The sequence below is a fragment of the Rhodococcus sp. P1Y genome, from assembly GCF_003641205.1.
Lineage (GTDB): Bacteria > Actinomycetota > Actinomycetes > Mycobacteriales > Mycobacteriaceae > Rhodococcoides.
The window spans coordinates 3,390,974-3,448,644 of sequence record NZ_CP032762.1 but is presented as its reverse complement, the minus strand read 5'-3'; the positions used below and the strand labels follow the sequence as shown (position 1 = coordinate 3,448,644).

General features: G+C 63.7%; 51 protein-coding genes (2 of these 51 running past the window's edge). 25 read left to right on the top strand and 26 right to left on the bottom strand.

What is annotated here, in order from left to right:
• On the top strand, positions 1-442 hold the 3' portion of the coding sequence (gene cei / locus D8W71_RS15965) for an envelope integrity protein Cei (protein WP_121119334.1). The gene continues 239 nt to the left of window position 1, outside the view; the window shows 442 of its 681 coding nt (coding positions 240-681); its start codon lies off the left edge, out of view; it ends in the stop codon at positions 440-442.
• A 30-nt stretch (positions 443-472) separates the two neighbouring features.
• Here the strand turns inward: cei and D8W71_RS15960 are convergent, their stop codons facing one another.
• Positions 473-1,396, bottom strand: coding sequence for an inositol monophosphatase family protein (locus D8W71_RS15960; protein ID WP_121114660.1), 924 nt, complete (start codon positions 1,394-1,396; stop codon positions 473-475).
• A 188-nt stretch (positions 1,397-1,584) separates the two neighbouring features.
• Between D8W71_RS15960 and ppgK the strand changes: the two genes are divergently transcribed.
• Positions 1,585-2,388: a polyphosphate--glucose phosphotransferase gene (ppgK, locus tag D8W71_RS15955; protein ID WP_121119332.1), complete on the top strand. Its 804-nt coding sequence runs from the start codon at positions 1,585-1,587 to the stop codon at positions 2,386-2,388.
• Between the two features lie 123 nt (positions 2,389-2,511).
• Positions 2,512-3,894: an RNA polymerase sigma factor gene (locus D8W71_RS15950; RefSeq protein WP_121114658.1), complete on the top strand. Its 1,383-nt coding sequence runs from the start codon at positions 2,512-2,514 to the stop codon at positions 3,892-3,894.
• Positions 3,895-3,955: 61 nt separating this feature from the next.
• On the opposite strand, the gene D8W71_RS15945 is transcribed toward D8W71_RS15950, so the two are convergent.
• On the bottom strand, positions 3,956-4,285 hold the full coding sequence (locus D8W71_RS15945) for a DUF952 domain-containing protein (protein WP_201265408.1): 330 nt from the start codon (positions 4,283-4,285) through the stop codon (positions 3,956-3,958).
• 79 nt (positions 4,286-4,364) lie between these two features.
• Positions 4,365-5,297: an EamA family transporter gene (locus tag D8W71_RS15940; protein WP_236077458.1), complete on the bottom strand. Its 933-nt coding sequence runs from the start codon at positions 5,295-5,297 to the stop codon at positions 4,365-4,367.
• Positions 5,298-5,538: 241 nt separating this feature from the next.
• Here D8W71_RS15940 and D8W71_RS15935 point away from each other — a divergent pair, with 241 nt between their 5' ends.
• Complete coding sequence (locus D8W71_RS15935) at positions 5,539-5,733, top strand: DUF7455 domain-containing protein (protein ID WP_121114656.1); 195 nt, start codon at positions 5,539-5,541, stop codon at positions 5,731-5,733.
• 117 nt (positions 5,734-5,850) lie between these two features.
• On the opposite strand, the gene D8W71_RS15930 is transcribed toward D8W71_RS15935, so the two are convergent.
• Positions 5,851-7,587, bottom strand: a complete 1,737-nt coding sequence (locus D8W71_RS15930; protein ID WP_121114654.1) for a DEAD/DEAH box helicase — start codon at positions 7,585-7,587, stop codon at positions 5,851-5,853.
• Positions 7,588-7,802: 215 nt separating this feature from the next.
• On the opposite strand from D8W71_RS15930, the gene D8W71_RS15925 reads away from it, so the two are divergent.
• Positions 7,803-9,032 carry a YihY/virulence factor BrkB family protein gene (locus tag D8W71_RS15925; protein ID WP_236077457.1) on the top strand — a complete coding sequence of 410 codons (1,230 nt, stop codon included), beginning with the start codon at positions 7,803-7,805 and terminating at the stop codon, positions 9,030-9,032.
• Here the strand turns inward: D8W71_RS15925 and D8W71_RS15920 are convergent.
• On the bottom strand, positions 9,005-9,241 hold the full coding sequence (locus D8W71_RS15920) for a DUF3039 domain-containing protein (RefSeq protein ID WP_121114652.1): 237 nt from the start codon (positions 9,239-9,241) through the stop codon (positions 9,005-9,007). The two genes, D8W71_RS15925 and D8W71_RS15920, sit on opposite strands and share 28 nt — an antisense overlap.
• A gap of 85 nt (positions 9,242-9,326) precedes the next feature.
• Between D8W71_RS15920 and D8W71_RS15915 the strand changes: the two genes are divergently transcribed.
• The 3 genes from D8W71_RS15915 to D8W71_RS15905 all read left to right on the top strand — a co-directional run bounded on the left by D8W71_RS15915 (position 9,327) and on the right by D8W71_RS15905 (position 12,339).
• The gene (locus tag D8W71_RS15915) at positions 9,327-9,695 is read left to right on the top strand and encodes a DUF3099 domain-containing protein (protein ID WP_121114650.1); all 369 of its coding nucleotides are present in this window, start codon (positions 9,327-9,329) and stop codon (positions 9,693-9,695) included.
• A gap of 31 nt (positions 9,696-9,726) precedes the next feature.
• Positions 9,727-11,262, top strand: a complete 1,536-nt coding sequence (locus tag D8W71_RS15910) for a DUF7782 domain-containing protein (protein ID WP_121114648.1) — start codon at positions 9,727-9,729, stop codon at positions 11,260-11,262.
• Positions 11,263-11,367: 105 nt separating this feature from the next.
• Positions 11,368-12,339: a sigma-70 family RNA polymerase sigma factor gene (locus D8W71_RS15905; RefSeq protein WP_121114645.1), complete on the top strand. Its 972-nt coding sequence runs from the start codon at positions 11,368-11,370 to the stop codon at positions 12,337-12,339.
• 199 nt (positions 12,340-12,538) lie between these two features.
• Here the strand turns inward: D8W71_RS15905 and D8W71_RS15900 are convergent, their stop codons facing one another.
• Both D8W71_RS15900 and D8W71_RS15895 read right to left on the bottom strand, forming a co-directional pair.
• Positions 12,539-15,184 (bottom strand): bifunctional acetate--CoA ligase family protein/GNAT family N-acetyltransferase, encoded by a 2,646-nt coding sequence (locus D8W71_RS15900; protein WP_121119326.1) that lies wholly within the window; start codon positions 15,182-15,184, stop codon positions 12,539-12,541.
• Between the two features lie 70 nt (positions 15,185-15,254).
• Positions 15,255-16,526 (bottom strand): acetoin utilization protein AcuC, encoded by a 1,272-nt coding sequence (locus D8W71_RS15895; RefSeq protein ID WP_121114643.1) that lies wholly within the window; start codon positions 16,524-16,526, stop codon positions 15,255-15,257.
• A gap of 170 nt (positions 16,527-16,696) precedes the next feature.
• On the opposite strand from D8W71_RS15895, the gene D8W71_RS15890 reads away from it, so the two are divergent.
• Positions 16,697-17,383, top strand: coding sequence for a metal-dependent transcriptional regulator (locus tag D8W71_RS15890; protein ID WP_121114641.1), 687 nt, complete (start codon positions 16,697-16,699; stop codon positions 17,381-17,383).
• A gap of 91 nt (positions 17,384-17,474) precedes the next feature.
• Positions 17,475-18,464 carry a UDP-glucose 4-epimerase GalE gene (gene galE / locus D8W71_RS15885; protein WP_121114639.1) on the top strand — a complete coding sequence of 330 codons (990 nt, stop codon included), beginning with the start codon at positions 17,475-17,477 and terminating at the stop codon, positions 18,462-18,464.
• Positions 18,465-18,475: 11 nt separating this feature from the next.
• Here the strand turns inward: galE and D8W71_RS15880 are convergent, their stop codons facing one another.
• The 4 genes from D8W71_RS15880 to D8W71_RS15865 form a co-directional block, all read right to left on the bottom strand.
• A complete protein-coding gene (locus tag D8W71_RS15880; protein WP_121119324.1) occupies positions 18,476-19,606 on the bottom strand; it encodes a DUF4192 domain-containing protein in 1,131 nt (376 codons plus the stop codon).
• A gap of 139 nt (positions 19,607-19,745) precedes the next feature.
• Complete coding sequence (locus D8W71_RS15875) at positions 19,746-20,393, bottom strand: DUF5642 family protein (RefSeq protein WP_121119322.1); 648 nt, start codon at positions 20,391-20,393, stop codon at positions 19,746-19,748.
• 157 nt (positions 20,394-20,550) lie between these two features.
• Positions 20,551-21,183, bottom strand: coding sequence for an MBL fold metallo-hydrolase (locus D8W71_RS15870; RefSeq protein ID WP_121114637.1), 633 nt, complete (start codon positions 21,181-21,183; stop codon positions 20,551-20,553).
• A complete protein-coding gene (locus tag D8W71_RS15865) occupies positions 21,180-22,265 on the bottom strand; it encodes an S-(hydroxymethyl)mycothiol dehydrogenase (protein WP_121114635.1) in 1,086 nt (361 codons plus the stop codon). Before D8W71_RS15865 ends, D8W71_RS15870 begins: the two co-directional genes overlap by 4 nt.
• A gap of 153 nt (positions 22,266-22,418) precedes the next feature.
• Between D8W71_RS15865 and sthA the strand changes: the two genes are divergently transcribed.
• The 5 genes from sthA (at position 22,419) to D8W71_RS15840 (ending at position 29,581) form a co-directional block, all read left to right on the top strand.
• Positions 22,419-23,834, top strand: a complete 1,416-nt coding sequence (gene sthA / locus D8W71_RS15860) for a Si-specific NAD(P)(+) transhydrogenase (RefSeq protein ID WP_121114633.1) — start codon at positions 22,419-22,421, stop codon at positions 23,832-23,834.
• 173 nt (positions 23,835-24,007) lie between these two features.
• Positions 24,008-24,985: a PAC2 family protein gene (locus tag D8W71_RS15855; RefSeq protein ID WP_121114631.1), complete on the top strand. Its 978-nt coding sequence runs from the start codon at positions 24,008-24,010 to the stop codon at positions 24,983-24,985.
• Positions 24,986-25,117: 132 nt separating this feature from the next.
• Positions 25,118-26,155, top strand: coding sequence for an alpha/beta fold hydrolase (locus D8W71_RS15850; RefSeq protein WP_121114629.1), 1,038 nt, complete (start codon positions 25,118-25,120; stop codon positions 26,153-26,155).
• A gap of 56 nt (positions 26,156-26,211) precedes the next feature.
• Complete coding sequence (locus tag D8W71_RS15845) at positions 26,212-28,722, top strand: DEAD/DEAH box helicase (RefSeq protein ID WP_121114626.1); 2,511 nt, start codon at positions 26,212-26,214, stop codon at positions 28,720-28,722.
• Between the two features lie 187 nt (positions 28,723-28,909).
• Positions 28,910-29,581 carry a PhzF family phenazine biosynthesis protein gene (locus D8W71_RS15840; RefSeq protein ID WP_121114624.1) on the top strand — a complete coding sequence of 224 codons (672 nt, stop codon included), beginning with the start codon at positions 28,910-28,912 and terminating at the stop codon, positions 29,579-29,581.
• On the opposite strand, the gene D8W71_RS15835 is transcribed toward D8W71_RS15840, so the two are convergent.
• Positions 29,578-30,225: a hypothetical protein gene (locus D8W71_RS15835; protein ID WP_121114622.1), complete on the bottom strand. Its 648-nt coding sequence runs from the start codon at positions 30,223-30,225 to the stop codon at positions 29,578-29,580. The genes D8W71_RS15840 and D8W71_RS15835 overlap by 4 nt on opposite strands.
• Positions 30,226-30,263: 38 nt before the next feature.
• Between D8W71_RS15835 and D8W71_RS15830 the strand changes: the two genes are divergently transcribed.
• Complete coding sequence (locus D8W71_RS15830) at positions 30,264-30,488, top strand: hypothetical protein (protein ID WP_121114620.1); 225 nt, start codon at positions 30,264-30,266, stop codon at positions 30,486-30,488.
• Here D8W71_RS15830 and D8W71_RS15825 read toward each other — a convergent pair.
• Together D8W71_RS15825 and D8W71_RS15820 are read right to left on the bottom strand one after the other, a co-directional pair.
• A complete protein-coding gene (locus D8W71_RS15825) occupies positions 30,472-31,731 on the bottom strand; it encodes an aminotransferase family protein (protein WP_121114618.1) in 1,260 nt (419 codons plus the stop codon). The two genes, D8W71_RS15830 and D8W71_RS15825, sit on opposite strands and share 17 nt — an antisense overlap.
• Positions 31,732-31,745: 14 nt before the next feature.
• Entirely contained in the window at positions 31,746-32,408 is a 663-nt protein-coding gene (locus D8W71_RS15820) for a Pr6Pr family membrane protein (RefSeq protein WP_121114616.1), read from the bottom strand.
• Positions 32,409-32,491: 83 nt separating this feature from the next.
• Between D8W71_RS15820 and hrpA the strand changes: the two genes are divergently transcribed.
• Positions 32,492-36,391 (top strand): ATP-dependent RNA helicase HrpA, encoded by a 3,900-nt coding sequence (hrpA, locus tag D8W71_RS15815; protein ID WP_121114614.1) that lies wholly within the window; start codon positions 32,492-32,494, stop codon positions 36,389-36,391.
• A 75-nt stretch (positions 36,392-36,466) separates the two neighbouring features.
• Here hrpA and nrdR read toward each other — a convergent pair whose 3' ends face one another.
• Together nrdR and D8W71_RS15805 are read right to left on the bottom strand one after the other, a co-directional pair.
• Positions 36,467-36,931, bottom strand: coding sequence for a transcriptional regulator NrdR (gene nrdR / locus D8W71_RS15810; RefSeq protein ID WP_121119320.1), 465 nt, complete (start codon positions 36,929-36,931; stop codon positions 36,467-36,469).
• Positions 36,932-37,042: 111 nt separating this feature from the next.
• Positions 37,043-37,417, bottom strand: coding sequence for a hypothetical protein (locus D8W71_RS15805; RefSeq protein WP_153275388.1), 375 nt, complete (start codon positions 37,415-37,417; stop codon positions 37,043-37,045).
• Between the two features lie 338 nt (positions 37,418-37,755).
• Between D8W71_RS15805 and lexA the strand changes: the two genes are divergently transcribed.
• A complete protein-coding gene (lexA, locus tag D8W71_RS15800; protein ID WP_236077456.1) occupies positions 37,756-38,544 on the top strand; it encodes a transcriptional repressor LexA in 789 nt (262 codons plus the stop codon).
• A gap of 100 nt (positions 38,545-38,644) precedes the next feature.
• Here lexA and D8W71_RS15795 read toward each other — a convergent pair whose 3' ends face one another.
• From D8W71_RS15795 to ptsP, 3 genes are all read right to left on the bottom strand, one after another.
• The gene (locus tag D8W71_RS15795) at positions 38,645-39,787 is read right to left on the bottom strand and encodes an acyl-CoA dehydrogenase family protein (RefSeq protein WP_121114610.1); all 1,143 of its coding nucleotides are present in this window, start codon (positions 39,785-39,787) and stop codon (positions 38,645-38,647) included.
• Between the two features lie 135 nt (positions 39,788-39,922).
• Complete coding sequence (locus D8W71_RS15790) at positions 39,923-41,188, bottom strand: uracil-xanthine permease family protein (RefSeq protein ID WP_121114608.1); 1,266 nt, start codon at positions 41,186-41,188, stop codon at positions 39,923-39,925.
• Between the two features lie 23 nt (positions 41,189-41,211).
• Positions 41,212-42,921: a phosphoenolpyruvate--protein phosphotransferase gene (gene ptsP, locus D8W71_RS15785; protein ID WP_121114606.1), complete on the bottom strand. Its 1,710-nt coding sequence runs from the start codon at positions 42,919-42,921 to the stop codon at positions 41,212-41,214.
• Between the two features lie 190 nt (positions 42,922-43,111).
• On the opposite strand from ptsP, the gene D8W71_RS15780 reads away from it, so the two are divergent.
• From D8W71_RS15780 to D8W71_RS15765, 4 genes are read left to right on the top strand one after another with little or no spacing between them, the layout of a single operon-like run.
• Positions 43,112-43,879 (top strand): DeoR/GlpR family DNA-binding transcription regulator, encoded by a 768-nt coding sequence (locus D8W71_RS15780; protein WP_121114604.1) that lies wholly within the window; start codon positions 43,112-43,114, stop codon positions 43,877-43,879.
• Positions 43,876-44,901, top strand: a complete 1,026-nt coding sequence (locus tag D8W71_RS15775; RefSeq protein WP_121114602.1) for a 1-phosphofructokinase family hexose kinase — start codon at positions 43,876-43,878, stop codon at positions 44,899-44,901. The genes D8W71_RS15780 and D8W71_RS15775 overlap by 4 nt, the downstream gene beginning before the upstream one ends.
• An 8-nt stretch (positions 44,902-44,909) precedes the next feature.
• Complete coding sequence (locus D8W71_RS15770) at positions 44,910-46,982, top strand: PTS fructose transporter subunit IIABC (protein WP_121114600.1); 2,073 nt, start codon at positions 44,910-44,912, stop codon at positions 46,980-46,982.
• Positions 46,983-47,015: 33 nt separating this feature from the next.
• On the top strand, positions 47,016-47,273 hold the full coding sequence (locus D8W71_RS15765) for an HPr family phosphocarrier protein (RefSeq protein WP_121114598.1): 258 nt from the start codon (positions 47,016-47,018) through the stop codon (positions 47,271-47,273).
• 2 nt (positions 47,274-47,275) lie between these two features.
• On the opposite strand, the gene D8W71_RS15760 is transcribed toward D8W71_RS15765, so the two are convergent.
• The 5 genes from D8W71_RS15760 to D8W71_RS15740 form a co-directional block, all read right to left on the bottom strand.
• Positions 47,276-48,295, bottom strand: a complete 1,020-nt coding sequence (locus D8W71_RS15760; RefSeq protein ID WP_121114596.1) for a hypothetical protein — start codon at positions 48,293-48,295, stop codon at positions 47,276-47,278.
• Positions 48,296-48,300: 5 nt separating this feature from the next.
• Positions 48,301-49,728 carry a GTPase HflX gene (hflX, locus tag D8W71_RS15755; RefSeq protein WP_236078011.1) on the bottom strand — a complete coding sequence of 476 codons (1,428 nt, stop codon included), beginning with the start codon at positions 49,726-49,728 and terminating at the stop codon, positions 48,301-48,303.
• Positions 49,729-49,925: 197 nt separating this feature from the next.
• Positions 49,926-50,795, bottom strand: coding sequence for a diaminopimelate epimerase (gene dapF / locus D8W71_RS15750; RefSeq protein ID WP_121114592.1), 870 nt, complete (start codon positions 50,793-50,795; stop codon positions 49,926-49,928).
• Between the two features lie 42 nt (positions 50,796-50,837).
• Entirely contained in the window at positions 50,838-51,764 is a 927-nt protein-coding gene (gene miaA, locus D8W71_RS15745; protein ID WP_442971977.1) for a tRNA (adenosine(37)-N6)-dimethylallyltransferase MiaA, read from the bottom strand.
• Entirely contained in the window at positions 51,765-52,475 is a 711-nt protein-coding gene (locus tag D8W71_RS15740; RefSeq protein ID WP_236077455.1) for a hypothetical protein, read from the bottom strand.
• 177 nt (positions 52,476-52,652) lie between these two features.
• Between D8W71_RS15740 and D8W71_RS15735 the strand changes: the two genes are divergently transcribed.
• Positions 52,653-54,077 carry a DUF349 domain-containing protein gene (locus D8W71_RS15735; RefSeq protein WP_121114590.1) on the top strand — a complete coding sequence of 475 codons (1,425 nt, stop codon included), beginning with the start codon at positions 52,653-52,655 and terminating at the stop codon, positions 54,075-54,077.
• Between the two features lie 31 nt (positions 54,078-54,108).
• Here the strand turns inward: D8W71_RS15735 and D8W71_RS15730 are convergent, their stop codons facing one another.
• Both D8W71_RS15730 and miaB read right to left on the bottom strand, forming a co-directional pair.
• Positions 54,109-54,747 (bottom strand): Rv2732c family membrane protein, encoded by a 639-nt coding sequence (locus tag D8W71_RS15730; RefSeq protein WP_121114588.1) that lies wholly within the window; start codon positions 54,745-54,747, stop codon positions 54,109-54,111.
• Positions 54,744-56,261: a tRNA (N6-isopentenyl adenosine(37)-C2)-methylthiotransferase MiaB gene (gene miaB, locus D8W71_RS15725; RefSeq protein ID WP_268959751.1), complete on the bottom strand. Its 1,518-nt coding sequence runs from the start codon at positions 56,259-56,261 to the stop codon at positions 54,744-54,746. The genes D8W71_RS15730 and miaB overlap by 4 nt, the downstream gene beginning before the upstream one ends.
• A 243-nt stretch (positions 56,262-56,504) precedes the next feature.
• Here miaB and gluA point away from each other — a divergent pair, with 243 nt between their 5' ends.
• Together gluA and D8W71_RS15715 are read left to right on the top strand one after the other, a co-directional pair.
• Positions 56,505-57,233 (top strand): amino acid ABC transporter ATP-binding protein, encoded by a 729-nt coding sequence (gene gluA, locus D8W71_RS15720; protein ID WP_201265407.1) that lies wholly within the window; start codon positions 56,505-56,507, stop codon positions 57,231-57,233.
• A 55-nt stretch (positions 57,234-57,288) separates the two neighbouring features.
• On the top strand, positions 57,289-57,671 hold the 5' portion of the coding sequence (locus D8W71_RS15715) for a glutamate ABC transporter substrate-binding protein (protein ID WP_121114584.1). Its footprint extends 445 nt past the window's final position; the window shows 383 of its 828 coding nt (coding positions 1-383); it begins with the start codon at positions 57,289-57,291; the stop codon falls past the right edge of the window.

Below are 57,671 nucleotides of genomic sequence, written 5' to 3'. Positions count from 1 at the left end.
GAACGCGCTCCTCGATGTCGAGCCTGCAGCGTTGTCGGCCACGAAGGTGCGTGTGTTCAACGCCAACGGTGAGCGGGGACAGGCTGCAACCGTTGCCGCAGATCTCAGCGAGTACGGTTTCGCGAGCGCACCGGACGTGCAGGTCGGAAACGATCCGGTCTACATCGACCAGAACATGCAGTGTCAAGGCCAGATCCGCTTCGGCGCGAACGGGCAGGCCGCGGCCAGTGCGGTGTGGCTGGCCGCACCCTGCGCCGAGCTGATCCAAGACGGCCGCGCCGACGACACCGTCGATCTGGCCCTCGGAACGTATTTCAAGAACCTGCAGCCGAATGCCGACGCCGAGTCTGTGTTGCAGTCCCTCGCAGGAATCACTCAGGGTTCGACGCCCGCGCCACTCGACATCGATCTGCTCGAAGCAGCCCGAACCGCCCGCTGCTGACGCTCACCGGGTTCGATCGGGTCCGGCTCTTCAGTCGACTGGAATCGGGTCCAGTGCGCCGATGGAGGCGAGACACTCGACGAACGCAGACCCGATGCCCGGGGCTGCCGCGATGGTCACTGCTCCCTCTTTGGTGGTCGAAGCAGCGCTGGGAAGCACGACTACCGCGCCCGCTTCCTCCGCGACGAGTGAGCCTGCCGCCCAGTCCCAGGGGCTGAGACCGTGCTCGAAGTGGGCGTCGACGGCGCCGGCCGCGACCATGCAGAGGTCGAGCGCAGCCGACCCCACGCGGCGGATGTCACGAATACGCGGCAGTAGTTCGGCGATGATTCGGCCCTGCGCCGTTCGCCGTTCCGCGCCGTAACCGAACCCCGTGGCCACCAATGCAAGTGAGACGTCGCCGACCGGGTTGCACACCAGATCGACCGGTTCCCCGCCAGACTGCGTCGCGGTGGCGCCAGCGCCCCTCGCCGCGCTGTAGACGATGTCACGGGCGACGTCGACCACGACACCGGCAACGCTGACGCCGTCCACCTGCGCGGCCACCGACACCGAATATGCAGGCAAGCCGTAGAGAAAGTTCACCGTTCCGTCGATCGGGTCCAGTACCCAGCGCGTCCCCGCAACCGAATCGGTACTGCCCCCGCCTTCCTCACCCAGAATTCGGTCGTCCGGTCGGCGTTCGGCGAGCAAGGAACGCAACAGCTGTTCGGTTTCGGTGTCCACCACGGTGACCGGGTCGGTCGGTGTGCTCTTCGTCGTCACCGCGGCTCCCGTGTCCGCGGTCCCCGAGTCCGCACCCGGCCCGAACACCTCAGGTCGCCTGGTGCGTACGTGCAACGCCGCTATGGACGCGACATCGCGGGCAATCTCCGCCAACTCACGATTCCGCGCCACGGTGGCGTCATCGAAGGATCCGGCGGTCTGGGTCGGTGATATCGGCACATGCACCATCGCATCACAGGACGACGCGATGGCACCACTCGGACGATTCGTCTTCGGCCATGGCACTACCGGTTCCGCTCGTCTTCGGCCATGGCACTACCGGTTCCGCCGCCGAGCACTATTCTCTGGAGGCACGGTTTTTTGTGGGTACAGCACTTTCTGCGCACGGATTCCCCGACACCAGGAGCACACGTCACATGACACAGGCAGTTTCGGAATCGACGCCGTCGGACGCACGCCAACGCCAGGGATTCGGCGTCGACGTCGGCGGCAGCGGTATCAAAGGTGGAATCGTGGACTTGCTCACCGGCGAACTCGTCGGCGACAGATTCAAGATCGACACTCCGCAACCGTCGACCCCGGACTCGGTGGCCGCGGTTGTCGCTCAGATCGCAGCTCACTTCGAGTGGACCGGACCGGTAGGCGTCACGCTGCCCGCTGTTGTGACGAACGGGGTCGCACGATCGGCGGCGAACATCGACAAGGCATGGATCGACACCGACGCCAAGGCTCTCTTCTCGGCAGCACTCGGGCACGACCAGGTCACCGTTCTCAACGATGCCGATGCCGCGGGCGTGGCAGAGGATCGGTACGGGGCCGGTAAGGACAAGAACGGGGTTGTGGTCCTACTCACGTTCGGCACCGGCATTGGTTCGGCCGTACTGCACAACGGCGTCCTGCTACCCAACACCGAATTCGGGCACCTGGAAGTCGACGGCAAGGAAGCCGAGCACCGCGCAGCCTCCTCGGTCAAGGAGAACCAAGATCTCTCGTACAAGGAGTGGGCCAAGGAGGTCTCCAAGGTTCTCGAGACCTTCGAAGCACTTCTGTGGCCCGATCTGTTCATCGCGGGAGGTGGAATCAGCCGAAAGAGCGAGAAGTGGATTCCGCACCTGACCAACCGAACTCCGGTGGTGGCGGCCACATTGTTGAACGCGGCAGGCATCGTCGGAGCCGCTCTCGCTGCCGACACAGCAGCCGGAACGGGCCAGGCTCGGTAACAAACTCCTGACAGGTCGTTACAATGGTTGATGCCGGTCTGCACGCCGGCACAATCGACAAGACCTCTCCGCCGGAAACAACTCTGGCGTGACGCCGCACGACACCGTCACGAAAGGGCGTACGTGGCAGCCACCGATATCCGTCAGACCGTAGATTCAGCAACAGAGTCTGCGTCCCCTGCACCTGCTGCGGAGGCACCGAACGGCACGATCCGAGAGGTTGACGCTCCGCCGGTTGCGAAGACCGCGGCGCCTGCGAAGAAGGCAGCCCCCAAGAAGGCGCCTGCCAAGCGGGCGGCAGCGAAGAAGGCTCCGGCTAAGAAGGCAGCGCCCAAGAAGGGCACGGATGCGGCTCCCGCGGGCGACGACACCGACGCCACTCCCGGAATCGACGAGATCGACGTTTCAGACGGCGATATCGCCGCTGCCGCCAGCGACGTCGTCGAGGTCGTCGCTGCTGGCGACGACACCGAAGAAGACGCAACCTCGGAGCCCACTGCCGAGGACAAGGCGTCGGGCGACTTCGTGTGGGACGAGGAAGAGTCGGAGGCTCTACGCCAAGCACGCAAAGACGCAGAGCTCACGGCGTCGGCCGACTCCGTCCGCGCGTACCTGAAGCAGATCGGCAAGGTCGCGCTCCTCAACGCAGAAGAGGAAGTGGAGCTGGCCAAGCGGATCGAGGCCGGACTGTTCGCCACCGAGAAGATGCGCGAGTTGGCCGAGAAGGGCGAAAAACTCCCGGTCGCTGCTCGCCGCGACTTCACCTGGATCTGCCGCGACGGCAACCGCGCCAAGAACCACCTGCTCGAGGCCAACCTGCGACTCGTCGTGTCGCTCGCCAAGCGGTACACCGGCCGTGGCATGGCGTTCCTGGACCTCATCCAGGAAGGCAACCTCGGTTTGATCCGTGCGGTCGAGAAGTTCGACTACACCAAGGGTTACAAGTTCTCCACGTACGCAACCTGGTGGATTCGTCAGGCCATCACACGCGCCATGGCCGACCAGGCACGCACCATCCGCATCCCCGTCCACATGGTCGAGGTCATCAACAAGCTCGGGCGCATCCAGCGCGAACTGCTCCAGGATCTCGGCCGAGAGCCGACGCCGGAAGAGCTCGCCAAAGAGATGGACATCACGCCGGAGAAGGTGCTGGAAATCCAGCAGTACGCGCGTGAGCCGATCTCTCTCGACCAGACCATCGGCGACGAAGGCGACAGCCAACTCGGTGACTTCATCGAGGATTCCGAAGCGGTCGTCGCTGTCGACGCCGTGTCCTTCACACTGCTGCAAGACCAGTTGCAGTCGGTATTGGAAACCCTGTCCGAGCGCGAAGCCGGCGTGGTGCGACTTCGGTTCGGCCTCACGGATGGACAGCCCCGCACGCTCGACGAAATCGGCCAGGTCTACGGCGTGACGCGTGAACGTATCCGCCAGATCGAGTCCAAGACGATGTCCAAGCTGCGCCACCCGTCGCGTTCGCAGGTTCTGCGCGACTACCTGGACTAAAACGCTCGTGTAACGACTGACGGAGCCGCCGCCCTGCACTGGGCAGCGGCTCCGTCGGTCGTTACAGGTCAGGACGTCCGAATCGGCCGGTGTCGTCTGGAACGTAGTTCACGACGCCGGTCACCGCTGCGGTCGGCAGGGGGCCGTACAGATGAGGAAACACCATCGACTCGGGATCTCCTGGCACGCCCGGCTCCCAGCGGACCGGCGATCCCAGCCGGCCCGAATCGACGACAAGTAGTACCAGGTCTTCGCGGCCGGGGAACAACCGATTCGCAGGCAGATGGACCTGTTCGACAGTGGATAGGTGGACGAACCCGACTTCGGACAGGGATGCAGGGGTCAGCTCGGTGGACGATCGGACCGACAACCAGTCCCGGACGGTACACATGTGCAACAGAACGTCTGCGGATTCACTCACGATGAGGGATTGTGCCAGGGCGGGAATCGTCACGGGGGCGGAGATCGTGTCACGGCGGGGGCGCGATGTCGGACTGCGCCCGGAGTGCACCGTCGCGTCCTGAGGTCCCACCGATCACCACCGCCGCGATGACGGCGAGAATACCGATTCCCTCGGCGACCGAGGGAAGCTGCGACAGAACGACGGCGCCCACAACTGTTGCGGTGGTCGGAAGCAAGGCCAGCAACAGAGCGAAACGCGCACGCCCGATGCGGGCCAGTACTACTTGGTCGAGTACGTACGGAACAACACTGGAGAGCAGCCCAACTCCGAGTCCGAGCATCCACACTCGCGGCTCAAGGAACACGCCGGCATCGGCCGACAGGACCGGCCCGATCAACGCGGGAGCGAGTATCACCGACGCTCCAGCCATTCCTACCGCGAGATCGTCGATTCCGTTGCCTGCATCGGCAATTCGCTTGCCCAGCAGGATGTACGCAGCCCAGAGCGCTGCGGAGGCCACGGCGAAGGCGACACCTGGGAGTCCAACGGCGCTGCCGCCGAATTGGTCACCTGCGATCGCCAGCACTCCGAGGACGACGAGGCAGAGCGCTATCTTGTCTCGGACTCGGGACGAGCCTGCCGCAGCTACAGCGACGGGGCCGAGAAACTCGATGGCCACCGCCGCGCCGAGGGGAATCCTGGCGATAGCCTCGTAGAACACCACGTTCATTCCGACTGTCACAAGCCCGAACAGCGTGGCGACCATCACCTTCCGGCGGGTCCATCGGCCCGTGCCCGCGCCACGTGTCCAGGGCCTGCGCCACGCGAGCAGTAACACACCGGCCCCGAGCGCCCGCAGCCATGCGACCGCAGCCGGGTCGAGAGTGTCGAACAGGAACACGCCGAGGGCGGCTCCTACGTACTGGCATACTCCGCCCACCACGAACAGCGCTGGGATGCCCAGGCGTGTGGCGGCTCGGGACGATGCGCCTGGTGTCACTGCTCGACCCTAGTCGGCGACAGACGCGGTACCGAAATCAGCTGTAAGCGAACGCCGCGAGGCGCCAAACGTGCTGCCAGCAGGTTTCTTCACGTTTCCTGTTAGTGACAACACAAAGAAACACCTTCGGGAACAACACGTGGCCGCCAATCGTCTGAAAGAGTGTACGGACCGCGCCATACCGACGCGGCGGACCGGCCCCAGGCAATCGGGTGACACCGAAAGCCAGTACGGAGGAGTCATGCCCGGAACATTGACCAGCCCACAGTTGACAGCTGCCGACCGGTGCGACCGGTGCGGAGCAGGGGCTCGTGCACGTGTTGTGCTCTCGACCGGCGGAGAACTGTTGTTCTGCGGTCACCACGCCAAAGAGCACGAAGATCGGTTGCGCGAAGTGAACGCAACGGTGATGACCGAATCGGACTCTGCGGTGTAGTCGGCTCGCTCGCTCGGGTGGCCTCGGCGACCCGTCTCGAACGTCTGAAAACTCGAAAAGCTCTACCGAAGATCGGGCGCCCACACACGGTGGGTGCCCGATCTTCGTTGCGTGGGCCTACATCGTGCGCAGCTGCGTGATTCGCTCACTCAGCTGGTCGGCCGTGGCCATGGCGGTGGGAGGACCACCGCACACCCTACGCAAATCGCCGTGAATGACTCCGTGCGGCTTTCCAGTGCGGTGGTGGTACACCGCGACCAAGCTGTTGAGTTCGCGGCGCAGGGAGGCCAACTGACCCGCAGTCGATACACGCTCGGACGCGGCGGGCGGCGGCACTGCCGGAGTCGGAGCCGCCGGCTTCTCCAATTGCTCCTGTTGGCGCTGCCGCAACAGATCGCGCATTTGCTTCGCATCCAGCAGCCCAGGAAGTCCGAGATAGTCGGCTTCCTCGTCGCTACCGGAGAATGTCGCAGTGCCGAAGGACGAACCGTCGTAGATGACCTGGTCCAGTTCTGCATCGGCGCCGAGCGAGGTGTACGCCTTCTCGTCCTCGCCCAGCTCGTCCTTCTGCTTGTTCGCATCCGCCAACAGATCGTCGTCGAGACCGTCCTTCTCGCGGTGCGGCTTGCCGAGAATGTGGTCGCGTTGCGCCTCCAGCTGACTGGCGAGATCGAGCAGGACCGGTACCGACGGCAGGAACACGCTCGCAGTTTCGCCGGGACGCCGCGAACGAACGAAACGTCCGATCGCCTGAGCGAAATACAGTGGAGTCGACGCGCTCGTCGCATACACACCGACAGCCAAACGTGGCACGTCGACACCCTCGGACACCATCCGGACCGCAACCATCCATTTCTGGTCGCTCTTGCCGAATTCGGCGATGCGAGCAGACGATGTGGGGTCGTCGGACAGCACGATGCACGGGGTTTCGCCAGTGATCACTTCGATGAGCTTGGCGTACGCGCGTGCAACCGTCTGATCGGTAGCGATGACCAAAGCACCGGCGTCCGGCATGCCGCCGGCGCGCAGCTGACCGAGCCGGGTGTTCGCGGCGAGCAACACCGCGGGCATCCAGTCACCCTGAGGGTCGAGCGCCGTACGCCACGCTCGCGCGGTCTGTTCGGCCGACAGAGGCTCGCCGAGACGGGCGGTGAACTCCTCCCCCGCATTGTCGCGCCACCGTGCCTCTCCTGAGTACGCGAGAAACACGACTGGACGAACGACGCCGTCGGCGAGCGCGTCGGAGTATCCGTAGGAATGGTCGGCGCGCGAGCGCATCAGCCCTTCGTCGTCCGGCTCGTAGTTGACGAACGGGATGGGACTGTCGTCACTCCGGAACGGTGTACCCGTCAGGGCCAGGCGACGCGTCGCGTCGCCGAATGCTTCCCGGATCCCCTCGCCCCAACTCTTCGCATCACCACCGTGGTGGATCTCGTCGAGGATGACGAGCGTCTTCCTCGCCTCGGTTCGGACGCGATGCCGGAACGGGTGCGACGCAATCTGCGCATAGGTCACCACGACGCCGTGATAGTCGCTCGACGTCTGCCCTGTCGAGTTCGAGAACCGCGAGTCGAGCGCGATCCCCACACGTGCTGCGGCTTCGGCCCACTGATGTTTCAGGTGTTCGGTCGGCGCGACGACGGTTACCTGGTCGACGGTGCGATGCGCGAGCAGTTCGGACGCCACACGCAGGGCGAACGTCGTCTTTCCTGCTCCTGGCGTCGCGACGGCGAGAAAATCCTTCGGCGAGGCGACCAGGTACTTGGTGAGGGCCCTTCTCTGCCACGCGCGCAGCGGCGCGCCCCCTACCGCGGCGGTAGTGGTGTCGGTCGATCGGTCTGTCGTGTCGGTCATGTCAGCGCTCACTGGCCGCCGGTTCCTGGCATCGATGAAAATTCCTCGCGCTCTCGCCTAGCCCTGCAGTGTCCGCCGTGGAGCCTATCGCTCCGTACCGACGGATTCTGCATCGGAAGAGGTGTGAGCATCGCGACCCGCGGGCGACACGCCGAAGGCTGCACCGAGGGGTGCAACGAGCGCACGTGAGGTCCGTCAGGAATGCTGGAGGAACCATGAGCGAAACTGCTGGCGCACCGGAGAAGTTGTCACGCCGACGACCCCTGCGGCTCGTATGGGTTGTGACACTCCGCACTCTCGTCAAGGCGTGGGACGACTCGATCTTCAGTAAGTCCGCGACAGCAGCGTTCTGGCAAACACTGTCTTTGCCTCCCTTACTGCTCGGGGTCCTGGGCAGTCTCGGTTTCGTCGCCGGATGGTTCGGCCCGAATACGATCGACATCATCGAGTCCAAGATCATCACCTTCAGCAGCACCGTGTTCAGCGACAGTGTCGTGGACGGCATCATCTCCCCGACCGTGAAGGACATCCTGCTTCAGGGTCGGGGAGAGGTCGTCTCTGCCGGGTTCGTTCTGTCACTGTGGGCAGGATCGTCTGCGATCTCCACGTTCGTCGACTCGATCGTGGAGGCCCATGGACAGCAAGATGCCCGAAACCCTGTGTGGCAGCGCATCTTCGCGCTGTTGTTGTACGTCGCGTTTCTGATATTGGCCGTGTTCGTGCTGCCGCTCGTGGCACTCGGTCCGACATATGTGCAGGCACTGCTGCCGGACTCGTGGTTCGAGATCGGCAGCGAACTCATCGACATCCTGTACTACCCCGCGGTGGGTGTCTTGCTCATCGCCGGGCTGACAACGCTCTACAAGGTGGCTCTGCACACCTCGCTGCCGTGGCATCGGTTGCTCGGCGGAGCACTGCTGGCAGGCGTGTTCTTCATGATCGCCAGCGCCGTGCTCAGGTTCTATCTGACGTGGGTCACCGGGACCGGATACACATACGGCGCGCTTGCGACGCCGATTGCCTTCCTGCTGTTCACGTTCTTTCTCGGTTTCGCCGTCGTGCTGGGTGCAGAGTTCAACGCAACGGTTCAGGAGTTCTTTCCGGCTCGCGCAACCCGAATCGAGCAGATGAAGGAATGGCTTGCGGCTCAGGCCGCGTACGAGGAGTCCGGCGCTGTGTCCGCGGTCGCATGGAGACTCGCGACGGGGCCGATCCGGTTGTCGGGCGACCGTTCGAGGTCCTCACGCGAACCGGACGACGATACAAGGCCCACCGACACCAGGCCCACCGACACCAGGCCCACCGACACTTCGAAGCCGAGCGCTACGTCGATGCCCGCCGATACACCGAAGTCCGCCGACGCCCCGAGTTCCGATTCGGTCGAGACGGGGGACATCGCGCATCCGCGGGCTCGTCGTCAGTCGCCCTTCTTCAAGCCTTCGTAGACCTTCTTGCAGTCCGGGCACACAGGAGAGCCCGGCTTGGCCGACTTCGTGACAGGAAACACTTCACCGCACAGTGCGACCACGTGGGTTCCCATGACCGCGCTTTCGGCGATCTTGTTCTTCTTCACATAGTGAAAAAACTTAGGCCTGTCGTCGTCGGTGGTCTCGTCGGGCGCAATTTCGGGGCGATCCTTGGTCTGAGTGCTCATGCCTCGATTATTCCGTATCGAGGTGCGATGAGACCAACAACGTGCGTTCAGTGCAATCGTTTCGAGGTAGTGACACAGTGGAGTGATGACGCGTTCACCCGGATTCTCCGGCTCAGCCGAGAGCGGCTCTGCCCGTCACCCCGCACTGATCACCGAGGCGCAGACCTCGGTGGAGGAACAACACCGTGCGCGAGTGAAGAAATACATGTTCATCATGTCGTTCCGCATACCGGCGCTCGTTCTTGCCGCAGTTTCGTACAGCATCTGGGCCAACCCGTGGATTGCCATGGCGATCGTGGGTGCGTCCATACCGCTTCCCTGGATGGCGGTGTTGATTGCGAACGACCGTCCACCACGCACCAAGGACGAAATAAGCCGGTACGACGGTCGATCCATCGAGCGGACGTCGATCGAGCCGCGCGGACACACCGTCATCGATTCGGCCGACGACTGATCGCGTCGAGGGCGACTGAGAGACTGTTCGAGTGACTGCAACGCTCTTGTCGGTGTGCCCGCATCTGCGCGAGTCCTTTCTCGCCCACAGCTACGACGCCGATTCGCTTCTCGGTGCCCTCGGCGACGACGCGCACGCGGCGCTCGGGCGCAGCGAACCAGTGCCGGTACGGGTTGCTTCGCGTGCACTCGGCGACTTGGGCGTCCTCATCAGGATGTTCCTGCTCGTCGACGACATCGCCGACAAGGATGCGGCTTCAGCGCTTGCTCCTTTGTCCGTCGACGACGCGATCGATGCGTCCGTGTTGGAGCGCGTCGGTCCCGGTCTCGTACGGGCGGCGATCGATATCAGGCCCCTCGATTCGGGAGCCGGGACGCGGTGGGTTGTCTCGGATCTGGACGGAAGCATGCGTCCGCAGGTCACCGCGGCCGATCACGTGTTGGGGGTCGGGCAGGCCTCGCTGTCTCTGCTGAGGGGCACCCCGACCACGCCAGTCGACACGGTGCTCGACGTCGGTACCGGGTGCGGCGTACAAGCAGTGCATGCTGCTGGATACGCGGGTTCGGTGACCGGAACGGACATCAGTGCGCGATCGATGCTGTTGGCCGCGGCCACGGCCGCGCTGAACGAGCTCGATGTCGAGTTGTTGAAGGGGTCCTGGTTCGAGCCTGTTGCCGGCCGAACGTTCGACCGCATCGTTGCCAACCCGCCGTTCGTCGTGGGGCTCGGAACCGTGACCCACAGTTACCGCGATTCCGGGATCGACCTCGACGGTGCGAGTCGACTGATGATCGAACGTGCGGCCTCCCATCTCGTGCTCGGTGGTACGGCGGTCATGTTGGCCTCATGGGTGCACGTGAACGGCGAGGACTGGCGATCGCGCGTGGCGTCGTGGTTACCCGACCACGGCGTCGACGCGTGGATAGTGCAACGAGACGTCGCCGACCCCGCCCTGTACGTCGGAACCTGGATGCGAGACGAATCCGTCGACTCGAGAGAACCCGCAGGCGCGGCGCAGGCAGAGGCGTGGCTGGAGCACTTCGCTGCTGCGGACGTAGCAGGAATCGGTTTCGGATACGTATACCTGCGGCGCACCGATCTCGCGACAGACGTACTCGCCGAAGACTTGCGACACGCGTTCGACGATCCGCTCGGCAACGAGGCAATCGATTACTTCGCCCGCCTCACGTGGCTCCGCGAACACGAGCCTGTCGATGCTGTGTTCGAACTTGCTCCGTCGACCGCACTCGAACGCGTCTACCTCCCCGGCGAAGACGGCTGGGTTGTCGAAGTAGTGCGCGTACACCGCGGTAACGGACCCAATTGGCAACACGAAATCGACGAGCTCGGCGCGACCTTGCTCGCCGGGCTCTCGCCCGGCGGTCTGCCTCTCGGTGATCTTGTGGGACTCCTGGCCGCAGCGCACGGACTGAACGAAGCAGAATTGCTCGACTCTGCGACAGCACTCTTCATCGACCTTCACCGACATGGTCTGGTCCGTCCGGTCGGCATGGCGACCACGGTTCCGGAAGGCACAGGCTTCTCAGCAACTTCTCAGGACAAGTAAGGGATAGACCCTGGTCAGACGGGTATCACAGGCGAGAGCGCGGGAACTTTTCCAAGTCTTCCGGACGTTGAACGCTATGAGACACCACCGATCAGGAGGCAAGTCATGACCAGCCCCAGCACCACGACCCGCCCGCGCCCCACCGACGCCGATCTGGATGCACAGAGCCCGGCTGCGGATCTCGTTCGCGTCTACCTCAACGGAATCGGCCGCACCGCCCTGCTGACCGCCGACGAAGAGGTCGACCTCGCCAAGCGGATCGAGGCGGGGCTGTACGCGAAGAACGTGCTGGAGAACACCAAGCGACTCACAGCGGTCAAGAAGCGCAACCTGGCAATCATCGTGCGCGACGGAAGTGCAGCCCGTAGCCACCTGCTGGAAGCGAACCTTCGTTTGGTGGTGTCGCTCGCAAAGCGATACACAGGACGCGGAATGCCGTTGCTCGACCTCATCCAGGAAGGGAACCTCGGTCTCATCCGGGCCATGGAAAAGTTCGACTACGCCAAAGGTTTCAAGTTCTCCACGTACGCCACGTGGTGGATTCGACAGGCCATCACGCGCGGCATGGCAGATCAGAGCCGCACCATTCGTCTGCCAGTCCACCTCGTCGAACAGGTCAACAAGTTGGCGCGTATCAAGCGTGAGCTTCACCAGCAGCTTGGACGGGAAGCGACCGACGAGGAGTTGTCGAACGAGTCCGGCATCCCAGCCGAAAAGATCGCCGATCTCCTCGATCACAGCCGCGACCCGGTAAGCCTCGATATGCCCGTCGGCAGCGACGAAGAAGCGCCACTCGGTGACTTCATCGAGGACTCCGAGGCCACGTCGGCCGAGAACGCGGTCATCGCTGGCCTTCTGCACAGTGATGTCAGGCTCGTGCTGGGAACGCTCGATGAGCGCGAACAGCAGGTGATCCGTCTCCGCTACGGATTGGACGACGGCCAGCCTCGCACCCTCGATCAGATCGGCAAGCTCTTCGGGTTGTCTCGTGAGCGGGTTCGTCAGATCGAGCGCGAAGTAATGGTGAAGCTACGCCAGGGCGATCGCGCCGAGAAGCTTCGCTCGTACGCGAGCTGATCGGCCACCCCCTAAAACCGGTGGAACAGTGGTGATGTGACCCACTGACTCACCTCATGCAGTGACCGGACCGGGTCCCTCCCCCCTCTGGGACACGGTTCGGTCGCTGCTTGAAATCTCTACGGTGCCTGACGCGATGCCAACCATCGACCGGCACTTCCCCCGATCACGACGCGCTGCAGTTCTTCAAACGACGGTGCTACCTCAACCGACGTGGCCCAAGATCGTTGCGGCTCGGTTCGGGTCCGATACGTACCCGCGCATCGGTGGTCTGGGCACCGTGCGCTGACGCGAGCACTGGTTCACACGCAAGTTCCCTGATCGCGGGGATGTCGTCGGCCATCGCAGACACCCGCTGCACGAGATCGACGAGCGCGCTCTTGTTGACGGGCACCGCATTCCGGTAGCCAGACAGCAGGGGGGCCGCTTTGGGCGCATCGATCAACTGCACGGCTTCGTCCTCGGTCAACGGCAGTACTCGGTATGCGCGATCTCCGAGCAGATCGGACAGTACGCCCGCCAAACCGAACGAGATCAGCGACCCGAAACTGGGGTCGTCCTGCACTCGGACAACGCAACCGATTCCCTTTGCAGCCATCTTCTGCACGTGAAGCAGTGGCTCGCCCGAGTCCGCAGCCAATGTTCTGTACGCAGCGCGAACGGCGTCGGGGCCCGCAAGGTCGAGGCGCACACCCCCGAGGTCGGGTCGGTGCCGCCACTGCTCGCCCGTCGCCTTCAACGCGACGGGATAGTCCAGTTCGTCCGCCGCTGCAACGGCCTCGTCCTCGTCGGTGACAGATCTGAATTCGACGACGTCGATTCCATAGCAGGACAACAGTTCCGCGGCTTCGAAATCCGAAAGCCATCGATCGGATCCACCGGATGACCAACTTCTCACCAGCGCGGTTGCTCGCTCGGAGTCGACTCCGTTGGGACGAATCGGCTGCGAGGACGGTCGACCGCGCCATGCGCTGTACCGCCAGGCCTTCGCCAGGGCCGTGACTGCGCGCTCCGGGCTGGGGTACGACGGCACCGATCCTCGTATCGGCTGACCCTGATCGCCGCGCACGGCGAGGACGTCCGGGATACCCTCGGTTGCAAGGAATGTCGTGAGGACGGGCTTGTCTGCCCCGCTTACTGCATCGCCGAGAGCTTCGGCGAAGGGCTCGACGGTCACAGCGACCGGGGGCACGAACACGACGATCACTGCGTCGACATCACCTGCATCCATGGCGCCGGACACCGCTGCAGCGAACTCCTCAGGACCGGCTTGCGGACCGACGTCGATCGGTGCTCCGGCGTGCAGCCCCTCGGCACGTGCAGCGTCGACCGCGAGCACCCCGAGAGCGGTCGAGTTCCCGACTACCGCCACACGCGGGCCCGCCGGCAGCGGTTGGTAGCCGAAGAGGATCGCGCAATCGAAGAGTTGCGCAATCGTGTCGACCTGAATCACGCCTGCCTGTTCGAAGAGAGCCTTGACGATGGAATCGTCGATGTCCGGCCCGGTTGCGAGTGCAGGCGGCACTGCGCCGCGCCCACTCTTGACCGCGACGATCGGTTTGGAGCGGGCCACCCGTCGAGCGATCCGAGTGAACTTCCTCGGGTTTCCGAAGCTCTCCAGGTACAGCAACACCACATCTGTCGCTGGGTCGGAGTCCCAGTACTGCAGCAAGTCGTTACCCGACACGTCGGCTCGGTTGCCTGCGGACACGAACGTCGAGAACCCCAGACTCCTCTTGGTGGCCTGATCGAGAATCGCAATTCCGAGCGCGCCCGATTGGCAGAAGAATCCGACGCGCCCCGGCATCGGGAGATGCGGGGCGAGCGTGGCGTTGAGCGCGAACTCCTGGTCGGTGTTCGCGACCCCCAACGCGTTGGGCCCCACGAGCCGCATTCCGTGTGCGCGGGCGGCGTGCGCCAACCTACGTTCGTTCTCCTGTCCTGCCGGCCCCGACTCACCGAAACCGCCGGACACGACGACGAGTGCCTTGACCCCTTTGTCGAGACAATCGTCGAGAACCTCGTCGATTGCATCCGCCGGAACCGCCGCGATCGCAAGATCCACCGGATCCGGGATGTCGCGAACTGTCCGGTACGCACGGACCCCGCGTACCGAGCGGTGGTCTGCGTTGACCGGATACACCGGCCCGGTGAAACCGCCCGCCAACAGGTTCGCGAGTACCGCGTTGCCGACCTTGGAGCTGTCCGTGGACGCACCGATCACGGCAACCGAAGTCGGGCTGAGGACGTTGCGCACACTTCGCGCCTCGGCAGCACGCTCGCGGGAGTTGCGCACCGACAACAGGGCTTCGCTCGGATCGATCGCGAACTCGAGTCTGAGCACGCCCCCCTCGAAGCTCCGTGACACCTGATATCCGGCCTCCCGGAACACCGTGACCATGTTTCGGTTCTCGGCGAGCACCTCGGCGACGAACATCGATACGCCGTTTTCCGCGGCAGCGCCTGCGAGATGCTCGAGCAGAATGGGTCCGAGTCCTCGACCCTGATGATTGTCGGCGACGACGAAGGCGACCTCCGCCGAGTTTCCGTCGCCTTCGGGAAGCCGCTCGTAGCGTCCGACGGCGATGATGTCGTCGCCGAGGACCGCAACGAATGCCACCCGCGCGTGATGGTCGACGGTGGTGAAATTGAGCACGTCGCGTTGCGGCATCGTCGGGTAGGGACCGAAGTACCTCAGGTAGCGGGTGCGCTCGGACAGCCTGCCGTGGAATGCGATGAGCGCGTCGGCGTCCGAGGGCACGATCGGCCGCAGGTGCACCACCCCGCCGTCCGAGGCAAGGACGTCGGCGACCCAGTGCTTCGGGAAGTCCGTCTCGGCTCGCAACCGCTCTCGTTCCTTGGCTGTGGATTCCTTGGCAGTGGATTCCTTGGCAGTGGTTTCCTTGGCAGTGGATTCAGTCACGTGGGTCCTCCGGATCGAGTCCGAGTAGCGGGAAACAAGCGCGTCTGGTCGCGATGATCGCCGAGTCCACTCGCTCCATGGCACGATCGGCGGCCTCGGTCGAGCCCTCCACCGCTCCCCCTGGTCCGTCCCACGCCGGGAAGTCGATGTCTCCCCCGTCGCCCATGACCTGAGGTAAATCAATGCTCGGAGCCATCGCCCTGACCCGCTCACGCCACAAATCCGGAACCGGCAGAGTCGGATCGACAGATCGGCCGAGGGCAGCGGCGATGAGGTGGGTCCATGCACGCGGAACGACGCGGACGAGTCCGTAGCCGCCACCGCCGACCGCGAGCCAGCGGCCCTCCGAATGCTCGTCGGCCAGTGCGCGCATCGCAAGGAAAGCTGCGTTCTGCCCGTCGACCGTGAGCGCAAGATCGGCGAGCGGATCCTCCCGATGACTGTCGACTCCGCACTGGCTGACGATGATCTGCGGCCTGAAGGCGCCGATTGCCCCGGGAACAATGGCATGAAACGCCCTGAGCCACAGTCGGTCTCCGGTTCCCGGTAGCAGCGGAATGTTGATCGACGTGCCCTCGGCCGCGCCCGACCCCACCTCACTCGACCAACCAGTATTGGGCCACAACGTCGCTGGGTGTTGATGCAGAGACACCGTCAACACCCTCGGGTCGTGCAGGAATGCCTGCTGCACTCCATCGCCGTGGTGTGCGTCGACGTCAACGTAGGCGATGCGATCGAAGCCGTTGTCCAACAACCACGAGATGGCGACGGCAGCGTCGTTGTACACGCAGAAGCCCGAGGCCCAGTCCGGCATGGCGTGGTGCATGCCGCCGCCGATACTCACAGCACGACGCGCTCGCCCTGCAGCGATTTCGCGCGCCGCCGCAAGCGATCCACCCGTGAGCATTGCCGACGCCTCGTGCATCTTCTCGAACACCGGGTTGTCGTCGGAGCCCAGTCCGTGTTCCACCTGGTCGGGATCCAGGATGGACTTGCCCTTATCGGGCGCACGCTTGACGGCCTCGATGTAGCCGGGCGTGTGAATTCTGAGTAGTTCTTCGTCGGATGCAGCATTCGGTTCGACGAGTTCGACACCCTCGAGAACACCGATCTGCTCGGCGAGAGCCATGGTCAGCTCGAGCCGCGTCGGGTTCATCGGATGGTCGTCACTCCACCGATACGACAGATAGTCTGCGCTCCAGACGACTATGTCGTCCCGGTTGCTCGAGGTTCGGAGTGGCGATGCGATCGCCGAGTCTTCCATGGAATGCAACGCTACTTGCCCGACTGGGACTGTGTGAGCATCCTGCGGTGTTGCACTGGGTTACCGGTGAGTACAGGTGGAAGAGCCTTCGGTGGCGCGCCAGCGGAGCGGGCTGCGGCGCCAATACGCGCCGATCAACGGTAGAATCGGACGCGACGAAGGGGTTGAGTGTGAAGGATCTGGTCGACACCACGGAGATGTACCTCCGGACGATCTACGATTTGGAAGAAGAGGGCGTCGTGCCCCTGAGGGCACGAATTGCAGAACGCCTGGAGCAGAGCGGTCCCACTGTCAGTCAGACGGTTGCGCGCATGGAGCGCGACGGCTTGCTGTCTGTCGCGGGCGACCGCCACCTCGAGCTGACCGAAAAGGGCCGCAGTCTGGCCGTGGCAGTGATGCGCAAGCATCGCCTTGCCGAGCGTCTGCTCGTCGATGTCATCGGCCTTCGGTGGGAGGACGTACACGCGGAAGCGTGCCGCTGGGAACACGTGATGAGCGAAGAAGTCGAGCGTCGTCTTGTCGCGGTCCTCAACAACCCGACCACCTCGCCCTACGGAAATCCGATTCCGGGGCTCGACGAGCTCGGCCTCGGTCAACCTGCGGCCGCGCACGAGGATCTCGTGCGGCTGACAGATCTGCCGCACGGGCAGTCGACAGCGGTCGTCGTACGCCGCCTGGCCGAGCACGTGCAGTCCGATCCCGAGGTCATTTCTCAGTTGCGTGATGCGGGAGTGGTTCCCGACGCACGCGTCACGGTCGAAGCCAAGCCCGGCACGGTGACGATCACCGTGCCCGGACACGGCGGAATCGACATCTCGGAGGAAATGGCTCACGCCGTACAGGTCAAACGAGTCTGACGACGGTTCGTGACGGCGTGGTCGCCCATGGGGGCCTAACCCATGATCAGCCATGCCGTCACGACCCCGAGGGCGATCAGGAGGACGAGAAGTGAAGTTGTTGGTCACCGGCGGGGCCGGTTATGTCGGAAGCGTCTGCGCGGCGGTCCTCCTGGATCGCGGCCACGAGGTGGTCGTCGTGGACGATCTGTCGACCGGCAATCTGGACGCGGTACCGCCGAAGGCGACATTCGTCGAGGCCGACATCAAGGATGTCGCCTCGTCCGTGCTCGACGGTGGCGAGTTCGACGGAGTCCTTCATTTCGCAGCGCAGTCGCTCGTCGGCGAATCCGTAGTGGCTCCTGCCCAGTACTGGTCGGGCAATGTGGTCACGACGATCGCGCTGTTGGACGCCATCAGGGCGTCGAACACACCGCGGTTGGTCTTCTCCTCAACGGCCGCGACGTACGGTGAACCCGAGCGCACACCGATCACCGAGTCGATGCCTACCGCTCCTACCAATCCTTACGGCGCAACCAAGTTGGCGATCGATCATGCCATCACGTCGTACGCGGACGCGTACGGCCTTGCTGCCACCAGTTTGCGCTATTTCAACGTCGCAGGGGCGTACAAGGACTTCGGTGAAAATCGGGTCGTAGAAACGCATTTGATTCCACTGGTTCTGCAGACCGCTCTCGGTCAACGCGCAAAAATTTCCGTTTTCGGTACCGATTGGCCGACCCACGACGGCACTGCGGTGCGCGACTACATCCATGTTTCGGATCTTGCGCAGGCCCACATTCTGGCGCTGGAAACCGGATCATCGGGGACGCACCGAATTCTCAATCTCGGCAGTGGTACCGGCTTTTCGGTTCGCGAGGTCATCGACGCGTGTGCTCGCGTGACCGGTCTACCCATTGCCGTCGAAGATGCGCCCCGCCGAGCGGGCGACCCGGCAGTCCTCATCGCATCCAGTGACCGCGCGATCGCCGAGCTGGGTTGGTCGCCGACGAAGACGGACCTCGATGTCATCGTCAGCGACGCATGGTCTTACCTGCAGAACCTCGGCGATCGTGCGCACGCCGCCGCCCCGAAAAACTGATCGAGCATCCGTCATTCGATCGGCGGCGGAAGCTCGACGGCGCAGAGTTCGGCAATCGCATAGCCGCTGAGTGCCACTTCTCTGATCATCTCCGGCCGCGCACCTGCCAACAGCGAACGATCCAATAGGCGCGCCAGCGAGTACTCGGGATCTGCGTCGAGGGCGATGTCGATGGCCACCGCCGCGAGGGCACCTTCTCCGCGTGCGTACGCACTGAAGCCGAGAAGCGTTGCAGGACAAGCTCGCTCAGCCGGCGGAAGCAATCGCATCAGATAGCTCCAGAGTTGTTCGGCGATATCGGCGTAGCCGGTCAAGGCGATTGCGAGCAAGCTGTCTCGCACCATCACGCGGGTCAACCACACGCCGTACTCGGCGATTTTCTCCGCAGACAAGTGCACCACGGCCGGACGGTCCGGCGGCGCCGCGGCCCATGTCGCGAACTGGGACAGTATCGCCGTCAGCGGACCTCTGTCCGGTCCGGGTTCGTCCATGTACTTCACCGCAACCCACGCCTCGACGTCTCGGCTGACGGCCGTGTCGACCGCGGCGAGCGCCTCTTTCAATTTGTCCCTCGACTCGTGCACTCCCCTGCCCTCCAACAGGTAGGCGAGTGCAACGGGGGATGTCGCCGGGTCCGGAAGGATGCCAGTCTCGAACGGTCCGAATGCGACCCACCACCGAGTGCCGGCCGTGAGTTCCGAGACCACGAAAACCTGCAGCAAGTCGGTGCCTCGTTCGGACAGGTCGTGTGCGAGACGGCTAGCGAGCGAGCGAATTCGACGGTCGACCGCAGCACCTTCAGCGCGCGGCCGCGCCCGATCGTCGACGATCAATGCCAGCGCTCCGCGAACCTCGTTTCGAGCACAGATCGACGCGAAATGTGCCGAAACTTCTGCCATCTCGGCAGTGACGCCGACAGCGGACATCACGTCGCCGTCCGGCGACTGCGGCAGGGTCACATCGTGACGCATGACCGTGCCGATGGACAGTCCACTCGACTCGCGCCCGTCGAGGCACACGAGAACGATCGAGCGATGCGGGGTGAATCCCAGGAATGCCGGTATGGCCGCGAGGAGTTCGTCCGGGCCGGAGATGAGTTCCGGCAGCGCCGAGGGTCGATGCGGATCGGGGTGAGTCGTCATGACGCACACAGTGCACGACTCGCTGATGCCCTCAGCTCGATCCACCTGGGGTTACCGAATGCCTGTGGACAACATCCCTACCTGTGGACAACGGCGTACCGAGCTCGTCCACGAACCCGACATCTGTCGGAGTGGCGTGCTAGCCAGCGTTCACCTTCTGCACAGCAGCGGTGAAGATCTCGTCCAGCGTCGCAGCATCGGTCGATTCGCCACCGAACGACATGTACGTGGCGGCAATGCGGACATCGCCTACCTGCGCCATCAGCGTCAGCATCGATTGTGTAACTGCGTCCGAGCCGGCTCCGGACGTCACGGTCTGTCGAACAGCAAGTGTCTCATCGGCATTTATCGGCGGTGCGGGGGTAACGGTCGATCGAATCGTGGACGTGGCACCGGATTTGGACGCCTGCACTTCGGCGCACTGTTTCAGCTGTTCCTCGCGCACCGACAGCGGTTCGTCGACCGAGGTCAACTCGACGGAGATCGTCGCGCGGTTGGCATTGTCCGTTCCCACGATGAGCGCTGCACCATCCGGTTGGACCTCCGCAGGCTTACACCCTGCAGGAGAGACCTCGGCACCCGCCGGGATGCCGGTGAGATCCGGTGATGCCTGGGCAATTGCCTGGGGCGGTAGAACGATGGCCTCGTACGGCGACGGGAACACCGTGGGATCGACGAGCAAGGCGTCCAGATCGGAGCCTCCACTCGGCTCCGAGGACACGCTCGCACCCTGGCCAGCGGGCTCCGGCGTTCCGGTCACATCGGAGCCGCATGCGGCCAGAGTCAGCGCCGCGATCGATCCGATGGCGATGAGAGCGGGGCGAAATCGCAGTACGAAGCGGCGGTGCACCGGAGGTCCTCCAAACGAAAGCTGAGTGAAATGTCCGGTACCACCCTCTCATCGAAGGGTGGTACCGGAAGGTAGGCGCGCTGCCTCGCCGAGCTCAGCTTCCGCGCTTGATCCACTCTTCGAGGTGCGGAGACTCGTCGCCGATGCTCGTGCCGTCGCCGTGACCTGTGTTCACCGTGGTCTCTGCGGGTAGCGCGAACAGTCGGTCTCGAATCGATCCGATGATCGTCGGAAAGTCGGAATAGGAGCGACCAGTAGCGCCAGGTCCACCGGAGAACAGAGTGTCGCCGGAGAACAACTCCCCCGCCTCGGGCAGGTACAGACACGTCGAACCCGGAGAATGCCCCGGCGTGTGAAGGGCGAGAATGTCCGTACCTGCGACGGAGATCCGCTGGCCGTCTTCGAGCGTTTTGTGCCGTAGGCCCGGGTGCGTCTGCTCCCACAACACGTCGTCGGCGGGGTGCAGCAGAATCGGCGCGTCGAGTTCACCGGACAACTCGGGAGCCACCGTGACGTGGTCGTTGTGACCGTGTGTGCACACGATCGCCTTCACCGTTCGTCCTGCCACGGCAGCGATGATCGGTGCTGCCGTATGAGCGGCGTCGACGATCACCACCTCGTCGTCGTCACCGATCAACCAGATGTTGTTGTCGACATCCCATTCGCCACCGTCGAGCGCGAAGGTTCCCGACGTCACCACTTTGTCGACGCGAAAAGTTCCGCTCACAGTTCCACCACCGAACGCAGCACTGTTCCCTTGTGCATTTTCTCGAACGCAGCCTCGATGTCCTCGATACCGATGCGCTCGGTCACGAACTTCTCCAGCGGCAACCGACCCTGCTCGTACAGGTCGACCAACATCGGGAAGTCGCGCTCGGGCAAGCAGTCTCCGTACCACGACGACTTCAGCGAACCCCCACGCGAGAAGAAGTCGATCAGCGGCATCTCGAGCGTCATGTCCGGCGTCGGGACGCCTACGAGAACCACGGTGCCCGCCAGATCCCGTGCGTAGAAGGCCTGCTTCCACGTCTCGGGACGGCCCACCGCGTCGATGACCACGTCGGCACCGAAACCATCGGTGAGCTCCTGCACCGCCTCCACGGCGTCGACTGCCGAAGCGTCGACCGTGTGCGTGGCGCCGAGGTCTCTGGCCCACTCGAGCTTTCCCTTGTCTCGATCGACAGCGATGATCGTCGTCGCCCCCGCAAGCCGGGCGCCCGCGATCGCAGCGTCACCGACGCCGCCGCACCCGATGACCGCCACCGAATCGCCACGCGAGACGTTGCCGGTGTTCATCGCCGCTCCGAGCCCCGCCATCACACCGCAGCCGAGCAGACCGACGACAGCCGGATCCGACTCCGGGTTGACCTTCGTGCACTGCCCCTCGTGCACCAACGTCTTGTCCGCGAACGCACCGATCCCCAGCGCAGGCGACAACTCGGTCCCATCCTCGAGTGTCATCTTCTTCGACGCATTGTGCGTGTCGAAGCAATACCAGGGCTTTCCCTTCTTGCATGCTCGACACTCCCCGCACACTGCCCGCCAGTTCAGCACCACGAAGTCACCGACCTCGACATGCGTCACCGCGTCGCCGACCGTCTCGACGGTTCCCGACGCCTCGTGGCCGAGCAGGAACGGGAACTCGTCGTTGATCCCACCCTCGCGGTAATGCAGATCGGTGTGGCAAACCCCACATGCCGCGATCTTCACCACCACATCGTTCGGACCCGGGTCCGGGATCGTGATCGTCTCGATCGAGACCGGTTCACCCTTGGCCTTGGCAACGACAGCACGCACGGTTTGCGGCATTGATTCCTCCACGTCGACTGAAAATGTCCTTACATCAGAGAACCACAACCCATGCATCAGTAGCGACATCCGCACATGGCGAACGGAAAGCTGTTCACGTGCTTGTGACCCGAGCGGCATACGAACTTCGCGTGAACGGAGTAACTATGAGCCATGTCTGTTGCGATGGAATACGACCTTGTCGTGATCGGGTCAGGCCCCGGGGGCCAGAAGGCGGCGATTGCCGCGGCGAAACTCGGAAAGCGGGTAGCGATAGTCGAGAAGGGGAAGATGCTCGGCGGTGTATGCGTCAACACCGGCACGATCCCGTCGAAGACATTGCGTGAGGCGGTTCTCTATCTGACGGGGATGAACCAGCGTGAGCTCTACGGCGCGAGCTACCGCGTCAAGGCCAACATCACTCCTGCCGACCTGCTCGCCCGCACATCCCACGTCATCGGCAAGGAAATCGAGGTGGTGCGCTCCCAGTTGCTGCGCAACCGCATCGAACTCATCACCGGCACCGGAAAATTCCTCGATGCGCACACCATCGTCATCGACGACGAACAGCGCGGCGAGCAGATCACGGTCAACGCCAAAAATGTCGTCATTGCCACCGGAACGGCACCGGCACGACCCACCGACGTCGAATTCGACGACTACCGAGTACTGGACTCGGACGGGATTCTGAATCTGGAATTCATCCCGACGTCGATGGTCGTGGTCGGCGCAGGTGTGATCGGTATCGAGTACGCCTCGATGTTCGCAGCCCTCGGGACCAAGGTGACCGTTGTCGAGAAGCGCGACACGATGCTCGATTTCTGCGATAGAGAGATCGTCGAGTCCCTGCAGTTCCATCTCCGCGATCTCGCCGTCACCTTCCGTTTCGGCGAGGCGGTGACCGCAGTCGACATCGGACCCTCGGGCACTGTCACGACACTTGCCAGCGGGAAAAGGATTCCGGCCGAGGCGGTCATGTACTCGGCGGGTAGGCAAGGCCTCACCGACGCTCTCGACCTGGAGAGGGCCGGGCTCGAATCCGATGCGCGCGGGCGCATCTTCGTCGACGACAACTTCCAGACCAAGGTCGACCACATCTATGCCGTCGGCGACGTGATCGGCTTCCCCGCGCTCGCTGCGACCTCGATGGACCAGGGCCGTCTGGCGGCGTATCACGCGTTCGGGGAGCCGAGCAAGGGGCTGACCGATCTGCAGCCCATCGGCATCTACTCCATCCCCGAGGTGTCTTACGTCGGGGCGACCGAGGTCGAACTGACGAAGAACTCGGTTCCCTACGAGGTAGGCGTCTCCCGGTACCGGGAGCTCGCGCGTGGACAGATCGCCGGGGATTCGTACGGGATGCTCAAGCTGCTCGTGTCGACCGAGGACCGCTCGTTGCTCGGAGTTCACATCTTCGGGTCGGGCGCTACGGACTTGATCCACATAGGCCAGGCCGTCATGGGGTGCGGTGGAACCGTCGACTACCTCGTCGATGCCGTCTTCAACTACCCCACGTTGTCCGAGGCCTACAAAGTCGCTGCTCTCGACGTCACCAACAAGATCAGGGCCCTGAACAGCTTCGGAGCCTGACTCGGGGCGTGAAGGGAATGAAAGGGGCAATTGGAGGTGTTCGTCTTCAGGTAAGCAGTAGTCGTGCGCGACTTCCCGCCGTGGCGAAGCCCGGTCGGGTGGCGAGTATTCTGACTCGGAGTCGGTTTCGGCAGCGAACACGGCCGAGAACGAACCAATGAAAGGGGTCCGACATGGACGAGAAGTCGAGCATGTACGAGCTGGAGTTTCCGGCGCCGCAGATTTCTTCCCATGACGGACTCGGTCCCGTTCTCGTGCACGGGCTGGAGGGATTCTCCGACGCAGGACACGCCGTCAAATTGGCGACGACTCATCTACGCGAGGCCCTCGAGTCCGAACTCGTGGCATCGTTCGACGTCGACGAGCTCATCGATTACCGCTCGCGACGGCCTCAGATGACGTTCAAGGCCGATCACTTCTCGGATTACGACGCACCCGAGCTCAACCTGTATGCGGTCAAGGACAACGCAGGGACACCCTTCCTTCTGCTGTCCGGCATGGAGCCGGACCTGCGCTGGGAAAAGTTCACCACCGCCGTCCGCCTGCTCGCCGAACAATTGGGCGTTCGTCGCACGATCGGTCTCGGTTCGATTCCGATGGCGATTCCGCACACTCGCCCGCTCGGTGTGACCGCCCACTCGTCGAACAAGGACTTGGTACCCGAGGATCAGAGTTGGTCGGGAGAGCTGCAGGTGCCGGGCAGCGTCTCGTCGCTGCTCGAGTTGAGGATGGCCCAGCACGGCCATGAATCGATGGGATTCTCGGTGCACGTCCCGCACTACCTCGCTCAGACCGACTACCCGAGTGCCGCTGAGACGCTTCTCGAGAACGTGAGCACCGCAGGCGGTCTCGACTTGCCGCTCGTCGCCCTCGGTCAGGCCGCAGCCCGAGTCAAGGAACAAGTCGACGAGCACATCACGGGCAACGAAGAGGTTCAGTCGGTCGTGCATGCTCTCGAGCGTCAGTACGACACCTATGTCGCTGCTCGCGAGCAGCAGTCGACTCTGCTGGCCAAGGACCAGGATCTGCCGAGCGGAGACGAACTGGGCGCCGAGTTCGAGAAGTTCCTCGCCGAGCAGGGTGGGTTCGATGCTGGCCCCGAGGCGGGTACCAACAACGATTCGGATACCGACCCGGACGACCTGCGCTGACGGTAAGCGCGGGCCGAAACATACATGTAACTCCAAATCCTCCCGATATCTCGCCGATGCAGTGATCTCGTGCGAGAGTCATAGGCGAAACCGGCATCGACCAACGATCACCGATGGAACCAGGAGGCTTGGATGGGCTCTCTACGCACGCGAAAGCTTCGGCCGGTTCCCGACGCCGAGCCACGTCTGATGTTTCGCACGGTCCACGGATATCGACGTGCGTTTCGCATGGCCGGCGAAGGTCCTGCGCTCCTGTTGATCCATGGGATCGGCGACAACTCGGAGACCTGGAACGACGTCATCCCCCACCTCGCGCAGAACTACACCGTGATCGCACCCGACTTGTTGGGTCACGGGCGGTCGGACAAGCCCCGTGCGGACTATTCGGTCGCCGCCTACGCCAACGGGATGCGCGATCTACTGTCGGTTCTTGGAATCGAGCACGTCACGGTCGTCGGTCATTCGTTGGGCGGTGGCGTGGCAATGCAGTTCTCGTATCAATTCCCGAACATGGTGAACCGCCTCGTGCTGGTCTCCTCCGGCGGTGTCACCAAGGACGTGCACCCGCTGCTACGACTGGCGTCGCTTCCTCTGGTGAGCGAGGCGGTCAAACTGCTCCGCCTCCCCGGCGCTGTCCCGCTGGTGAAGCTCGCGGAAAGCCTGATCGGCACCCTCAACGGCTCGCCGTTGCGCCCGGGCGCCCTTCTTCACGACACACCCGATCTCGTGCGAGTGCTCAGCGCCCTCCCGGATCCCACCGCGTACGAGGCCTACCTGCGAACGCTGCGGGCGGTAGTCGACTGGCGCGGCCAGGTGGTCACCATGCTCGACCGGTGTTACCTCACCGAGAATCTGCCGGTGCTCCTCGTGTGGGGCGATCAGGACTCGGTGATTCCGGTCAGTCATGCGCACCTTGCTCATTCGGCCATGCCGGGATCGCGCCTCAGCGTGTTCCGTCGCTCGGGCCACTTCCCGTTCCGGGACGACCCCATGCGATTTCTTCAAGTCCTCGAGGAATTCTTCGAAGACACCCCTGCCCTGGAGTTCGACGAGTCTCGATGGCGGCATCTGCTCATCAACGGCGTTGGCGAGGACATGATCACCGGCAGCGCGAGCACGCGGCTCGCAGTACTCGGCGCAATGGGATCCGACGAACGCAGTGCCACCTAGCAGGGCACGAGCCCTCCGGTGCAGGGATCATGGCCCTCGACCAATAACCTGTAGTCGTGCTTCTCTCCGATGTCGTCCCTGCCCCCGCCACCGACGAGGCCACGGATCCGGACGCTCTGTTCGACATCTTCACCACGTGGACCTCCGACCGAGGACTGACCCTCTATCCGGCTCAGGAAGAGGCGCTGATCGAGCTGGTGTCGGGGTCGAACGTCATCCTGGCGACTCCCACTGGGTCCGGTAAGTCCATGGTGGCCGTCGGCGCGCACTTCGCTGCGCTGGCCGCAGGAAAGCGGACGTTCTACACCGCGCCGATTAAAGCGCTGGTCAGCGAGAAGTTCTTTGCCCTATGCGACATCTTCGGCTCGCAGAACGTCGGGATGATGACCGGCGATGCGTCGGTGAACTCCGGAGCACCGATCATCTGTGCCACTGCGGAGATCGTCGCCAACCTCGCGTTACGTCAAGGCGCGGACTCCGATATCGGACAGGTGGTGATGGACGAATTTCACTACTACTCCGAACCGGACCGCGGGTGGGCATGGCAGGTGCCGTTGATCGAACTGCCGAACGCTCAATTTCTCCTGATGTCCGCCACCCTGGGTGACGTCACTTTCTTCCGAGACGACCTCGAGCGCAGGACCGGCCGGGTGACCACGGTCGTGTCCGGCTCCGAGCGTCCAGTTCCGCTGATGTTCTCCTACGTCACCAGCCCGATCGGCGACACCATCGCCGAACTCGTCGAGACTCATCTCGCTCCCGTCTATGTCGTTCACTTCACACAGGCTTCGGCACTCGAACGCGCGCAGGCCCTGACGAGTGTCAACGTCGCATCCAAGGACGAGAAGGCACAGATCGCCGACGCCATCGGCGACTTCCGTTTCACGACCGGTTTCGGCAAGACCCTCTCCCGACTGGTGCGGCACGGCATCGGCGTCCATCATGCCGGGATGTTGCCGAAGTACCGGCGACTGGTCGAGAAGCTCGCTCAAGATGGACTCCTCAAGGTGATCTGCGGGACCGACACGCTCGGAGTAGGAATCAACGTCCCGATCAGAACCGTCCTCTTCACCGGACTCACGAAATACGACGGTGTGCGCACCCGTCAGCTCAGGGCGCGCGAATTCCATCAGATCGCCGGACGCGCAGGCAGAGCCGGATACGACACGCTCGGGACCGTGGTGATCGAGGCGCCGGAGCACGACATCGAAAATGCGAGGTTGGTGGCGAAGGCGGGCGACGACCCCAAGAAACTCAAACGGGTGCAGCGCAAGAAGGCACCCGACGGATTCGTCTCGTGGGGAGAGCCCACATTCGAGCGCATCGTTGCGGCAAGTCCGGAGCCGCTCACCTCTCGGTTCTCGGTCAGTAATGCGATGCTGCTCAACGTCATCGCACGTCCGGGAAACTGCTTCACCGCGATGCGCCATCTTCTCGAAGACAATCACGAAACCCGACCCGCGCAACGCAAGCACATTCTCCGCGCCATCACGCTCTACCGGGGACTTGTGGCGGCCGGCATCGTCGAGCAACTTTCCGAGCCCGACGCCGATGGCAGGCACGCGCGGCTGACCATGGATCTTCAGCCCGATTTCGCTCTGAATCAGCCGTTGTCACCGTTCGCACTGGCGTCGTTCGAGCTGCTCGACACCGAGTCACCCACCCATGCACTCGATGTCGTGTCGATCATCGAATCGACACTCGACGATCCACGGCAGATTTTGATGGCTCAGCAGCACGCCGCACGCGGCGAGGCGGTCCAGCAGATGAAGGCGGACGGGATCGAGTACGACGAGCGCATGGAGCTCCTCGAAGAGGTCACGTGGCCCAAACCTCTTGCCGAATTGTTGGTTCCGGCGTTCGAGATCTACCGAGGCGGGCATCCATGGCTCAACGAGATCGCGTTGTCCCCCAAGTCTGTCGTGCGGGACATGATCGAACGGACCATGACGTTTACCGAGCTCGTCAGCCATTATGGACTGACAAGGTCGGAGGGTCTGGTTCTTCGGTATCTGGCGGACGCGTATCGGGCTCTGCGACAGACGGTTCCACCGGAGGCACGAACAGAGGAAGTACAGGACGTCACCGAGTGGCTCGGCGAACTCGTTCGGCAGGTCGATTCTTCTCTGCTCGACGAGTGGGAGAACCTGACCGACCCAGGCGAAGAGCCCGAAGCGCGCCCCGAGGCCTACGGCGGCGACACACCGAGGCCGATCACCGCCAACCCGAGGGCCTTCCGGGTGTTGGTTCGCAATGCGATGTTCAAGCGCATCGAACTCGCCGCGTCCCGGCGATGGGACGACCTGGACGATCTGGAGGACGGCCCCGACTGGGAAGCCGAACTCGAACCGTACTTCGAGGAGTACGGTGAGATCGGTACCGGACCCTCGGCCCGAGGACCGGCACTGTTCGAGTTGACCGTCGGACGGGAATCCACGACCGCGCGTCAAATCATCGAGGACCCCGATGGCGATCAGGGATGGTCGTTGAACGCGACGCTCGATCTCGAGGAGTCGAATGCGCTGGGCGAGATCGTGATCGACGAGATCACCATCACCGCGGGTTAGCAGCTTCGGCGACGGCCGATCTCGGAACGAGCGCCACACCGAGACCACCTGACACCAACTCTCATTCCTCCAGCTGGTGACCAGCGGGGCATCCGATACGAGATTCTCTGTGTACAGAGGTAAGAAGAATCCTGCACACAATCGGTGCAGAGGTCTTCTTGCGTTACGACGGGTACAGTTCCTGCTCATGGCAATCGAGGTTTCCGTAGTACGCGTGTTCACCGACGATCGCGGTGGACACGGAAATCCTTTGGGTATAGTCCGCGCCGACGAGGTCGCCGAGGCCGACCGGCAGGCTCTTGCAACCGAACTCGGGTTCAGCGAGACCGTCTTCTTCACCTCCGACGGGTCGTCACGGGCATGGGCGACCATCTACACCCCGGCTGCCGAACTGCCCTTTGCCGGCCATCCGACGGTTGGACTGTCCTGGTGGTTGTGCCAGCACGGTACGAAGATCGACACGTTGTCGGTGCCTGCCTCCGATCTCCGCGTCCGCTTCGACGGCGACACGACATGGATCCGGGCCAAGGCGTCATGGGCGCCGCCGTTCGTCGAACATCAGGTGAAGACAATCGCGGAGGTGGAGGCCACGGACCCGGCGTCGTTCACGGACGGTCACCACTACGTGTGGACGTGGGTCGACGAGGCCGAGAACTCGATCCGATCGCGAATGTTTGCACCCGACATGGGTATCAACGAGGACGAAGCCACGGGGTCCGCCGCGGTCTGGATCACCGACCGACTCGGCCGAGGCGTGACGATCCGGCAAGGTCGCGGGTCGATACTCCTCACCACACGCGACGACGATTGGATCGAACTGGGTGGCCGCACCGTGGCCGGCAACACCATCGAGATCTAGCCGTCAGCAGCTGGCACATCCACCGCAATCTCATCGCCGAGGGTCACCCCTGGCACGAGCGGAAGACGATCACCGCTCCAGAACTTTCCCGGATCGAACCAGTTCGCCTTTTTGTTTCCCGTCAGCAAGCCCATCGAGTCGTAGGTCAGGGCAACAACTTCCGCACAGTACGCGGTTTCCAGGGCTGCCGCTTCATGCGCACTTCTGCGGAAGGTGGGTACCCGACCCTTGAACCACCGTCCTGCCAGCTTCGCTGTCGTCGGGAAGGCTGTCCCGTCCATGCGCGCGATGGTGCGCATCAACGCATCTTCCTGCTCACGTGTGACCGCGTGGCCGATCTGCCGCAACCAGCACTCCTGCTCGTACTTGGTCGACCACTGCACAACCGCAGCCCGCAGGTCGTGCAATTGCACACCACGCTGGAAGTTTCCGGTCCACATGTCCTGCAACGTCTTTCCGAGTTCGGCGTGCCACATCAGCGGAGGTAGGTCGTCGATGACGACGGCCATGCCCACGTGATTGACGGGACTGTTGGTCAACGTCTGGATCGCACGATCGGCTGTCGAGTGCCCCCGGAAGATCCAGATGTCGCCAGTGCGTGTCGCGTCGACGGCAGTGTCCAAGGAAACAGTCGATGCACTCATACCCGTCAGCCTAGTTCGGCGCGCAGTACGGTGAGGTGATGAAGGTGTGGAAGATTCTCGGTCTGGCCGGCGTCGTCGGAGTCGCAGCGACGGGCGCGTTGGTGGTCAAGTCCGAACGTAAACGCCGTGCGTACGCGCCCGACGAAGTGCGTGATCAGCTCCACGCGCGATTCGCGGAGATCGCGGCCGACCCGGAGCCCGCTCCTCCGGTGTCGAGAAGCAAACAGCTCGCCGGGAAGCTCCGATTCAACCGAGCGCGGTGAGTATCCGTCCGGCGAGTTCCTCCACCTCGGCGTCGGTCATCACGAACGACGGCGAGATCTGCATCGCGCCTTGACCTGCAGCGCGTCCGGACACACCGTGCTTGCGCAGTGTCCCGACGAACGGCAGCGCTTCGGCGGGATCCTTCAGTTGGACCGCTGCCACTGCTCCGAGACCGCTGCGAACCTCGAGCACACGGTCGTGATCGGCCAATGGGGCTAGGTGTGTGTGCAACGAGGATTCCAGGCGTGCCGATTCCTGCAGCAGGTTTTCGCGCTCCATGATGTCGAGTGTCGCCATGGCTGCTGCGGCGGCGCCCGCATGACCTCCGTACGTGTATCCGTGGCGCCACCAGACACCCCCGGCGAAGAAGGGCTCGGCGATGTGCGGGGCGATGAAGACTGCGCCCATCGGCACATACCCCGAGGTGAGACCCTTGGCGGTCGTCATGATGTCGGGCTGAAGATCGAATCGCGTCGACGCGAACCATGAACCGCCGATACGGCCGAAGCCCGTCACCACTTCGTCCGCGACGAACAATACGTCGTTGTCGCGGCAGATCTGCCGGACTTCCTGCAGGTAACCCTCGGGAGGGAGATACACCCCACCGGCGCCGATGATGGGCTCGCAGAAGAACGCAGCAACCTTGTCGGCCCCGATCTCCTCGATCAGCGACAGCAGCGACTTCGCATCATCCCAGGCCACCGTCCGTGCGTCCGGCATCAACGTGCCGTAGTTCTCGTGGTTGACCGGGATGCCCGCAAGCGAGGTTCCGGCGACGTGCATACCGTGATAAGCCTTCTGCCGTCCGACGATCAACGTCTTGTCGGGCTTGCCTACCTCGTGCCAGTAGCGTCGGGCGAGCTTGGCTGCGGTGTCGATGGAGTCGGATCCGCCCGAGGTGAAGAAGATCTTGCTCCCGGCGACAGGAGCGATCTCGCCGAGTCGCTCGGCCAACGCCATCGTCGGCTCCGATGCGAAGTCGCCGAAGTTGGAATAGTGCGCGAGTGAGGACAGCTGCGCGGCGACGGCGTCCGCGATTTCGGTACGACCGTGCCCGACGTTGGTGAACCACAGACCTGCGGTGGCATCGAGGTACTTGTTGCCCTCACGATCCCAGATGTGGGCGCCCTCACCTCGGGATACGACGAACGGCCCATTCTTGCTCACCGCTCCCATGTCTGCGAAACCGTGCCACAGCGCGGAATGAGTGGATTCGTACGTCGGCTCAGGCGCAGAAGACATGCACCGGAGCTTAGTCACTCCCCCGCCGGAGCCGAACTTCCGTATCGCCATCTACTTCCCAGCCTGCCCACTGCGTTCACCGCGAGTGCCATGAGTACGAACGCGGTCGTCAGCACGACCAGACCGATGAGCAGGGCGACGTAGCCCTGACCGCGAGGATCGAGGAACGGATATGGATACCAGTCGACGAACGGGCCTCTGATCAGTGTGTAGATACCGTAGACGAGCGGGAACGCCAGCCACACCAGTGACTGTGCCTCCGATATCCGCCGGCGCGCAGGCACCAGAACCCAGTCGAGAAGAATCACGACCGGCATGATGCGGTGTACGACGTCGTTGGTCCACTGCCCATGAATTCCGACTTCGATTCCGGACAGCAGGACCGCGTAGATGATGCCGGTGATGACCATATACAGCGTCACGGCACCGCGGACGAGTTGCCAGCCTAGTCCCTGCGGGTCGAGGAGTCCACCGACAGCGAGGACCACCACGGTCCCCACATTGCTGAGAACGGTGAAGTAACTGAAGTAGTTCGAGTACGAGAAGGTCGGGTCGACCGAGCTGTCTCGCACGATCGCAAACAGCGCGACTGCGGTGAGCGCAGCGAAAGCCACCCGGAGAACTCGGATCGTCACACCTGTGGATGCCACCGCAGAACGTTCGGAATCGACAGCCATGAACGGATTTTTGCACAGCGAGCGGTGTTTCGGAGGGAACCGAACCGGGCCCGATATCGAACACGGATTATCCTTGACGAAGAATGTCTACTCCAACGGTATCCGAGCTTCGCCGCTCGCTCCTCGCACGCACGTCCGCTGTTTCGATTCGCGACGAACATCGACTGCGCCGGCGACTCGATCGTGCCCGCACTCCCGATGCCCTCGTGGCGGTCGAAAGCGACATTGCGCGCGCGGAAATAGCATTGATCAACCGTCGCGCAGCCGTACCGACCATCGAATACCCCGAGGCACTGCCGGTCAGCCAACGCAAGGACGACATCGCAGAGGCAATCCAGAACAACCAGGTCGTGATCGTCGCGGGCGAGACCGGTTCCGGTAAGACCACCCAGATCCCGAAGATCTGTCTCGAACTCGGACGCGGCATCCGCGGCTCGATCGGACACACTCAGCCCCGTCGACTCGCTGCGAGAACCGTTGCCGAACGCATCGCCGAGGAAGTCGGTGAATCGATCGGCGAATCGATCGGATACAAGGTCCGCTTCACCGATCAATCTTCCGATTCGACGCTCGTGAAGCTGATGACGGACGGTATTCTGCTCGCCGAGATTCAGCGAGACCGCATACTGCGTCAGTACGACACGCTGATCATCGACGAAGCGCACGAACGAAGCCTGAACATCGACTTCATCCTCGGATATCTGGCGCAGCTGCTCCCCCGGCGCCCCGACTTGAAGGTAATCATCACCTCGGCGACCATCGATCCGGAACGATTCGCGAAGCACTTCGCTCGGGATGGCGTGTCTGCCCCCGTCATCGAAGTCTCGGGACGAACCTTCCCGGTCGAGATGCGTTACCGCCCCCTGACGGTCGACGTAGGCGATACCACCATCGACCTCGACCCCGTCGACGCGACCTGCGACGCCGTCGCTGAGCTGATCGGCGAGGGCGACGGAGACATCCTGGTGTTTCTCTCCGGTGAGCGCGAGATCCGCGACACCGCGGATGCCCTGCGAGACAAGCAACTTCGTGGAACCGAGATCGTCCCACTGTACGCACGGCTGTCCGCCGCCGAACAGCACCGAGTGTTCACCCCGCACGCGGGTCGCCGAGTGGTGCTGTCCACCAACGTCGCCGAGACGTCGCTGACCGTTCCCGGAATTCGCTACGTCGTCGATCCAGGCACCGCACGCATCTCGCGTTACTCGCTGCGCACCAAGGTCCAACGCCTCCCCATCGAACCGATCTCGCAGGCGTCGGCTCGGCAACGCGCGGGCAGGTGCGGGCGCGTCGCAGACGGAATCTGTATCCGCCTGTACTCCGAGGAAGACTTCGACGCTCGGCCACAGTTCACCGAACCGGAAATTCTGCGCACCAACCTTGCGTCGGTCATTCTCCAGATGACGTCTCTCGGCCTCGGCAAGATCGACCAGTTCCCGTTCGTCGAACCGCCGGATCCTCGCAGTATCCGCGACGGCATCGGTCTCCTCGAAGAACTCGGTGCGCTGAAACCCGCCACATCCGCGGGCGAATCGGAGTTGACCCCGATCGGCCGGGAGTTGGCGTCGCTCCCAGTCGATCCCCGCATGGCCAGGATGCTCGTCGAGGCCAACAACTCCGGTGCCCTCGCGGACGCTCTCGTCGTGGTGTCAGCCCTGTCGATCCAAGACGTACGAGAACGACCCGTCGAGCATCAACAGGCGGCGGACGAGAAGCACGCGAGATTCGCCGTGGAGAGCTCCGACTTCCTTGCCTACGTCGAGTTGTGGAAGTACCTTCGCGAGCAGCGAAACGACCTGTCCTCGAACCAGTTCCGGCGCATGTGCAAGAGCGAGTTCCTTCACTACCTCCGCATTCGCGAATGGCAGGATCTGCACGGTCAGCTGCGTCAGATCACACGAGGCCTCGGCTGGAGCGTCCCCGATGCTCCGTCCACCCCGGCGGCGCTGCACCAGTCGCTGCTCGCCGGCCTCCTGTCTCACATAGGGCTGCGTGAGGGTGACAAACGCGAGTTCCTCGGTGCACGGGGAACTCACTTCGCGGTATTCCCCGGGTCCGGATTGTTCAAGAAGCCACCCAGGTGGGTCATGGCTGCCGAACTCGTCGAGACGGGTCGGCTCTGGGGGCGGATGGCCGCTCGGATCGAACCCGAATGGGCCGAACAGCTTGCCCCACATCTGGTGAAGCGCACCTACTCCGAACCTCATTGGTCGACGAAGCGTCAGTCGGCCATGGCATACGAGCGGGTCACTCTCTACGGCATCCCCCTCGTCACGGGTCGGCCGGTGAACTATCACTCGATCGACGCCGAGACCTCGCGCGAGCTGTTCATCAGACATGCACTGGTTCAGGGCGAGTGGACAACACAGCACCCGTTCTTCCACCGCAATCGCGCGCTGCTCGAAGACGTCGGTGAACTCGAGAACCGGGCACGACGACGCGACATCGTCGTCGACGACGATGCGCTGTACGACTTCTACGACGCCCGAATCGCCGCCGAGGCAGTGTCGGCGCGGCACTTCGACACGTGGTGGAAGAAGACCAGGCGACGCACCCCCGACCTGCTCGACTTCACCGCCGAGACCGTCGTGAACCCGGACGCCGCCTCCGTACTCGGCGGTGACTACCCGGATGCGTGGCGGCAAGGGGAAATTCAGTTCCCCCTCACCTATCAGTTCGAACCAGGGTCGGCTGCCGACGGCGTGACCGCGCGCATACCGATCGCTCTTCTCGCGCAGGTCCAGCCGGTCGGCTTCGACTGGCTGGTTCCAGGCATGCGCGCCGAACTGGTGGCAACCCTCATCAAACTGTTGCCGAAGGCACAGCGTCGCACCGTCGTTCCTGCCCCTGACTTCGCTGCGGCAGCGCTCGCATCCATGAAACCGCGCACCGAACCTGTGATCACTGCCTTGGCACGCGAGCTGTCCAGGCTCGGCTCGACTCGAATCGACCCGACCGACTTCGATGTGTCCGGCCTACCAGCACACCTGCAGATGACGTTCGTCGCCGTCGACACCGACGGCAAGCAACTCGGCTCCGCCAAGGATCTCGTAGAGCTGCGAAAATCACTGGCAACCAGGGTGACTCGCGAAGTAGCAAGTGCGGTCGGGGGTGCCGAACGGGCACCGACCCTTGCCTGGACCTCATCGAGCCTGGGAACTCTCGACGAGACCGTGACCAAATCGGTAGCAGGCCAGACCGTCACGGGCTATCCGGCGCTCGTTCACGAGAGCGGTGGCGTAGCGGTGCGCGTACTCAGCACACCGGCGGGTCAACGGGCCGCGATGAGGGATGGGACCCGACGGTTGCTGCTCGAATCGGCTCCGCGGGGTACCAAGGCTCTGATCGCGGGCATTCCGACTCGGGAGCGGCTCGCTCTCGGTCAGAATCCGTACGGCAGCATCGACGACTTGCTCGAAGACTGCCGCAAGACGGCCGTCGACGAAGCGATGGACGCACACGGCGGACCGGTACGGACGCCCGAGGCGTTCGCCGCGTTGTCCAAAGCCGTCGGCGCCGAAGTGACAAGCCGGACGTCCGGCCTCCTCGCGCTCGTTCGCCCGATCCTCACCGAGTCGCTCGAACTCAAAGCCGAACTGGACGGCAAACAGGGTGACGCGGCCGACGACGTCCGCGAACAACTCGCGGCGCTCGTATTCGACGGATTCGTATTCGAATTCGGCTCGTCACGGCTCGCCGACGTTCCGCGGTATCTGAAAGCTGCAGCCGTAAGACTGAATTCACTACCGAGCAGCGCAGCTAGAGACAATGCCGGTCTGGATGTTCTCGACCGCGTCTACGACGCCTACGACCGACTCCTGAAATCTTTGCCCGAATCTCGGCAGAGCAGCAAGCCCGTGCTCGATGTGTTCTGGATGATCGAAGAGCTTCGAGTCGGACTGTTCGCTCAAACCGTCCGAACCGCATATCCCGTATCCGAGAAGCGCGTTCTGAAAGCCATCGCTGCAGCCGGCAGCAGCTAACGTGACCGTACAACGTGACTTGATCGGCGTGACTCGACAGTCGTGATTCGATAGACGCGACTCAGACGCGGTGACTCAATCGACGACGGATGTTTCGCGGTGTACGCGTAGGTCGTGGATTTCCTTCTCGAAATCTTCCGCAGAACTGAAAGATCGATAGACCGATGCAAACCGAAGGTAAGCGACCTCGTCGAGATCCCTCAACGGCCCGAGGATGGCCAGGCCGACCTCGTGGCTGGGAATCTCGGCAGAACCCGAGGCGCGTACTGCGTCCTCAACTTGCTGCGACAGCAAATTCAGCGCGTCGTTGTCTACGTCACGACCCTGGCATGCCCGTCGAACTCCCTTGACGACCTTCTCCCGGGAGAAGGGTTCGGTGACGCCGCTGCGCTTGACGACCGCCAACACCGCCGTTTCGACGGTAGTAAAGCGTCGACCGCATTCCGGACATGACCGACGTCGCCGAATTGCCTGCCCTTCGTCTGCTTCGCGCGAGTCCACCACGCGGGAATCGGGATGCCTGCAGAACGGGCAATGCATGTAAGCGCCTCCGTCGTAGCCGTTGCACACTCTCGAATGACTCGTGAGAGGTACAGGCATCGAGGATACTCGGAGCCCTACGAACGCGCCTCGATCACCCAGCACAGCGCGCTACGGCGTAGACGGGGCATCGAACCCCTGCACGACCGCCACCGGCGCGCCGGAGGATTCTGGCGTCGAGTCGAGCGCGTCCGCGCGTAGATTCGCGACGGCCACCAAGCCGAGGATCACGACGGCCGTCGCAACGACACCCGCGACCATTGCGCTCCACGAGATCTTCTCGTCACGATGTGCGCGATCGGTCTGCGCGTCGGGGGAACCGTGAACGACGGCCGACCCGTGTGCGCCCTGCCGCGCCGCCGTATCCAGCACGTATCGGCGACGTTCCACCGTGCCGCGACGACGGGTGGGCGTGGCCGACCGCGATCGGCTACCGGTCGATGCGCGCAGTGCTGGGGCAACTCGCCGGTCGGTTGTGATGGTCATCGGAACCTCCGCTGGATGGGACGTGTCGAACGCGATCGAATCGGTTATTCGATCAGGCGTTCGATGAACGCTTGTTCGAAGTTCTATCACGCGACTCCGACAAAGTCAGCAGAAAGTGCGACACGGATCGAACAGATGTTTGATCGAACAGCGTTTACGGGCTAGATTCGTGTCAGAAACCACACGTCACATCCACCCCACGCGTTCGACAGGTACTACCGAGACCGGAACTTGGCCCCGAGACTGGAACATCGTCCCGAGACTGGAACATTGCCCGAGGCCGGAGAACTCTCGTCCAGACCGAACCGAACGCGCGTACGACGCAGGAGGACGCACGAATGAAGGACGAGACCTCGTCAGGGTCGGCGAAATCGGCGCCGAGATCGACCGGGCAGTCGACAACGAAGTCGGCGGGCAAACCCGCAGCGGTTCCGACCGCGAAGGCGTTCGAGGGCGAGGGCACCGACATCAACGCCGGACTGACCGAGCGCCAACGCAAGGTTCTCGAAGTCATCAGGGCGTCGGTCACCGAACGCGGGTACCCGCCCAGCATCAGGGAGATCGGGGATGCCGTAGGACTGACCTCGACGTCGTCGGTTGCTCATCAACTCCGCACGCTCGAGCGCAAGGGCTTCCTTCGCCGCGACGCGAACCGTCCCCGCGCTGTCGACGTCCGCGGCCTCGACGAGGTACAGGCCGATCACGCGGCAGCGGTGGCGGACGGATCGGCAACGGCGGAGGATCAGCTTCCGACGCCGACGTTCGTGCCTGTTCTCGGACGTATCGCGGCAGGCGGTCCGATCCTCGCCGAGGAAGCGGTCGAAGACGTGTTCCCGCTTCCGCGCGAACTCGTGGGACAGGGCTCGTTGTTCCTGCTGAAAGTCGTGGGCGAGTCCATGATCGAGGCAGCCATCTGCGACGGCGACTGGGTGGTCGTACGCCAGCAGAGCGTCGCCGACAACGGAGACATCGTGGCCGCGATGATCGACGGCGAAGCCACGGTCAAAACGTTCAAGCGAACGAAGGGCGATGTGTGGTTGATGCCGCACAACCCGCTGTTCGAGCCCATCCCCGGCAACGACGCAGCGATCCTCGGCAAGGTTGTCACGGTAATGCGCAAGCTCTGACGACAAACAATGCTCTGACGACAGACACTGCTTTGACGACAAGCGATGCCAACGGCCCGAAACCTTTCAGGTTTCGGGCCGTTGTACGAAGATCGGCGAACTACAGATCGAGACCGCGTCCGATGATCTCCTTCATGATTTCGGTCGTGCCGCCGTAGATCGTTTGGACGCGAGAATCCATGTACGCCTTGGCGATCGGGTATTCCTTCATGTAGCCGTAGCCTCCGTGCAACTGGAGGCAGCGATCGATGAGCTTGACCTGGTTCTCGGTCGTCCACCACTTCGCCATGGCCGCTTCCTGGACCGTCAACGTCCCGGCGTTGAGAAGTTCGATGAACTTGTCGACCATGATTCTCGTAGCGGTCGCCTCGGTTGCCAACTCGGCAAGAACGAACCGTGTGTTCTGGAACTTTCCGATGGACTTGCCGAAGGCCTTGCGATCACGGCAGTACTGAATGGTCATCTCCAGCGCGGATTCCATCGCGGCGGCTGCGACGACGGCAATCGAGAGCCGCTCCTGCGGAAGATTCTGCATCAGGTAGATGAAGCCCATGCCCTCTTCGCCGAGCAGGTTCGCGGCAGGAACGCGAACATCGGTGAAACTGAGTTCGGCTGTGTCCTGAGCCTTCATGCCGATCTTGTCGAGGTTCCTGCCGCGCTCGAAGCCCGGCATGTCGCGCTCGACGACCAGCAGGCTGAATCCCTGGGCGCCCTTCTCGGGGTCGGTACATGCGACGACGATGATCAGGTCAGCGTTGATTCCGTTGGTGATGAACGTCTTGGAGCCGTTGAGAACCCACTCGTCACCGTCACGAACCGCTCGGGTCTTGATGCCCTGCAAGTCGCTGCCGGTACCGGGCTCGGTCATAGCGATCGCCGTGATCAGCTCACCCGAGCTGAAACCTGGGAGCCAACGCTGCTTCTGCTCTTCGTTGGTCAGCTCGATGAGGTAGGGCGCGACGACGTCGTTGTGCAGTGTGAAGCCGATTCCGCTGTACCCACCACGGGTCGTCTCCTCGGTGACAATGGCGTTGTAGCGGAAGTCCTTGACGCCACCGCCGCCGTACTCCTCGGGGACCGCGGTACCGAGGAATCCCTGCTTGCCTGCCTCGACCCACACATCTCGGTCGACGATGTTCTGCTCTTCCCACTTCGCATGGTTCGGGGCGACGTGCTGGTCGAGAAACTTGCGATACGACTCGCGAAAGAGGTCGTGCTCGGCTTCGAACAGTGTGCGGTCCACTACTTCTCCTTCGAGGTGCTGCCGGGAACGGTGCTGCCCACGGCGGTGCGTGCCGACAAGAATGGCGTTCCCTCGACCCTACGACCGCTCCTCGGCCACAGTCGATGACCGAGCCGTGCGTGATCGGTGACCGTACTAGCGAGTAGCTTTCCGGCTCAGGGCCCGCAACACCGGATATCCGACGAGGATGCCGACCGAACCCCAGGCGATTCCGCCCAGTTCGATGGAGCCGACCTGGAGCGTCAAGTCCCCGATACCGGCCACGATCGCTGCTGCAACCACGGTGAGGTTCACCGGGTCGGTGAAGTCGACCTTGTTGTCGGTCCAGATGCGCACGCCCAACAATCCGATCAAGCCGTAGAGCACCAGCGTTGCGCCCCCGATGACCCCGCTGGGCACCGTGAACACGAGAGCACCGAACTTGGGTGAGAACGCCAGAACGATCGCGGTTGCTGCCGCGACCCAGTACGCCGCCGTCGAGTACACCCGAGTCGCTGCCATTACGCCGATGTTCTCGGCGTAGGTCGTCGTACCCGAGCCGCCTGCGGCGCCGGCGAGTGTCGTGGCGAGACCGTCCGCGATGAGGGCGTCCCCGGCCAAGTCGTCGAGGGGCTTGCCGGTCATGGCGGACACCGCTTTGACGTGACCGACGTTCTCGGCGACGAGAACGATGACAACGGGTAGCGCTATCAGTACGACCGACAGTTCGAATGTGGGCCCACGGAACTCCGGGATTCCGATCCACGCAGCAGCGCGCATGGCGTCGAGCTTGGCCGAGTCGATCTGTCCGAGCACGGCCGCGAACAACCAGCCGATGATCACTCCGACAAGAATGCCGAGACGTCCGAGTAGCCCGGGACCTGCGGCAGTGATCACGAGTATTGACACGAGGGTGACGGCCGCCACCAGCGGTTGAGCCTCGAATGACGTCGTCGCAGCGGGTGCAAGATTGAATCCGATCAGCACGACGACAGCGCCGGTGACCACAGGTGGCATCACGGCTTCGACAACCCGACCGCCGGCGAATCTGACGACGAATCCGACTGCTGCCAGCACGATTCCGACCGACATCACCGCACCGAGTTGCGCCGCGGGCCCATTCGCCTGAGCGGCGCTCAACGGCGCGATGAACGCGAACGACGACCCTAGGTAGCTGGGAATTCGCCCGCGGGTGATGATCAGGAACAGCGCCGTCCCGATGCCCGAGAAGAGCAGGGTCGTAGTGACGGGGAACCCGGTCAAGGTCGGGACGAGCAACGTCGCGCCGAACATCGCGATCACGTGCTGCATGCCGATCCCGACGGTCCGTGGCCACGACAGCCGTTCGTCCGGCGCCACCACTGCGCCTGCAGTGGGCGTTTTACCGTCGCCGTGCAGGGTCCATCCGAAGTTTCGACTCACAAGGAGACGATCCTACGGGGAAATCAGCCGAGTATCGCTGTGACGGCCGCACGCGCCGCCGTGGAACTGTCGGTCTTCAACGCCGCGTCAGCCGCGTCCTTGCACTGCTGCAACGTCACCGAGGACAGCTTCGCTCCGACGTGCGCCACAGCAGCCGACGCCGCAGACAGAGACGTGATTCCGAGCCCGACGAGGACGCAGGCCAACAACGGATCTGCGGCCGCCTCACCGCACACTCCGACCGGTTTGCCAGCCGCTGCTCCTGCTTTCGCCGTGTGCGCGACTAGGGCGATGACGGCCGGTTGCCACGGGTCGGTCAGCGATGCCAGCTGGGACGACATTCGGTCCGCCGCCATCGTGTACTGAGCGAGGTCGTTCGTACCGATCGACAGGAAGTCGACGTGTTCGAGGATGTGCTCGGCGAGAAGGGCTGCCGCTGGAATCTCGATCATGACCCCGGGCTTCAGCCCGCGTTCGCGCGCATCGGACGCGAAGGCAGCAGCCTCGGCCGCGGTGGCGATCATCGGAGCCATGACCCACGGCGCCGACCCCGTTGCCGCCGCGGCCGCGGCGATGCCGTCGAGCTGACGGTAGAGAATCCCCCTGTCCGCCTCGGCGATTCGAATGCCGCGAATTCCGAGTGCCGGATTGGCCTCGTCGGCGTGGTTGGCGAACCGAAGCGGCTTGTCGGAGCCGGCATCGAGCGTTCGCACGACCACCTTCCGGCCGTCGAACGCCTCCAGCACCTGAGCGTAGATCTCGGCCTGTTCGTCGACCGTCGGCTCGACGTCGCGGTCGAGGAAACAGAGTTCGGTGCGGAACAACCCGATCCCCTCGGCGGCTGTCTTTCTGGCTGCCCGTGCCCCTGCACCGTCCTGCACGTTGGCGAGGATATCGACGGTGTGGCCATCGGACGTGGCTCCGGGCCCCGTCCACTGCGACACGCGGTCGAGCTCCGCAAGTGATGTTTCGACGGCGTTCACAGCCTGCGCGGCGTCGGGTTCGAGCACGATGTCACCGGTGATTCCGTCGACGAGCGCGCTCGTTCCCTCGGGCACGTCGTCGAGACCGAATACCGCAACGACACAGGGAATTCCCAGCTGGCGCGCGATTATTGCAGTGTGACTTGTCGGCCCTCCGAGCGACGTTGCGAGCCCAACTACCAGACTCGCGTCGAGGCCGGCAGTATCGGCGGGCGCGAGGTCGTCGGCCAGCAGAACCGAGGGAACCGACGGCGTGGGAACACCGGGTTCGGGGACGCCGAGAATCTCGGCGATGACGCGGTCGCGTATATCGCGCAGATCGGTCACGCGCTCGGCCATCAGACCACCGAGTTTGTCGAACATGGCCACGAACTTCTCGGTCGCGGCATCGGTAGCGGACGTAGCCGGCGTTCCAGCGAGAATCAGCTTCTCGGCAGCCTTGAGCCAACCCCGATCCTGCGCCATGGCTGCGTTGGCGGACAGAACCTCCGACGCGGCGCCGGTCGCCAACTCTGCGCGCCCGCGCAGACGGTCCGCGACGACGGAAGTAGCGCCGCGGAATTTCTCGACCTCGGCGTCACGGGCATCCTCGTCGATGACGGAGGTGTCCACAGGTACGTCGGGACGCCGTCCTGGCCGGATGACCGGGCCGTAACCGACGCCGGGAACGACCGGCGTGCCGCGTAGTACCGACGAACCGGACAAAGGCACGTCTGCCTCCTGCGTCTCGGCGAGATGCGATCCCGTCATGTGTGTCCTCCTACGAACTCGTCTGCGGTTCTGCACCGCTGTGATCGACTGGCTGCGATCAGCTTGTTGTGATCGAGATTACTCTTTGCTCTTGACATGTCAACAGATACGGGCGTAAAACAACATAATCCAACATCTACACCGGGCGAAGCGCAGCCCGCAGGTGCGACCGGAGAGACAGGAGGCGCAGATGTACGCAGAAGAACGGCAGCAGTCCATAGCGGAATTGATCACCACCCGCGGCCGCGTCTCCGTGGCCGACCTGTCCACCTCCTACGGCGTCACGACCGAGACGGTTCGCCGCGACCTCGCCGTCCTCGACCGAGCGGGCATAGTCCGCCGGGTGCACGGCGGCGCCGTACCGGCATCGGCATTGACCATCGCCGAACCAGGCGTCGGTGAGCGCGAGTACACCCGCGCCGAGCAGAAGGACGCGATCGCTGCTGCGGCAGTCGACTACCTACCACCGTCCGGTGGTAGCGCGGTATTCGACGCCGGAACGACGACGGGACGGCTCGCTGCGTTGCTCGGCAATGCTTCCGAACTCACGTTGATCACCAACTCGATTCCCATTGCAGCTCGTGTCGCACCCCTCGGCGGAGTCAACCTGCGCATGCTCGGCGGACGTGTACGTGGCACGACACAAGCAGCAGTCGGCGAGGAAGCACTCAGCGCGCTCGAATGGTTGCGCGTCGACGTCGCGTTCATCGGAACCAACGCCCTCAGCGTCGGCCACGGCCTGTCGACCCCCGACAGTGACGAGGCTGCGGTCAAGCGCGCCATGGTCCGTACGGCCAACCACGTTGTAGTGCTTGCCGATTCGTCGAAGATCGGGCGAGAGCACGTGGTGAGCTTCGCCCGGCTCGACTCCATCGATGTACTGGTCACCGACCCAGACATCGACGACAACGATCACAAGAGTTTGACCGACAACGGAATCGAGGTGGTGATCGCATGATCGTCACACTGACGGCCAACCCGAGCATCGACAGAACAGTGATGCTCGATTCGGAGTTGACGCGCGGCGGAGTGCACCGAGCACGCGGCGCCGTGAACGATCCAGGCGGCAAGGGCGTCAACGTCGCCCGGGTGCTCACAGCGTCCGGTGTGCAAGCGATGGCTGTACTCCCCGCGGCAGAGCACGATCCGCTTCTGGACGCGCTGGCCGGCAAAGGAGTGCGGTACTGCGCTATTGCCACGGCCGATCTCGCCCGCACCAACATCACCGTCAGCGAACCCGGCGGCACGACTACCAAGATCAACGAGCCTGGTGCCGAGCTGACCGCTGCCACCAGAGACGAATTGTTCGCCGCGGTGGTCGATCTCGGCCGTGATGCGACCTGGGTTGCGCTATCCGGTTCGCTCCCGCCCGGGATTCCGGTGGGCTGGTACGGCGAACTGGTGACGGCGCTGCGTACGACGTCGTGCAAGGTAGCGGTGGATACCTCGGATGCGCCGCTGCTGGCACTGGCAGCATCGTTCCCCGAGTCGGCGCCTGACCTGATCAAGCCGAACTCCGAGGAACTCGCGCAACTCACCGGAGTCGACGGGGACGAACTCGAGCGTGCCGCTGCCGCAGGCGATCCGACTGCAGCGGTCGAGGCCAGCCGTATCCTCCTGGGGCGGGGTGTCGGCGCCGTGCTGGCTACCCTCGGCCGCGCGGGCGCAGTGCTGGTGACCGCCGAGGGTTCGTGGTTCGCTACCCCACCCGCAATCGAGGCCATCAGTACCGTCGGCGCAGGCGATTCGTCGCTCGCGGGTTACATCCTCGCCGACATCGAACGTTGCACTCCCGCAGACAGAATTCGCCGCGCAGTCGCCTACGGCACCGCCGCAACCGCGCTGCCGGGGACGACGCTCCCGACACCGGAGCAGACACACCCCGAATCCGTAACGGTACGAGCACTCGACTCGCCCCGCTCCCCGAACCCATCCACCTCCCCCCATTCCGTTTCCTCCACCTCGCAGACACTCTCCTAGGAGCCGTCATGTCCACACCCACCCATGATCCCGCGATCATCGTCGAGGAGCTCGTGCTCCTCGACGCGGATCTCGGCGAGTCCAAAGATGCTGTCATCTCCAGGCTCTCGACCTTGCTCGCCGAGAACGGCCGCGCCACCGATGCAGATCCACTGCGCGACGCAGCCTTGGCTCGTGAGGCGCAGTCCGCCACCGGACTCCCGGGCGGCATCGCGATTCCTCATTGCCGCGCCGACGCCGTCACCACGGCCTCGCTCGGCTTTGCCAGGTTGAACCCGAAGGTCGACTTCGGTGCTCCCGACGGCCCGGCCGACCTGGTGTTCCTCATCGCTGCTCCCGCGGGCGCCGGATCGGCACACATGAAGCTGCTCTCGAGCCTCGCACGTGCGCTGGTCAAGCCCGCGTTCGTCACTTCCCTTCGTGAGGCACCGACTGCAGCGGCCATCGTCGCTCTCGTCGACGGCGTCATCAACCCCGCTCCGAAGGCTGCCCCAGCGAAGGCCGTACCCGAGTCCACACCTGAGACCGCAGCCGTCAGCACCGCCAAGCACTCGGCCCCGGAGACCGCCCCCACTGCTTCGGCGGAGACGCCGAAGCACATAGTCGCCGTCACTGCATGCCCGACGGGCATCGCGCACACCTACATGGCGGCAGATTCCCTCGTCGCCGCGGGTGAGCGAGCAGGCGTCACAGTGCACGTCGAGACCCAGGGTTCGAGCGGCAGCACTCCACTCGACCCCGCGCTGATCGCGAGCGCCGAAGCCGTCATCTTCGCAACGGACGTCGGAGTGAAGAACAAAGAACGGTTTGCCGGTAAACCGGTCATCTCGTCCGGCGTCAAGCGCGCCATCAACGAACCCGACGTGATGGTCACCGAGGCCCTGCGTGCGTCGAACGATCCGAACGCTGCGCGCGTGTCGGGCACGGCTGCAGCGGCGGGCGCAAACAACTCCGGCGCAGGCGAACTCGGCTGGGGCACTCGCATACGCCAGATCCTGCTGACCGGCGTCAGTTACATGATCCCCTTCGTAGCCGCTGGTGGCCTTCTCATCGCCCTCGGGTTCCTTCTCGGCGGCTACGAGATCTCCAGCAATGCCGAAGAGATCGTGATCAACAACTCGATCACGGCGCTCCCCGACGGTGGCCTGAAGGCCTACCTCGGAGCGGTTCTGTTCCAGATCGGCGCGCTGTCGTTCAGCTTCCTCGTCCCTGCGCTGGCCGGTTACATCTCCTACGCGATCGCTGACCGACCGGGTCTGGCGCCAGGTTTCACCGCGGGTGCTGTGGCCGTACTCGTCGGCGCAGGCTTCATCGGTGGACTCGTCGGCGGCCTGATCGCCGGCTTCGTCGCACTGTGGATCAGCCGATGGAAGATTCCGGCCTTGCTTCGCGGCCTCATGCCCGTCGTGATCATTCCTCTGTTCGCCACGCTGATCGTCGGCGCTCTGATGTTCCTCGTCCTCGGCAAGCCGCTGGCCGCCATCACCAGCGGCTTGACCGACTGGCTCAACGGACTGACCGGAACCTCGATCATCATCCTCGGCATCATTCTCGGCCTGATGATGTGCTTCGACCTCGGCGGACCGGTGAACAAGGCTGCATACGCGTTCGCAACGGCGGGCCTGTCGGTCACCGATGTCGCCTCGCTTCGCATCATGGCGGCAGTCATGGCTGCAGGAATGGTTCCTCCTCTCGCAATGGCACTTGCGTCGCTCGTTCGCCCGCGATTGTTCACCGAAGCCGAACGTGAAAACGGTAAGGCCGCATGGTTCCTCGGAGCAGCATTCATCTCCGAAGGCGCCATCCCGTTCGCCGCGGCTGATCCTTTCCGCGTGATCCCCTCGATGATGGCCGGCGGCGCGCTCACCGGCGCGCTCATCATGGCAACCGATGTAACGCTCAGTGCCCCGCACGGAGGTCTCATCGTCTTCTTCGCCATCGGAAAGTTCCTCTGGTTCCTGGTCGCATTGGTCGCCGGAACACTACTGTCGGCGTTCTTGGTCGTGTTTGCCAAGCAGTTCCTCAGAGGTAAGAACGCTCCAACAGAAGAATCCCTCGATCCCGACCTCGTCGCTGCCTGATTCACTCGACATCACCCAAGAAGGAGCACTCACATGCCAAGCACCACAGTCACCGTCGGATCCGCCATCGGTTTGCACGCACGTCCAGCAGCGTTGATCGCCGAGGCGGTGGCCGACGCCGGCGTCGACGTGACCCTCGCAGTCGAGGGTGAAGAGCCGGTCGACGCCGGATCGGCGCTGATGATCATGACACTCGGCGCAGTCAAGGGCACCGAAGTCACCGTCGAGAGCGAGGATCAGGCTGCGCTCGACACGGTGGCGGCGCTGGTGGCGTCCGACCTCGACGCCTGAGCTCAGCTCCGGCGTCGAGCCATCCCGAACGTGTAGAAGATCGACACCAGTAGCAACGCACCGGCGGCGGCCATCGCACCGAGACTCCATCGACCACCCGATGACGTTTCGGTCGGTACCGCCGCCGGAGGCGGTTCCACCAACAATGTTGCGGCGGTGAGCTTTTCGATCGGCGGCAGAATACCTTCGGCAGCCTCGGATGCGACGAGCAGCCCACCGTCGTGGGCGAACGCGACTGCTTCGCCCTGCGGCTGCGCGGGCAGCGCGATCACCGTTGGATCGCCCCTCAACGCGGCCACGACATCCCCGGCTACCACTGGAAACAGGTATACGTCGGTGTAGGTCCGCACGGCGGCCACGGTGCCGTCGACGCTCACTGCTCCACCGGTCGCCAGGATCGAGCCGGTGATGAACGGCGGCCCACCCACCGTGTCCGTTCGCTCGAACGGCAGCTCACCGACCTTCTCGAGGGCGGTGGGTCCCGGCGACGAGAGGTCCGTCACGCTCGCGCGGCCCGCGGGCACGTAGATGCCGCTGACCCCGGAGGGCTCCTTGGTGACGATGACCGGCGTGCCGTCGGGTTCGATCACCAGCGTTTCTGCATCATGGGGACCGTCGGGGTAGGTGAGCCGGTACAGCTCACCCTCCCCCGTCGACGGATCCATCCGAGTCAGTGCAACGGTGTCGCGGCGGCGCTGATTGTCGCCGGTGTCGGACAACCACAGCTGGCCGCCGTAGGAAGCGAGGTCCTCGACGTCGTACGAATCGACGGGCACGTCGAGCCACCGCTCGACCTCGCAGTTCTCACCGAGTACGGTAAGTCGGCGATCGGTGCCGCTGTCGCCGACCGCGTACAGCACGTTGTCGATGGAGGTCAGCCCGGACAGCTCCTCGAGTCCCGGATCCGTCGGCGCGCAGTACGTCTCGAACGACTCGTTCCGAACCTCGGCCTTGGCGCTCGCGGGCACAGGAACCAGTAAGACTGCACCGACCGCGGCTGCGACCCAGATCGACCTTCGCATCGAGCTCAGGCGGTCGCCGGCTCGTACGCGAACTCCGTCAGAACCGACGCCAGTGCAGTCGGCACGCGCGCCTCGACGCGAGTGCCGTCGGCCTCGTGCGAGGAGTGCGAGATCCGCCCCTCGGTGTGTATGCGCGCGACCAGATCCCCCCGTGTGTACGGCACGAGGACGTCCACCTCGGACTCCGGCCACGCGAGGATTTCACCGAGGTGATCTCGCAGTTCGTCGATACCCTCGCCTGTTCGCGCCGATACGAACCGTGCGCCCGGCAGCAACCCGCGAAGCTGGGTAAGCTGGACTGGGTCCGCGGCATCGATCTTGTTGACCACGATCAATTCCGGGGGCATCTTGGTGTCCCGTTCCTTGACGACGTCGACGATCACTTCGCGGACAGCTTTGATCTGATCGGTCGGCAGCGCATCGGAACCGTCGACGACGTGCAGCAGCAGATCTGCGTCGGTTACCTCCTCGAGCGTCGAACGGAACGCCTCGACCAACTGAGTCGGCAGATGCCGGACGAATCCGACGGTGTCGGTCATCACGACGGCACGGCCGTCCTCGAGCGTCGATTTGCGCGACGTCGGATCCAACGTTGCGAACAACGCATTCTGAACCAGCACTCCGGATCCGGTCAGCGCGTTGAGGAGGCTGGACTTCCCTGCGTTCGTGTAGCCGACGATCGCGATGTTCGGTGTCGTGCTGCTCAGTCGACTGTCGCGTTTGGTGTCGCGGGCCTGCTTCATACCCTTGATTTCGCGCCGGAGCTTGGCCATGCGCTCGCGAATACGACGCCGGTCGGTTTCGATCTTCGTCTCACCCGGACCACGAAGACCCACGCCGCCATTACTGCCAGCGCGGCCACCCGCCTGACGCGACATCGATTCACCCCAGCCTCTGAGCCTGGGAAGCATGTACTCCATCTGCGCGAAAGCGACCTGCGCCTTGCCTTCACGCGACGTCGCATGCTGAGCGAAGATGTCGAGAATGAGGGCGGTCCGGTCGATGACCTTGACCTTCACGACCTTCTCCAACGCATTGAGCTGCGCGGGGGTGAGCTCGCCGTCGCAGATCACGGTGTCTGCGCCGGTGGCGAGCACCACATCACGAAGCTCGTGCGCCTTGCCCGAACCGATGTAGGTGGCCGAATCCGGTTTGTCCCTGCGCTGGACGAGGGCATCGAGGACCTCCGAACCTGCGGTCTCGGCAAGCGCGGCGAGCTCGGCCATACTGCTCTCGATCTGCGCAGCCGTTCCGTTGGTCCACACGCCGACCAACACGACCCGTTCGAGACGTAGCTGGCGGTACTCGACCTCGGTGACATCGGCGAGTTCGGTGGACAGTCCCGCAACGCGTCGTAGAGCCGTTCGCTCTTCGAGTTGCATGTCGCCCGCAGACGGGTTCGGGTCATCGCCTGTGAACGTCGAACGCGCGATGCGTCTCGACCATGCCTCGGATTCCTCTCGCGTCCACGCCGAGCCGCTGGTCGACTCGTCGGTCGCTGAATCCTGTCGTTCTGAATCCGTTATTTCGTCAATCCTTCGGTGTGGGAATCACGAGATTCCTTCTGTGTTCGAGTCGAGCATCTTCCATGATCCACGAAATGCCAGGCGGGTGCACGCGAGTTTGTTGCTCACGCGAGCTGACGCCACCAGTTGTCGTCGATGGATCCGCTGGCCACAAGGACCGAAGGGCCACGCAACGTCGCGCCCGAGTCGTCGATCGTCACCGTGACTTCACCGCCCGGCACACCGACGACCACCTGCCCCGAGTCGAGGCCTTCATACGACAGAGCAGCTGCGGCTGCAGCGACCGTTCCAGTGCCGCACGACCTGGTCTCGCCGACGCCGCGCTCGAATACGCGCATGTCGACGCGGCCGAACTGCATGCGTGTGAGGATCTCGACGTTTGCCCCGGCTCGGAAGAAGTCGGAGTCCAGGTCGGGCGCGCGGGACAGGTCCAGTGCGCGCAACGAGTCGATGTCGGCAGACGCGTCGACACACGCGAGATGCGGATTTCCCACGTCGATTCCGATGCCCTCGAACGTGCGACCCGCCAGAGTGGTGGTACTCGAACCCATGAGATGGACATCGCCCATGTCGACGGTGACGTCAGCCGACGAATCGTCGAATTTGTGTACGGTCACCGGCCGGGCACCTGCCCGAGACCCGACGACGAACTGCTCGGCGGTCTCCAGCCCCGATGCCAGGAGGTAGTGCGCGAATACTCTGACGCCGTTGCCACACATTTCGGCGACACTGCCGTCGCCGTTGCGGTAGTCCATGAACCAATCGTCGGCGCCGACTCCTGCGGGCAACCGGTCGAGAACCCCGGCATCACGCAGTGCCCCTGAGCGCGCGACCCTGAGAACACCGTCTGCGCCCAACCCGCGCCTGCGATCGCACAACGCCGCAACCCGTGGGCGGATCAACTCGATCGCGACGTCGGGATCGTGCAGGACGACGAAGTCGTTCTGAGTTCCGTGACCCTTCGCGAAGTGCATTCCCGTGATTCTACGGGGCCTGATCCTCCGTACGCTCAACCCCTACGGGCTCAACACGGCGAGTGCGGACTCGAGCAACGACGGGTCTGCTCCGTCGAGCCAGTGAACTCTTCGGTCGCGACGAAACCACGAACGCTGTCGTCGTACATAGCGTCTTGTGCCGATGAACGTGCGCTCCCGTGCGTAGTCCAGGTCGCTTTCACCGTCCAGATAGTCGAGGACTTGCGCATATCCGATCGCTCTCGGCGCAGTGACACCGTCCTTCAGACCCTCGCCCACCAACCCACGCACCTCGTCGACGAGACCACCGGAGAACATCAGGTCGGTTCGGCGAGCGATGCGTTCGTCCAGTTCGGCGGTGTCGCGATCGACACCGAGCAGCCTGGTACCCCAGCGTGGCTCACCGATGGTCGGAGCAGAGGCAGCGAACGGCTGTCCCGTGATCTCGACGACCTCCAGCGCGCGAACCATGCGGCGGCCGTCCGTCGCCAGGATCGACGCCGCAGCCTCTGGATCCCGTTCTCGTAGTGCGCGATTCACCGCGTCGGTTCCGCCCTCGACGAGTACCTTCTCCCACTTGGCGCGGACTTCGGGATCCGTCGCGGGAAAGGCCCATTCGTCGAGCAAGGACTGGACGTACATCATCGAGCCACCGACGACGATCGGCGTCTTCCCACGCGCCAGAATGTCCTCGACGTCCCTGACGGCGGCCTCCTGATAGTTCGCGACGGTCGCAGTCTCGGTCACGTCGAGTACGTCGAGCCGGTGGTGCACGATCCCGCGACGCTCGGCCACGGAGAGTTTGGCTGTTCCGATGTCCATTCCGCGGTACTGCTGCATCGCATCGATGTTGACGATCTCGCCATCCAGACGCTCGGCAAGATCGAGACCCAGATCGGACTTCCCCGTGGCGGTCGGCCCGATGACAGCGACGGGTTGGATTTCCGTCACCGATATGTCGGCCGTCACTTACACCACATCCCACGTGCCGACGAAGTAGCCCACTCCGAAGGGAGACCCCCGATACAGCGCGTGGGCGTCGAGGCGGTCGTCGGCAACGACACTGGCGAGTACCTGCCACGCGGCGACACCGTCGACACCGACTTCCCTGCACAGGCGACGATCGAGACCCGACAGAACGGTCAGATCGGCAGTGGCCAGGGCGTCGTCGATCGTGGTCTGCAGAGCCTCGGCCCTCTCGTCGAACGAGCCGGGAGCCTTCGCTGTCAGTGTCGTGGCACCGTCGCCGACCACCAACAATCCGACACTCCCCTGGTCGGCATCCATCTCCGCTCGCAGGTCGCGTCCGATACGGGTGCACTCAGCACGAGTGTCATCCCGTCCGACGATCAGAATTTCCGCTTCGACGCTCGGTGCTGCCTCGCCTCTGAGCCACCCTGCGATCAGCGCGGGGAGCGGAAGTTGTGTGTCGGCCTCGTTCGCAGATTCCCCGTCGACATCGGCCGACAGAGTCACCGGTACGTCGACTCCGTAGCCCGCGAACGTCCCGGACGACCTCGGCCCGATACGACGTCCGCGATCGCCTGTTCCGACAACCAGCCATCGGTCCGCGACGTCTGCGATATGACGGCTCGCTCGCAGCGCTGCGTCACGAACAATCGACGCTTCCGACGGGCTGTTGCCGGTCAACTCCGGAACCAGAAGGGGCGGGGACGGCACCAGGGCCACGGCACGAAACACAACGACAACGCTAACCCGCCACACACCGAACCCACGACACACCAAGGTCGCAAATCGGCAGACGGGCACACCTACCCCGGCTACACCTGTTTGAATGGTCCGATCGGTCGATACCGAGCTATTGGCAGCCGTGACGCGCGGCAGAGATGAGGAACGATGACCGACTCCAACGAGACAAGCACAGGCGCAACCACCCCCGGAGCACCCAAGCCGGGTAGCCCGAAGCCAGGCGGTAGTCCGAAGCCGGGCGGCGGACAGCGACCTGGACAACCCGGCGCCACGGCTGCCTCGTCGAGCGGAGGCGTCGCCAAACCTCATCCGGTGAACACGCACGTGGCCACCGTCACACCTGCTCTGGCGCCCCCGAGCGACCCGAGCAAGTTCGGCCGCGTCGACGAGGACGGGACCGCGTGGGTCCGAACGGCCGAGGGCGAACGGCAGATCGGCTCCTGGCAGGCAGGCGACGCTGCGGAGGGTCTCGCGCACTTCGGTCGGCGCTACGACGATCTCGCCACCGAGATCGCACTGCTCGAAGCCCGCCTCGCCGCAGGCTCGGGAGACGCGAAGAAGACCAAGGCCGCCGCCCAGGCCCTTGCTGAAACATTGCCTACCGCCGCGGTCATCGGCGACTTGGATGCACTCGCAGCGAGACTCCACCTGGTGGTCGAGCATTCGGAGGCCGCCGCGGCGGTCGCGAAGAAGGAGAAGGACGCCGAGCGGGCAACACACACGGCGCGCAAGGAAGAGTTGGCGGCCGAGGCCGAACAGATCGGTAGCGAATCCACCCAGTGGAAGCACGCCGGCGATCGACTGCGTGAAATTCTCGACGAGTGGAAGACCATTCGCGGCGTCGACCGAAAAGTCGACGATGCGCTGTGGAAGCGCTACTCGAAGGCTCGGGAGAACTTCAACCGTCGACGCGGCGCGCACTTCGCCGATCTCGATCGCGAACGGGGCGCAGCCAAGACCAAGAAGGAAGAACTGGTGACCCGAGCCGAGGCACTGTCCTCGTCAACTGAGTGGGGACCGACGGCGGCAGCGTTCCGCGATCTACTCACCGAGTGGAAAGCCGCAGGCCGTGCCCCGAGGGACGCCGACGACGCGCTGTGGAAGAACTTCAAAGCTGCTCAGGACGTGTTCTTCGCGGCCCGCAACGCTGCAGCGTCCGAACGTGACGCGGAATTCGAGACCAACGCGACCGGTAAGGAGGAGCTTCTCGCCAAGTACGGCAACATCGACCCCTCCGGTGACCTCGACGGTGCGAGGGCAGCACTACGCGACCTGCAGGAAAAGTGGGATGCGCTGGGCAAGGTACCGCGCGAGAAGATGCAGGAACTCGAAGGCCGCCTACGGGCGATCGAGAAGTCCGTGCGCGACGCTGTCGATGACCAATGGCGCCGCACCGATCCAGAGGCTCTGGCGCGCGCCGCACAGTTCCGCGAGCGCGTAGCGCAGTTCGAGGAGCAGGCCGAGAAGGCTGCCGCCGCGGGCAAGACGAAGGACGCCGAGCGCGCACGCGAGCAGGCTCAGCAGTGGCGTGAGTGGGCTGCGGCGGCCGAGGGCGCCGTCGGCGAGCTGTAGGGGTCAGCGCGCCGCTGGTCGGGCGGGAACGTCAGCGCTCACGGTCGGTGGGTCGGCCTAGTACGGGTCCGGCCCACCGCGAGTTCTGCTCCGCATCGACCGACGCGGCACGGCGTCGTTCCTGTGCGTCCAGTTGCGCTGTGGTCTTGTTCCACACGGCCTTGAGCCACTGGAATGTGAGCGCCGCGACGAGCACCCATCCGATGACCAAACCTACGCCAGGACCACTGCCGATCGAATCCGCTGGCAGCGTCTGGCGCGACCAGATCGACAGCATCCCGAACACCGACGCTATGGCACTACCCACCAGGGCGATCCAGGCCAACGCCCAGATTCTGGTGACGAGCGCCAGCACCGATGTCACTACAGCGAACACCAGCACGAACCACACGAACACCCGCGAAGGCAGCGCGATCGCGTCGGTCGTAACAGCATCGTCTCCGGACAGCACATCGAAGCCGGTTGCAGATCCGGTATGCGGAAGCGCCAGGGTCAGCAACAGCAGCATGACCAGAACGGCAACGACCACTGCGCGTACGCCAGGGTCGATTTCCGAGTCGATTTTCTTCTCTGCTCGGTCGTAGTCGGGTGCCTGGTGATCCGGCACCTGATCACTCGTCGCGCGGTCTTCACGCTCGTGACCTCCGCTACCTTGAAATTTCTCGGTCATACGGAACATCCTGTCGTTGCGGGGAGCGGGGCAGGAACGCCGATCGCCGGCAATCCCAACCCGACTCCGATGGGCGCCGTTTTCGGCACAGTTCCCAGCTCGTACGCATCACCCGCTGCGGTCCGACGGTGGGACGAAACTCCTGCATCGGCGATGAGGTGGTAGGGCGCGGCTGCCGTGATGGTCGTGGTCACGATGTCGCCCGGTCGGATCGCGGCCAGTTGGTGCTCGTCTGCACGGAAATGCACCAGGCGACCGTCGCGCGCTCGACCGCTCTTGCGATGAGTGGCGGCGTTCTTGCGTCCCTCACCCGTCGCAACGAGGATCTCCACACCCGTGCCGATCAGCTCGCGATTCGCGTCGAGGACTATCTCCTCCTGCAACGCGATCAACCGGTTGTACCGTTCCTGCACGACCTCTTTGGGGATTTGCCCGTCCATATCGGCCGCCGGAGTGCCCGGACGCTTGGAGTACTGGAAGGTGTACGCATTCGCGAACTTGGCGCGCCGCATGACCTCGAGAGTCTGCTCGAAGTCCTCCTCGGTTTCACCCGGAAAACCGACGATGATGTCGGTCGTGATCGCAGCGGTCGGCATGACGTCGCGAACCTTGTCGATGATTCCGAGGAATTTGCTCTGCCGGTACGAGCGACGCATCGCCTTGAGGATGCGGTCCGACCCCGACTGAAGTGGCATGTGCAATGTGGGGCAAACGTTCGGGGTCGTGGCCATCGCCTCGATGACGTCGTCGGTGAACTCGGCCGGGTGCGGTGAGGTGAATCTCAACCGCTCCAGGCCGTCGATCGTTCCACAGGCTTTGAGCAACGAAGCAAATGCACCGCGATCACGAGGCATGTCCGGGTCGGCGAACGACGCGCCGTACGCATTCACGTTCTGCCCGAGCAGCGTGACTTCGAGGACACCCTGGTCGACCAGCGCCTGTACTTCCGCGAGAATGTCCCCGGGGCGGCGGTCTATTTCTTTGCCACGCAGCGCGGGGACGATGCAGAACGTGCAGGTGTTGTTGCATCCGACCGAGATCGACACCCAGCCCGCATACGGTGACTCGCGCTTGGCCGGAAGTGTCGACGGGAACGCTTCGAGCGATTCCAGAATCTCGACCTGCGCCTCGTTGTTGTGACGTGCACGTTCGAGCAACGTCGGGAGCGAACCGATGTTGTGCGTGCCGAACACGACGTCCACCCAGGGCGCTTTCTTGACGACGGTGTCGCGGTCCTTCTGAGCGAGGCAACCGCCGACGGCGATCTGCATACGCGGGTTGCGTGTCTTCGCAGGGCGCAGCATGCCGAGGTTGCCGTACAGCTTGTTGTCGGCGTTCTCGCGCACCGCACAGGTGTTGAACACCACCAGATCCGCATCGGTGCCGGAATCAGCAGGGACGTACCCGGCTTCTTCGAGGAGTCCGGCCAGCCGCTCCGAGTCGTGCACGTTCATCTGGCACCCGTGCGTCCGTACTTCGTAGCTTCTCTGGTCGTTCAGGACACTCGTTTCCACATCCTCAGGGTACGGCGTGCGGCAATGCCACCTGTGCGTGCGTCGTCCGTTCGCGTACCGACCGTGCGAACACGGCGGGGAAGCCGCACCTGGGCCGATACCAACCGTCAGTAAAGTTTCCATTACATAATCCGAATTGTCGGGTGAAAAGCGCTGCCGACAAGCAAACTACGAATAGGGTTCTGCCCTATGACGCACGCCACCGACGCGCCGGTTTCCGGTGCTCTTGCCGATCGACCCCCAATGATCTCCCTGAAATCGGTAGACAAGCACTTCGGTGATCTCCACGTTCTCAAAGACATCAACCTCGAAGTACCGGCCGGCCAGGTCGTCATCGTTCTCGGTCCGTCCGGATCTGGAAAGTCGACACTATGCCGCACGATCAACCGTCTGGAGCCGATCGATTCGGGGACCATCGAGGTCGACGGATCTGTGCTTCCGGCGGAAGGGAAGGCCCTGGCCGCACTACGCGCCGACGTAGGCATGGTTTTCCAGTCCTTCAACCTCTTTGCGCACAAGACGATCCTCGAGAATGTGATGCTCGCGCCGCAGAAGGTGCGCAAACTCAAGAAGGACGAGGCCCACAAGACGGCGCAGGCCTTGCTCGAGCGAGTCGGGATTGCCAACCAGGCCGACAAGTACCCAGCTCAGCTGTCCGGTGGTCAGCAACAGCGTGTCGCCATCGCCCGCTCGCTCGCGATGAACCCCAAGGTCATGTTGTTCGACGAGCCGACCTCGGCCCTCGATCCCGAGATGGTCAACGAGGTGCTCGACGTCATGACCTCGCTCGCGAAGGAGGGAATGACGATGCTCGTCGTCACCCACGAGATGGGCTTCGCGCGCAAGGCAGGCGATCGCGTCATCTTCATGGCCGACGGCGCCGTCGTCGAGGACACCGATCCCGAAACCTTCTTCACCGCACCGAAATCCGAACGCGCCAAGGACTTCCTGGGCAAGATCCTCGGTCACTGACTTCGGCCGCCTGGCTCACAAAATCATTCGCAGCACCAACACGGAGGAATCACCAGTGAGAATCAATCGTCCCATCCGCATCGCAGCGGGTATCGCCGCACTCGCCGTCGTCGCGACCGCCTGTGGCGGCAACGAGGAACGAAGCGTCTCGTCGAGTGCAGAGAACGGCAGTCTCATCGTCGGCATCAAGTACGACCAGCCCGGACTCGGTCTGCGTAACCCGGACGGATCGTTCAGCGGCTTCGACGTCGAGGTTGCCAAGTACGTAGCCGACAAGCTCGGGGTCCCCGAGGACAAGATCGAGTTCAAGGAAGCCCCATCGGCCCAGCGCGAGACGCTGATTCAGAACGGCGAGGTCGACTACATCGTCGCCACGTACTCCATCACGGACACCCGCAAGGAAAAGGTCGGATTCGCCGGACCTTACTTCGTTGCGGG

Bases quoted from the DNA above. Each gene is read 5' to 3' on its own strand.
- D8W71_RS15960 (WP_121114660.1), bottom strand. From the start codon at position 1,396: ATGGTGCATGTGCCGATATCACCGACCCAGACCGCCGGATCCTTCGAT.
- ppgK (WP_121119332.1), top strand. From the start codon at position 1,585: ATGACACAGGCAGTTTCGGAATCGACGCCGTCGGACGCACGCCAACGC.
- D8W71_RS15945 (WP_201265408.1), bottom strand. From the start codon at position 4,285: ATGTGTACCGTCCGGGACTGGTTGTCGGTCCGATCGTCCACCGAGCTG.
- D8W71_RS15935 (WP_121114656.1), top strand. From the start codon at position 5,539: ATGCCCGGAACATTGACCAGCCCACAGTTGACAGCTGCCGACCGGTGC.
- D8W71_RS15930 (WP_121114654.1), bottom strand. From the start codon at position 7,587: ATGACCGACACGACAGACCGATCGACCGACACCACTACCGCCGCGGTA.
- D8W71_RS15925 (WP_236077457.1), top strand. From the start codon at position 7,803: ATGAGCGAAACTGCTGGCGCACCGGAGAAGTTGTCACGCCGACGACCC.
- D8W71_RS15920 (WP_121114652.1), bottom strand. From the start codon at position 9,241: ATGAGCACTCAGACCAAGGATCGCCCCGAAATTGCGCCCGACGAGACC.
- D8W71_RS15915 (WP_121114650.1), top strand. From the start codon at position 9,327: ATGACGCGTTCACCCGGATTCTCCGGCTCAGCCGAGAGCGGCTCTGCC.
- D8W71_RS15905 (WP_121114645.1), top strand. From the start codon at position 11,368: ATGACCAGCCCCAGCACCACGACCCGCCCGCGCCCCACCGACGCCGAT.
- D8W71_RS15895 (WP_121114643.1), bottom strand. From the start codon at position 16,526: ATGGAAGACTCGGCGATCGCATCGCCACTCCGAACCTCGAGCAACCGG.
- D8W71_RS15880 (WP_121119324.1), bottom strand. From the start codon at position 19,606: ATGACGACTCACCCCGATCCGCATCGACCCTCGGCGCTGCCGGAACTC.
- D8W71_RS15865 (WP_121114635.1), bottom strand. From the start codon at position 22,265: ATGCCGCAAACCGTGCGTGCTGTCGTTGCCAAGGCCAAGGGTGAACCG.
- sthA (WP_121114633.1), top strand. From the start codon at position 22,419: ATGTCTGTTGCGATGGAATACGACCTTGTCGTGATCGGGTCAGGCCCC.
- D8W71_RS15855 (WP_121114631.1), top strand. From the start codon at position 24,008: ATGGACGAGAAGTCGAGCATGTACGAGCTGGAGTTTCCGGCGCCGCAG.
- D8W71_RS15850 (WP_121114629.1), top strand. From the start codon at position 25,118: ATGGGCTCTCTACGCACGCGAAAGCTTCGGCCGGTTCCCGACGCCGAG.
- D8W71_RS15840 (WP_121114624.1), top strand. From the start codon at position 28,910: ATGGCAATCGAGGTTTCCGTAGTACGCGTGTTCACCGACGATCGCGGT.
- D8W71_RS15835 (WP_121114622.1), bottom strand. From the start codon at position 30,225: ATGAGTGCATCGACTGTTTCCTTGGACACTGCCGTCGACGCGACACGC.
- D8W71_RS15830 (WP_121114620.1), top strand. From the start codon at position 30,264: ATGAAGGTGTGGAAGATTCTCGGTCTGGCCGGCGTCGTCGGAGTCGCA.
- D8W71_RS15825 (WP_121114618.1), bottom strand. From the start codon at position 31,731: ATGTCTTCTGCGCCTGAGCCGACGTACGAATCCACTCATTCCGCGCTG.
- D8W71_RS15820 (WP_121114616.1), bottom strand. From the start codon at position 32,408: ATGGCTGTCGATTCCGAACGTTCTGCGGTGGCATCCACAGGTGTGACG.
- hrpA (WP_121114614.1), top strand. From the start codon at position 32,492: ATGTCTACTCCAACGGTATCCGAGCTTCGCCGCTCGCTCCTCGCACGC.
- nrdR (WP_121119320.1), bottom strand. From the start codon at position 36,931: ATGCATTGCCCGTTCTGCAGGCATCCCGATTCCCGCGTGGTGGACTCG.
- D8W71_RS15805 (WP_153275388.1), bottom strand. From the start codon at position 37,417: ATGACCATCACAACCGACCGGCGAGTTGCCCCAGCACTGCGCGCATCG.
- lexA (WP_236077456.1), top strand. From the start codon at position 37,756: ATGAAGGACGAGACCTCGTCAGGGTCGGCGAAATCGGCGCCGAGATCG.
- ptsP (WP_121114606.1), bottom strand. From the start codon at position 42,921: ATGACGGGATCGCATCTCGCCGAGACGCAGGAGGCAGACGTGCCTTTG.
- D8W71_RS15780 (WP_121114604.1), top strand. From the start codon at position 43,112: ATGTACGCAGAAGAACGGCAGCAGTCCATAGCGGAATTGATCACCACC.
- D8W71_RS15775 (WP_121114602.1), top strand. From the start codon at position 43,876: ATGATCGTCACACTGACGGCCAACCCGAGCATCGACAGAACAGTGATG.
- D8W71_RS15770 (WP_121114600.1), top strand. From the start codon at position 44,910: ATGTCCACACCCACCCATGATCCCGCGATCATCGTCGAGGAGCTCGTG.
- D8W71_RS15765 (WP_121114598.1), top strand. From the start codon at position 47,016: ATGCCAAGCACCACAGTCACCGTCGGATCCGCCATCGGTTTGCACGCA.
- D8W71_RS15760 (WP_121114596.1), bottom strand. From the start codon at position 48,295: ATGCGAAGGTCGATCTGGGTCGCAGCCGCGGTCGGTGCAGTCTTACTG.
- dapF (WP_121114592.1), bottom strand. From the start codon at position 50,795: ATGCACTTCGCGAAGGGTCACGGAACTCAGAACGACTTCGTCGTCCTG.
- D8W71_RS15735 (WP_121114590.1), top strand. From the start codon at position 52,653: ATGACCGACTCCAACGAGACAAGCACAGGCGCAACCACCCCCGGAGCA.
- D8W71_RS15730 (WP_121114588.1), bottom strand. From the start codon at position 54,747: ATGACCGAGAAATTTCAAGGTAGCGGAGGTCACGAGCGTGAAGACCGC.
- gluA (WP_201265407.1), top strand. From the start codon at position 56,505: ATGATCTCCCTGAAATCGGTAGACAAGCACTTCGGTGATCTCCACGTT.